Genomic DNA, 44,246 nt, shown 5'->3' with positions numbered 1-44,246 from the left:
GAGCCGGGGCCGCGGCGGGAGCCGGCGGGGGCGGGGGCACCAGGGCGCCGTCGCAGCCCTTGGCGGCCGTGGCGGGGGTCCAGGTGGCATCACGCCAGCACAGTTCGTTCGTGCCGTTCTTCCAGACGAGTTCGCCGGTGCCGTTGACCCAGTTGTCCACGCGCTTGCCGCCATCGGCAGCTTCCACAGCGGCCTGCGCGCCAGCGGAAAGGGCTGCGGCGGCGATCAACAGGGCCACTTTGTTCAGTTTCTTCATGGTTCTCCTCTTGGGGGAAAAAAGCCGCAGCCGCGCTGCGCCATTGCTACGTTTCAGGTGACCATCACCAAAAGCGTCACGGCTCATTGTGCCACACGTCCTTACACAAGCAACGGCCGAGCCTTTGGGGCCTGCGTAGGACAAGACCGCATCCCCCGGCCTCTGTTGCTGCAGAGCGACATGACCCCCGCGGACGTAAAATAAAAGGCTTCGCGCCCGCACGGCAACCCCCTCCATGACCCAATTCGCCAAAGAAACCCTGCCCGTCAGCCTCGAAGAGGAGATGCGGCGCAGTTACCTCGACTACGCCATGAGCGTGATCGTGGGGCGGGCGCTGCCGGATGCGCGCGACGGCCTGAAGCCGGTGCACAGGCGCGTGCTGTACGCGATGCACGAGTTGAACAACGACTGGAACCGGCCGTACAAGAAGTCGGCCCGTATCGTCGGCGACGTCATCGGCAAGTACCACCCGCACGGCGACCAGTCGGTGTACGACACCATCGTCCGCCTGGCGCAGGACTTTTCCATGCGCCACATGCTGGTGGATGGCCAGGGCAACTTCGGCTCGGTGGACGGCGACAACGCCGCCGCCATGCGCTACACCGAGATCCGGCTGTCGAAGATCGCGCACGAGATGCTGGCCGACATCGACAAGGAAACGGTCGACTTCGGGCCCAACTACGACGGCAGCGAGAAAGAGCCGCTGGTGCTGCCCACCCGGGTACCCAACCTGCTGGTGAACGGCTCGGGCGGCATCGCGGTGGGCATGGCCACCAACATCCCGCCGCACAACCTCAACGAGGTGGTGGACGGGTGCCTGCACCTGCTGAAGAACCCGGACGCCACCATCGATGAGCTGATGGAGATCATCCCGGCGCCCGACTTCCCCACCGCCGGCATCATCTACGGCATGCAGGGCGTGCGCGAGGGCTACCGCACCGGCCGCGGCCGGGTGGTTATGCGGGCCAAGTGCCACTTCGAGGACATCGACCGCGGCCAGCGCCAGGCGATCATCGTGGATGAGCTGCCCTACCAGGTCAACAAGAAGACCTTGCAGGAGCGCATGGCCGAGCTGGTGCACGAGAAGAAGATCGAGGGCATCAGCCACATCCAGGACGAGTCCGACAAGTCGGGCATGCGCCTGGTGATCGAGCTCAAGCGCGGCGAAGTGCCCGAGGTGGTGCTGAACAACCTGTACAAGCTGACCCAGCTGCAGGACACCTTCGGCATGAACATGGTGGCGCTGGTGGACGGCCAGCCCCGGCTGTGCAACCTGAAGGACCTGATCCAGGTCTTCCTGCAGCACCGGCGCGAAGTCGTCACCCGCCGTACCGTCTTCAACCTGCGCAAGGCCCGCGAGCGCGGCCACGTGCTGGAAGGCCTGGCGGTGGCGCTGGCCAACATCGACGAGTTCATCCGCATCATCCGCGAATCGCCCACGCCGCCGGTGGCCAAGGCCGAGCTGATGGCGCGCAGCTGGGACAGCCAGCTGGTGCGCGAGATGCTGACCCGCACGCGCGAGGACGGCGGCACCATCAACGCCGACGACTACCGCCCCGAGGGCCTGGAAGCCGGCTACGGCATGGGCCGCGACGGCTTGTACCGCCTCTCCGACACGCAGGCGCAGGAAATCCTGCAGATGCGCCTGCAGCGCCTCACGGGCCTGGAGCAGGACAAGATCGTGGCCGAGTACAAGGAAGTGATGGCCGAGATCGACGACCTGCTCGACATCCTGGCCAAGCCGTCCCGCGTCTCCACCATCATCGGCGACGAACTCACCGCGCTGAAGACCGAATTCGGCCAGACCAAGCTGGGCGCGCGCCGCAGCGTGGTCGAGCACAACGCCCAGGACCTGGGCACCGAGGACCTGATCGCCCCCACCGACATGGTGGTGACGCTCTCGCACTCGGGCTACATCAAGAGCCAGCCGCTGGGCGAGTACCGGGCGCAAAAGCGCGGCGGGCGCGGCAAGCAGGCCACCGCCACCAAGGAAGACGACTGGATCGACCAGCTCTTCATCGCCAACACGCACGACTGGATCCTGTGCTTCTCCAACCGCGGCCGCATGTACTGGCTCAAGGTCTGGGAAGTGCCCTCGGGCTCGCGCGGCTCGCGCGGCCGGCCCATCGTCAACATGTTCCCGCTGGCCGAGGGCGAGAAGATCAACGTGGTGCTGGCGCTGACGGGTGAATTCCGCAGCTTCCCGGCCGACCACTACGTCTTCATGGCGACCTCCATGGGCACCGTGAAGAAGACGGCCCTGGACGAGTTCAGCAACCCGCGCAAGGCCGGCATCATCGCCGTCGACCTGGACGACGGCGACTTCCTCGTCGGCGCGGCACTCACCGACGGCAAGCACGACGTGATGCTGTTCTCCGACAACGGCAAGGCCGTGCGCTTCGACGAGAACGACGTGCGTCCCATGGGCCGCGCCGCCCGCGGCGTGAAGGGCATGCAGCTGGAGGACGGCCAGGGCGTGATCGCCATGCTGGTGGCCGAGGACGAGACGCAGAGCGTGCTCACCGCCACCGAGAACGGCTTCGGCAAGCGCACCTCCATCACCGAGTACACGCGGCACGGCCGCGGCACCAAGGGCATGATCGCGATCCAGCAGAGCGAGCGCAACGGCAAGGTGGTGGCCGCCACGCTGGTGCACGCCAACGACGAGATCATGCTGATCACCGACAAGGGCGTGCTGGTGCGCACCCGCGTCAGCGAGATCCGCGAGCTCGGCCGCGCCACCCAGGGCGTGACGCTGATGGCGCTGGACGACGGCTCCAAGCTGAGCGGCCTGCAGCGCATCGTCGAGAACGACGCCCAGCCCGAGGCCGGCGACGAGGTCGAGGGCGAGGCCGCCGGGGGTGACGAGGGCGCCGGCGGCGCAGGGACGGCCAGCGAATGAGGGACCTGGCCCAGCTGCGCGACGCCATCGACGCGGTCGACCGCGAACTGCTGGCCGTGCTGAACCGCCGCGCCGCGCTCGCCAACGAGGTCGGCGAACTCAAGCGCAAGGAAGGCTCCACCGTCTACCGGCCCGAGCGCGAGGCGCAGGTGATCCACAACCTGCAGCAGCGCAACCCGGGCCCGCTCAAGGCCGCGCAGGTGGCGACGGTCTGGCGCGAGATCATGTCGGCCTGCCGCTCGCTGGAGGCGCCGCAGCGCGTCGCCTACCTGGGGCCCAAGGGCACCTTCAGCGAGCAGGCGGCGGTGGAGTTCTTCGGCTCCAGCATCGAGCACGTGCCCTGCGTCAACTTCGACGAGGTGTTCCAGGCCGCGACCTCGGGCACCGCCGATTTCGGCGTGGTGCCGGTCGAGAACAACAGCGAGGGCGTGGTCACGCGTTCGCTGGACCTGCTTCTGCATTCACCGCTGCACATCGTCGGCGAGATCAGCCTGCTGGTTCGCCACCACCTGCTGCGTCTGTCGCCTTCGCTGGACGGTGTCGAGGTGGTGCTGGCGCATCCGCAGGCGCTGGCCCAGTGCCAGGGCTGGCTGTCCAAGCACCTGCCCGGGGCCGAGCGCCGTGCCGTGAGCAGCAATGCCGAGGGCGCCCGCCTGGCGGCCACCAACCCGGCCTGGGCCGGCATCGCCAGCGAGCGCGCGGGCAGCGAATTCGGCCTGCACGTGGCGGCCCACGCCATCCAGGACGAAGCCTTCAACCGCACCCGCTTCGCGGTGGTCTGCCTGCCGCAGGTGCTGGCCGCGCCGCAGGCCTCGGGCCAGGACTGCGTGAGCCTGGTGGTGTCGGTGCCCAACCGGCCCGGCGCGGTGCACGACATCCTGGCTCCGCTCAAGCGCCACGGCGTGTCCATGACGCGCTTCGAGTCGCGCCCGGCGCGCTCGGGCCAGTGGGAATACTTCTTCTACATCGACCTGCAGGGCCACCCCTCGCAGCCCCAGGTGGCGGCGGCGCTGGCCGAACTGCAGTCGCTGTGCGCGTTCTACAAGGTGCTGGGCACCTACCCGGTGGCGGACTGAGCATGTTCGAGCAGCTCGGACTCATCGGTTGCGGCCTCATGGGCGGCTCCTTCGCGCTCGCGCTCAAGCGCGCGGGCCTGGTCAAGCGCGTGGTGGGCTACAGCAAGTCGCCCACCACCACCGCGCGCGCCCTGTCCATGGGCGTGATCGACGTCGAGGCGCCCTCGGCCCTGCTGGCCGTCTCGGGGGCCGACGTGGTGCTGGTGGCCGTGCCCGTGGCCGCCACCGAAGCCACCTTCAAGGCGATCCGCCACCTGGTGACGCCGCAGACCCTGGTGATGGACGTGGGCTCGACCAAGCGCGACGTGGTCGACGCCGCCCGCCGCCTGCTGCGCGACAACGTCGGCTGCTTCGTGCCCTGCCACCCGGTGGCCGGCAAGGAGCTGTCGGGGGTGGAGAACGCCGATCCCGACCTGTACGACGGGCGCCAGCTCATCATCACGCCGATCGAGCGCACCGACCCGCGCCACCTGGCCCGCGCCGAGGCGCTGTGGCAGGCGCTGGGCTGTCACGTGGAGCAGATGAGCCCGGAGGCGCACGATGCGGCCTTCGCGGCCGTGAGCCACCTGCCGCACATGGTCGCCTTCGCGCTGGTCAACGCCATCGCCGCGCAGCCGCGCGGTCAGGATTTCCTCGGGCTGGCCGGGCCGGGCTTCCGCGATTTCACCCGCATCGCCGCCAGCGAGCCCAAGATGTGGCGCGACATCCTGCTGGCCAACCGCGAGGAGCTGCTCACGCAGTCGCGCCTGTTCCGCGAGGCCCTGCAGGCGCTGGAGCGCATGGTCGAGGGCGGCAACGCCGAGGCGCTCGAGGCCGCGATCGGCCAGGCCAGCCACCTGCGCGCCCACTGGCGCATGGGTACCCACCGCAAGTCTTCCTGAGCCGCCCGCCGGCGGGCCCGCCATGTTTTCCACCGAGTTCCTCGACCTGCCGCCGCTGCAAACCGCGGCCGGCACCGTCCACCTGCCCGGCTCCAAGAGCATCTCCAACCGCGTGCTGCTGCTGGCCGCGCTCAGCGCCGGCCGCACCACGGTGCACGACCTGCTGGACTCGGACGACACGCGGGTCATGCTGGACGCGCTGCGGCAGCTGGGGTGCGGCGTGAAGCGCTCGGGCAGCACCGCGCACATCACCGGCCTGGACGGCCGCATCGCCGCGCCCGGCCCGCTGAAGCTCTTCCTGGGCAACGCGGGCACCGCCATGCGCCCGCTCACGGCCGCGCTGGCGGTGCTGGGCGGCGACTTCGAGCTGGACGGCGTGCCGCGCATGCGCGAGAGGCCCATCGGCGACCTGGTGGACGCGCTGCGCCAGCTCGGCTGCAGCATCGAGGACCTGGGCCAGCCCGGCTACCCGCCCCTGCGCATCGGCCGGCCGCAGCTCCGCCTGGACGCGCCCATCCGCGTGCGCGGCGACGTCTCCAGCCAGTTCCTCACCGCCCTGCTGCTGGCCCTGCCCCTGGTGGCGCGGCAGGACATCGTGATCGAGGTCGTGGGCGAACTGATCTCCAAACCCTACGTGGAGATCACCCTGTCGCTGCTGGCGCGCTTCGGCGTCGCCGTGCGCCGCGAAGGCTGGCAGCGCTTCACCCTCCCGGCCGGCAGCCGGCTGCAGTCGCCGGGCGAGATCCACGTCGAGGCCGACGCGTCCTCGGCCAGCTACTTCATCGCCCTGGGCGCGATCGCGGCCACCGCGGCGCCGCTGCGCATCGAGGGCGTGGGCGAATCGTCCATCCAGGGCGATATCCGCTTCATCGACGCGGCGCGCCAGATGGGCGCCGAGGTCACCAGCTTCGCCAATGCCCTGGAAGTGCGGCGCGGCGCCTGGCCGCTGAAGGCGATCGACCTGGACTGCAACCACATCCCGGACGCCGCCATGACGCTGGCCGTGATGGCCCTCTACGCCGACGGCACCACCACGCTGCGCAACATCGCCAGCTGGCGCGTCAAGGAAACCGACCGCATCGCGGCCATGGCCATCGAGCTGCGCAAGCTGGGGGCCCAGGTGGAGGAAGGCGCGGACTTCCTGCGCGTCGCGCCGCCCGCGCGCTGGCGGCCGGCCGCCATCCACACCTACGACGACCACCGGGTGGCGATGTGCTTCTCGCTGGCGGCCTTCAACCCGGCCGGGGTGCACGTGCGCATCCTGGACCCGCGCTGCGTGGGCAAGACCTTCCCGGACTACTTCGAGGCCCTGTTCGACACCGCGCGCACCGACACCCCGCACATCCCGGTCATCTGCGTGGACGGCCCGACGGCCTCCGGCAAGGGCACGCTGGCCTCGCAGCTGGCACAGACGCTGGGCTACCACTACCTGGATTCAGGCGCGCTCTACCGCATCACCGGGCTGGCCGCGCGCCGGGCCGGGCTGGCGCTGGACACCGCCCATGAGCAGTCCATCGCCCGGCTGGCGGCCACGCTGCCGGTGCGCTTCGAGGGCGAGCGGGTCATCCTGGGCGGGGAGGACGTCAGCGAGGCCATCCGCAGCGAGGCGGCCGGCATGGACGCCTCCCAGGTCTCCGCCCTGCCCTCGGTGCGGTCCGCCCTGGTCGAGCTGCAGCAGTCCTTCCGGCGGCTGCCGGGCCTGGTCGCCGACGGCCGGGACATGGGCACCGTGATCTTCCCGGACGCGCCGCTCAAGGTGTTCCTCACCGCCAGCGCCGCCCGGCGCGCCGAACGCCGCCATAAGCAATTGATTTCCAAGGGTATTCCGGCTAAAATCGACGTTCTTCGCGCCGACCTGGAAGCGCGCGACGCACGCGACACACAGCGCGCCGTCGCCCCGCTCAAGCCGGCGCAGGACGCCCTCCTGCTGGACAACTCCGACCAAGGGATCGCCGAATCGGTGGCCCAGGTCCTTGGCTGGTGGGAAGACAAGCAGTCCTTCAGGCACGCCTGAAGGCTGCGAACAGCCCGCCGGGTCCGCCCGGCAGGTTGGCAACAGGCCCCACCAGCCTCCTGCCGCGCGACAGCGCACCGGGCCGGTGGGATCGCAACTTGAACCGCGGCCCCAAGCCGCAAACAACGCCGTCGCAGTCTTAGAAACGCCGGGCAATGGTGCCTCGCGGAAACCTGCGGTCGTGCAAGGAACCTGAATGTCTGAATCCTTTGCCCAACTGTTCGAAGAATCCCTGCAGCGCTCGGAAATGCGCGCTGGCGAGGTCATCACCGCCGAGGTGGTGCGCATCGAGCACAGTTTCGTGGTCGTCAACGCCGGCCTGAAATCCGAAGCCTATGTGCCGCTCGAGGAATTCAAGAACGACAAGGGCGAGACCGAAGTCCAAGTGGGCGACTTCGTGTCGGTGGCCATCGACGCCATCGAAAACGGCTACGGCGACACCATCCTGTCGCGCGACAAGGCCAAGCGCCTGGCCTCCTGGATGGCCCTGGAAAAGGCCCTGGAGTCCGGCGAATTCGTCACCGGCACCACCACCGGCAAGGTCAAGGGCGGCCTGACGGTCCTGGTCAACGGCATCCGCGCCTTCCTGCCGGGCTCGCTGATCGACACCCGTCCCATCAAGGACCTGACCCCCTACGAGAATAAGACCCTCGAGTTCAAGGTCATCAAGCTGGACCGCAAGCGCAACAACGTGGTGCTGAGCCGCCGCGCCGTGGTGGAAGCCTCCATGGGCGAAGAGCGCGCCAAGCTGATGGAAACCCTGAAGGAAGGCTCCATCGTCCGTGGCGTGGTCAAGAACATCACCGAGTACGGTGCGTTCGTGGACCTGGGCGGCATCGACGGCCTGCTGCACATCACCGACATGGCCTGGCGCCGTGTCCGCCACCCGAGCGAAGTGGTGCAGGCCGGCCAGGAAATCACCGCCAAGATCCTCAAGTTCGACACCGAGAAGAACCGCGTGTCCCTGGGCCTGAAGCAGATGGGCGACGATCCGTGGCTGGGCGTGTCCCGCCGCTACCCCACCGGCACCCGCATGTTCGGCAAGGTCACCAACATCGCCGACTACGGCGCGTTCGTGGAACTCGAGCCCGGCATCGAAGGCCTGGTGCACGTCTCCGAAATGGACTGGACCAACAAGAACGTGGCTCCCTCCAAGGTCGTCTCCCTGGGTGACGAAGTGGAAGTCATGGTCCTGGAAATCGACGAGGACAAGCGCCGCATCTCCCTGGGCATGAAGCAGTGCAAGGCCAACCCCTGGCAGGAATTCGCGCAGAACACCAAGCGCGGCGACCGCGTCAAGGGCCCGATCAAGTCGATCACCGACTTCGGCGTGTTCGTCGGCCTGGCCGCCGGCATCGACGGCCTGGTGCACCTGTCCGACCTGTCCTGGAACGAGCCGGGCGAGCAGGCCGTGCGCAACTACAAGAAGGGCCAGGAAGTCGACGCCGTCGTGCTGGCCGTGGACGTGGACCGCGAGCGCATCAGCCTGGGCATCAAGCAGCTGGACGCCGATCCCTTCACCACCTTCGTCTCGGTGCACGACAAGGGCTCCGCGGTGAGCGGCAAGGTCAAGACCGTCGACGCCAAGGGCGCCGAGATCGACCTGGGCCACGAAGTCATGGGCTACCTGCGCGCCAGCGAAATCTCCCGCGACCGCGTGGAAGATGCCCGCAACGTGCTCAAGGAAGGCGACGAGGTCAACGTGGTGGTGGTCAACATCGACCGCAAGACCCGCAACATCCAGCTGTCCATCAAGGCCAAGGACATGGCCGACCAGCAGGAAGCCATGCAGTCCCTGAGCCAGCAGTCCTCGCGCGAGAACGCGGGCACGACCAACCTGGGCGCGCTGCTCAAGGCCAAGCTCGAGAAGTGATGGCCGGCTGACCCCGGCGCCCGGCGGCATCCCGCCGGCGGAGGGCCCCTGGGGCCCTTCGCCCGCGCGGATGGCGCCAGGTGGCAGGGTCCCGCGAGCACGACGCATCCATGACACGCAGCGACCTGGTGGAAGAACTGGCGGCCCGCTTCGGGCAGCTCACGCATCGCGACGCCGAGTACGCGGTGAAGACCATCCTGGACGCCATGGGCGAGGCCCTGGTGCGTGGCCACCGGATCGAGATCCGCGGCTTCGGCAGCTTCTCGATCAACCGGCGGCCACCGCGCCTGGGGCGCAACCCGCGTTCGGGTGAAAGCGTCCAGATCCCCGAGAAGCGCGTGCCCCACTTCAAGCCGGGCAAGGCCCTGCGCGAAGCGGTGGACGAGCGCACCGCCGAATTGCAGGCGGATGAAAGACGGGCCGCGGGCGCCTAGAATCGCGCTCGAGGAGCTCGATGAAATATCTGACATGGCTGCTCAAGGCAGCCATTTTTTTTACCCTTTTCGCCTTCGCCCTGAACAACCAGCAGGACGCCGCGGTGCACTTCTTCTTCGGCACCGAGTGGCGCGCCCCGCTGGTGCTGGTGCTGCTGGCCGCCTTCGCCCTGGGCGTGGCGGTGGGCGCGCTGGGCATGGTGCCGCGCTGGTGGAAGCACCGGCGTGCCGCGCGCCGGGCGCACAAGGCCGCCACGGGCTCCCCCACCCCCGACCTCGAGGCGCCGCCGCATGGACTTTGACCTGACCTGGCTCCTCTGGGGCCTGCCGATCGCCTTCGGGCTGGGCTGGCTGGCCTCCCGGCTGGACCTGCGGCAGTTGCGCATCGACAACAAGCAGGCCCCCAAGGCCTACTTCAAGGGCCTGAATTTCCTGCTGAACGAACAGCAGGACCAGGCCATCGACGCCTTCATCGAGGCCGTCAAGAGCGACCCCGACACCTCGGAGCTGCACTTCGCCCTGGGCAACCTGTTCCGCCGCCGCGGCGAGTACGACCGCGCGGTGCGCGTGCACGAGCACCTGCTCTCGCGCGGCGACCTGACCAAGGCCGAGCGCCACCGGGCCCAGCATGCGCTGGCCCTGGACTTCCTCAAGGCCGGCCTGCTGGACCGGGCCGAGGACGCGCTGCGCAAGCTGGACAAGACGCCCTACGAAGGCCAGGCCCTGCTGGCCCGGCTGGCCATCTACGAGCGCACCCGCGACTGGAAGCGCGCCTCCGAGATCGCTGCCCGCCTGAACGAGCTGGGCCAGGGCGATTTCGGCAGCCGCCAGGCGCACTACCTGTGCGAGCAGGCCGCCACGCTGCCCGCCGACCAGGCCGAGCCGCTGCTGCGCCAGGCCAAGAAGGCCGCGCCGGACGCCCCGCGGCCCCGCATCGACCTGGCGGCCCTGCAGTGGGCGGCGGGCGATTTCGAAGGCACCTGGCGCACCCTGGCGCGGGCGGCGCAGAAGGTGCCCGCCGCCCTGCCGCTGATCGCACGCTCCCTGGCCGATGCGGCCAAGGCCACCGGGCGCGTGGCCGAGGGCCAGGAGATCCTGGGCACCGGCTACGAGTTGTTCCGCTCGCTGGACGTGCTGGAGGCCCTGGCCTCGCTGGAGAGCGACCCGGAGGTCACGCGCGACTGGTATGTGCGCCACCTGGAGAACGAGACCTCGCTGGTCGCCGCCACCCGCTGGCTGGCGGGCGAGCGCCTGGAGCACCAGGAATTCCACGGCCAGATCCAGGGCGCGCTGGAGCACGCCTGCAAGCCGCTCACGCGCTACCGCTGCGCGGCCTGCGGCTTCGAGGCCAAGCAGCATTTCTGGCAGTGCCCGGGGTGCCAGGCATGGGACAGTTATCCGGCGCGGCGGGTCGAAGAACTCTGAGCTTCGCTCAGTAGTTCATCGACCCTTTGCGCCGCCCCCCGAAGCGGCCTGCGGCCGCCTCCCCCTCAAGGGGGCGCCACCGGCGGCCCGGCACAGCCGGTTCCGCGGCGGCCTGGAAGGGGCTTCGCCTGCGGCTCGCCGCGTTGGAAGCGTCTTCCCGGTGGATTACAGTCTGGTTCCATGAAGATATCGAAGGAAGAGCTCGGCCGCGCGCGCGTGCTCGTGGTGGGCGATGCCATGCTGGACCGGTACTGGCATGGCTCGGTGGAGCGGATCTCGCCGGAGGCACCGGTGCCGGTGGTGAAGGTGACGCGCGAGGAAGAGCGGATCGGCGCGGCGGCCAACGTGGCCTACAACGTGGTGACGCTGGGCGCGAAGGCCAGCTTCCTGGGCGTGGTGGGGGACGACGAAGCCGGCCGGCGGCTGGACGCGCTGCTGCACGAGACCGGGATCGCCGCCCACCTCAAGCGCGACCCGGGGCTCAAGACCACCGTGAAGCTGCGCGTGATCGGCCGCCAGCAGCAGCTGCTGCGCATGGATTTCGAGAACGAGCCCGACCACGAAGCCCTGGCGCAGCAGAACCAGGCCTTCGACGGCCTGCTGGGCGCGCACGACGCCGTGCTGTTCTCCGACTACGGCAAGGGCGGCCTGGCCCACATCCCGCGCATGATCGCCGCCGCGCGGGCCCAGGGCCGGCCGGTGCTGGTGGACCCCAAGGGCTCGGACTACACCCGCTATGCAGGCGCCAGCGTGATCACCCCCAACCGCGCCGAGCTGCAACAGGTCACCGGCGCCTGGAAGGACGCCGGCGAACTGCGCGCCAAGGCCCAGGCCCTGCGTGAATCGCTGCGCCTGGATGCCCTGCTGGTCACCCTGGGCGAGGACGGCATGAGCCTGTTCGACGCCGACGGCGAACTGCACGTGGACGCGCAGGCGCGCGAGGTGTTCGACGTCACCGGCGCGGGCGACACCGTGATCGCCACGCTGGCCACCCTGGTCGCGGCGGGCATGCCCCTGCGCGAGGCGGTCCCGCTGGCCAACAAGGCCGGCGGCATCGTGGTCGGCAAGTTCGGCACCGCCACCGTGTCCTACGAGGAGCTGTTCGCATGACGCGCGTGGTGGTCACCGGCGCCGCCGGCTTCATCGGCAGCAACATCGTGCGCGGCCTGAACGCGCGCGGCATCGACGACATCATCTGCGTGGACGACCTCACGCAGGGCGACAAGTTCAGGAACCTCGCCGACCTGAAGATCGCCGACTACGTCGACATGGACCTGTTCTACGACGCCTTCGCCGACGGCGCGTTCGGCAGCGTCGAGGCCGTGTTCCACGAGGGCGCGTGCAGCGACACCATGGAAAGCGACGGCAAGTACATGATGGACAACAACTACACCTTGTCCTGCGGCCTGTTCCGCGCCTGCCAGGAGCGCGGCGCCCGGCTGCTGTACGCCTCCTCGGCCGCCACCTACGGCGGCTCGTCCAGCTTCACCGAATCGCCCGAGTTCGAGGCGCCGCTGAACGTGTACGGCTACTCCAAGCTGCTGTTCGACCAGCGCATGCGCCGCGAGTGCGGCGCGGACTTCAGCCGCATGCAGCACCAGGTGGCGGGCTTCCGCTACTTCAACGTGTACGGCCCGCGCGAGCAGCACAAGGGCCGCATGGCCAGCGTGGCCTTCCACCAGTTCCACCAGTTCCGCGAGCTCGGCAAGGTGAAGCTCTTCGGCGAGTACGGCGGCTACGCGGCCGGCCAGCAGATGCGCGACTTCGTCTTCGTGGATGACGTGGTGGCGGTCAACCTCTGGTTCTTCGACCACCCCGACCGCTCCGGCATCTTCAACCTCGGCAGCGGCCGCGCCCAGCCCTTCAATGACGTGGCGGTGGCGGTGGTCAACGCGCTGGCCCAGCCGGCCACGCCCCTGGACGCCGCCGCCGCGGCCGCGCAGGGCCTGATCGAGTACGTGCCCTTCCCCGACGCGCTGCGCGGCAAGTACCAGTGCTTCACGCAGGCCGACCTCAGCGCGCTGCGCCGGGCCGGCTGCGACCATGCCTTCGCCGACGTCGCGACCGGTGTCGCGCGTTACATGAAGACCCTGGCGGGCTGAGCCGCGGTGCCGGGTCAACCGGCTCCGGCCCGAAGCCGTTAGGAAAAGGCCCCGCCCTGGGGCGCCCGTCCACCCAAGGAGAGACTCCATGCTGAAGAAACTGCTGGCCTTCATGGTCATGCTCTACGCCGCCGTGGCTTTCGCGGCCGTCGACGTGAACAAGGCCACCTCGGCCGAACTCGACAGTGTCAAGGGCATCGGCCCGGCCATCTCGACCCGCATCGTGGAAGAGCGCAAGAACGCGCCCTTCAAGGACTGGGACGACTTCATCAACCGCGTGAAGGGCGTGGGCGACAAGAGCGCCGCCAAGCTGTCCGAGAACGGCCTGACCGTGAACGGCGCGAGCTTCAAGGGCGCCGCCCCGGCCGCGGCCAGCACGAAGAAGGAAGCCCCGGCCGCCATGGCCAAGGAAGAGAAGAAGGCCGCGCCCGCCGCCACGGCCGCCGCGCCGGCGGCGTCCAAGGACGCCAAGGCCACGGCCAAGGAAGAGAAGGCCGCCGCCAAGGAAGAGAAGAAGGCGAAGAAGCAGGCCGACAAGGAAGCCAAGGCCGAAGCGAAGGCCAAGGCCAAGGCCGACAGCGCCAAGCCCGCGGCCAGCGCCGCCAGCGCCAGCAAGAAGTAAAAGCCGCTCCCCTGCGGGAGATACGAAAACGGCCGCGTCAAGCGGCCGTTTTTCATGGGCCCGGCCTGCGCGCGGGCAGGCCGGATGGGCAGGCCGCGCTCAGGCCCGGCCGTAGCCCCCGCCGCCGGGCGTGTGGATCTCGAAGATGTCGCCCGGGGCCATCTCGGCGCTGCCGATGTGGTCCAGCGCTTCCACCCGGCCGTCCACGCGCAGCACCTGGTTCAGCCCCACCTGCCCCGGCTCGCCGCCGGCCATGCCGAAGGCCCCGTGGTGGCGGCCGTTGGACAGGATGCTGGCCGTCATGGGCTCCAGGAAGCGCACGCGGCGCACCCCGCCGTCGCCCCCCTTCCAGCGGCCGAAGCCGCCCGAGCCTCGCCGGATCTCGTAGCTCTCCAGCCGGACCGGGAAGCGGAACTCCAGCACCTCGGGGTCGGTCAGCCGGGAGTTGGTCATGTGGGCCTGCACCACGGAGGTCCCGTCGAATCCCTCGCCGGCACCGGTGCCGCCCGCGATGGTCTCGTAGTACTGGTGCCGCGCGTTGCCGAAGGTGAAGTTGTTCATGGTGCACTGGCTGGACGCCATCACGCCCAGCGCGCCGAAGAGCGCGTTGGTGATGCACATGGAGGTCTCCACGTTGCCCGCCACCACCGAGGCCGGCGGGTTGGGGTTGAGCATGCAGCCTTCGGGAATGATCACCTTCAGCGGCTTGAGGCAGCCGGCGTTCAGCGGGATCTCGTCGTCCACCAGCGTGCGGAAGACGTAGAGCACCGCGGCCATGCAGACCGCGCGCGGCGCATTGAAGTTGTTGGTCTGCTGGGGCGAGGTGCCGGTGAAGTCGATCTCGGCGCTGCGCGCGCCGGCGTCGACCCGGATCGCCACCTGGATCTTCGCGCCGTTGTCCAGCGGCAGGGAGAAGAAGCCGTCGCGCAGCCGCGTGATCACGCGCCGCACCGACTCCTCCGCGTTGTCCTGCACGTGGCGCATGTAGGCCTGCACCACGTCCAGGCCGAACTGCGCCGCCATCTTGCGCAGCTCCTGAACGCCCTTCTCGTTGGCGGCGATCTGGGCCTTCAGGTCGGCCAGGTTCTGCTGCGGGTTGCGGCTGGGGTACTCGCCGCTGGCCAGCAGGGCCAGCATCTCCTGCTCGCGCAGCACGCCGCGCTCGACCAGCTTGACGTTGTCGATCTGCACGCCCTCCTCCTCGATGCGGGTCGAGAAGGGCGGCATGGAGCCCGGCGTGGTGCCGCCGATGTCGGCGTGGTGGCCGCGCGAGCCGACATAGAAGAGGGGCGCATCGCCGCCGCCTTCCAGCCACACCGGGGTGATCACGGTGACGTCCGGCAGGTGCGTGCCGCCGTGGTAGGGATCGTTCAGCACGTACACGTCACCCGGCGCCATGCGGCCCGCGTTCTCGCGGATCACGGTCTTGATGCTCTCGCCCATGGAGCCCAGGTGCACCGGCATGTGCGGCGCGTTGGCGATCAGGTGGCCTTCGGCGTCGAAGAGCGCGCAGGAGAAGTCCAGCCGCTCCTTGATGTTGACCGAGTAGGCGGTGTTCTGCAGCTGCAGGCCCATCTGCTCGGCGATGTTCATGAAGAGGTTGTTGAAGACCTCCAGCAGCACCGGGTCCACCGTGGTGCCGGCCGCGTAGCGAGCCTCGCGCGGCACGCGCCGCGCGAGCTCCAGGTGGTCCAGCGCGGTGAGCGCGGCCTCCCAGCCGGGCTCGACCACCGTGGTGGCGTTGCGCTCGGCGATGATGGCCGGCCCCGGGATGCGGTCGCCGGGCCGCAGGTCCTCGCGCACCACCAGGGCGGCCTCGTGCCAGCGGCCGCCCGAGTACATGCGCACGGTGTCCCGGCGCGGCAGCTCGCGCGGCGGATGCAGGGCCTGCGCGGGCTCGGCCGGCGCATCGCCCGCGACCACGGCCTCCACCGAGACGGCCTCCACCACCAGGGCCTTGCCCGCCATGAGGAAGGCGAAGCGCTGCCGGTAGGCCGACTCGAAGCCGGCGACGATCTCCGCCAGGCTGCCGAAGGGCACGACCAGGGCCGAATCGCTGCCCTGGTAGCGCACGTGCACGCGGCGGTGCACCGTGGCCGCGCCACGGGCGACCTGCTGGCGCTCGAGTTCCTCGCGCGCCGCTTTGGCCAGCGCATCCAGCCGCTCCTCCACGGCCGCCAGCGAGGCTTCGGCCAGCGGCAGTTCCACAGCCTGCTCGCGGATGACGTTCTGGTCGGCCAGCCCCATGCCGTAGGCCGACAGAACGCCGGCCAGCGGATGCACCAGCACGCGCTCCATGCCCAGCGCGTCGGCCACCAGGCAGGCGTGCTGGCCGCCGGCGCCGCCGAAGCACTGCAGGGTGTAGCGGGTGACGTCGTAGCCACGCGCCACCGAGATCTTCTTGATCGCGTTCGCCATCTGCTGCACCGCGATGGCGACGAAGCCCTCGGCCACGTCCTCGGGGCTGCGGCCCGTGCGTTCGGCCAGCTCGGCGAACTTCAGGGCGCTGGCCTCGTGGCTGAGCGGCTCGTCGCCCTGCGGGCCGAACACCGGCGGGAACCAGCGCGGCTGGATCTTGCCCAGCATCACGTTGGCGTCCGTCACCGCGAGCGGGCCGCCGCGCCGGTAGCAGGCCGGCCCGGGGTTCGCACCCGCGCTGTGCGGGCCGACGCGGAAGCGGGCACCGTCGAAGGCCAGGATGGAGCCGCCGCCCGCGGCCACGGTGTGGATGCTCATCATGGGGGCGCGCATGCGCACGCCCGCCACCTGGGTCTCGAACTCGCGCTCGAACTCGCCGGCGAAATGGGAGACGTCGGTCGAGGTGCCGCCCATGTCGAAGCCGATCACGCGGGCGTGGCCGGCCAGCTGCGCGGTGCGCGCCATGCCCACGATGCCGCCCGCCGGGCCGGAGAGGATCGCGTCCTTGCCCTGGAAGGCGTGCGCGTCGGCCAGGCCGCCCGAGGACTGCATGAAGAACAGGCGCACGCCCGGCATCTCCGCCGCCACCTGCTCCACGTAGCGGCGCAGGATGGGCGAGAGGTAGGCATCCACCACCGTGGTGTCGCCGCGGCTGACGAACTTCATCATGGGGCTGGTCTGGTGCGAGGTGCTGACCTGCGTGAAGCCGACCTCCCGAGCGATGCGCGCCGCGGCCGCCTCGTGCGCGGTGAAGCGGTAGCCGTGCATGAAGACGATGGCCGCGCTGCGCAGGCCCTGGGCATGGGCGTGCACCAGTTCGCGCCGCAGCGCGTCCTCGTCCAGCGCCTGCAGCACCTCGCCCTGGGCCGACAGGCGCTCCTGCGCCTCGACCACGCGGCTGTAGAGCAGCTCGGGCAGCAGCACATGGCGGTCGAACAGGCGCGGGCGGTTCTGGTAGGCGATGCGCAGCGCGTCGCGGAAGCCCCGCGTGGTGACCAGCAGCGTGGGCTCGCCCTTGCGCTCCAGCAGCGCGTTGGTGGCCACGGTGGTGCCCATCTTGACGCACTCCACCCGCTGGGGCGTCACCGGCTCGCCCTCGGCCAGGCCCAGCAGGTGGCGGATGCCGGCCACCGCCGCATCCCGGTAGCGCCCCGGGTTCTCGGACAGCAGCTTGTGGGTCACCAGGCTGCCGTCGGGCCGCCGGCCCACGACGTCGGTGAAGGTGCCGCCACGGTCGATCCAGAACTGCCAGGTGTCTCGTTGGGTCATCGCTGCTCTCGCCAGAATGCCTGCGATGTTGCCATGCGCGCGGGCAGGGGGAAATCCCAAGGAAGCTGGCACGGCAATTGCCCGTATGCTGTCCGCTTCCACTTCGATCCCCACGTCCGTCTTCCTGGAGAGCCCATGAATCGCAGACATGCCTTGCTCGCCGCCGCACTTGCCCTGGGCAGCGCCGGTGCATTCGCCCAAGCCAAATGGGACCTGCCCGCCGCCTACCCGGCGAGCAACTTCCACACCGAGAACCTCATGCACTTCGCCGGCGAGGTGGACAAGGCCACGGGCGGCAAGCTGAAGATCACGGTGCACCCCAACGCCTCGCTGTACAAGGCGCCCGAGATCAAGCGCGCGGTGCAACAGGGCCAGGCCCAGATCGGCGAGATCCTGCTCGTGAACTTCCAGAACGAGTGGCAGCTGTACGGCGCTGACGGCATCCCCTTCCTGGCCGACAGCTACGAAGCGTCCATGAAGCTGTACAAGGCGCAGAAGCCGTTCCTGGACAAGAAGCTGGGCGAGCAGGGCATGATGCTGCTCTACGCCGTGGCCTGGCCGCCCCAGGGCATCTACACCAACCGCACGCTCAACAGCGCGGCCGACATGAAGGGCCTGAAGTGGCGCGCCTACAGCCCCGCCACCGCGCGCATCGCCGAGCTGGTGGGCGCGCAGCCCGTCACGGTGCAGGCGGCCGAGCTGTCGCAGGCGCTGGCCACCGGCGTGGTCGACTCCTACATGTCCTCCGGCTCCACCGGCTACGACACCAAGACCTACGAGCATCTGAAGAAGTGGTACGACACCCAGGCCTGGCTGCCCAAGAACGCCGTGATCGTGAACAAGGCCGCCTTCAATGCCCTGGACAAGCCCACGCAGGATGCCCTGCTGAAGGCTGCCGCCGAGGCCGAGACGCGCGGCTGGGCCGCCTCCAAGGCCGAGAACGCCCGCACCATCGGCCTGCTCAAGCAGAACGGCATGGAGATCGTCGCGCCGCCCGCGCAGCTCAAGGCCGACCTGAAGAAGGTGGGCGACACGATGCTCAAGGAATGGCTGGAGAAGGCCGGCCCCGAGGGCAAGCAGCTGATCGACGCCTACATGAAGCCCTGAGCGGCACCACGACACGCACCTGACACCGAGAGGGGACGCCGGCGCCCTGCGCCGGCGGCACGGAATGAGAAGAGCGCTCGACTTCCTGTATGACGCCTGCGCCTGGCTGGCCGCGATCGCGATGATCGGCGTGCTGGCCATGGTGCTGGCTTCCATCGTCACCCGCCAGCTGGGCATCAACTTCCAGGGCACGGACGCCTACGCGGGCTACAGCATGGCCTGCGCCGGTTTCCTGGCGCTGGCGCACACGCTCAAGCACAACGAGCACATCCGCGTGACGCTGGTGCTGGGGCGCCTGCAGGGGCGAGCGCGCCATGCGCTGGAGATGTGGGCGCTCTCGGCGGCGACGCTGCTGGCGCTGCTCTTCGCCTTCTACGCGGTGCGCCTGGCCTGGCAGTCGCACGTCATCAACGACATCTCCACCGGCAACGACGCCACGCCCCTGTGGCTGCCGCAGCTGGGCATGGCCCTGGGCGCGGTGGTGCTGCTCATCGCCTTCATGGACGAATGGTGGCTGGAGTTCACCGGCCGGCGCGTGGTCAAGGAAAGCGAAGAGGCCCTGCACAATGAGTGACGTCGCCATCACCAGCCTGCTCATGGTCGTGCTGTTCGCCCTGCTGGGCAGCGGCGTGTGGATCGGCCTCACCCTGGCCGGCGTGGCCTGGATCGGCATGCAGATGTTCTCCTCGCGGCCGGCCGGCGATGCGATGGCGATCACGGTCTGGGGCGCGGCCTCCAGCTGGACGCTCACCGCCCTGCCCCTGTTCGTGTGGATGGGCGAGATCCTGTTCCGCACCAAGCTGTCCGAGAGCATGTTCCGCGGGCTCGCCCCCTGGGTGAACCGCCTGCCCGGCCGGCTGCTGCACACCAACGTGATCGGCTGCACCATCTTCGCGGCGGTGTCCGGCTCCTCGGCCGCCACCTGCGCCACCATCGGCAAGATGACGCTGCCCGAATTGGCCCGGCGCGGCTACCCGGAGGACATCACCATCGGCTCGCTCGCCGGCGCCGGCACGCTGGGCCTGCTGATCCCGCCGTCCATCATCATGATCGTCTACGGCGTGACGGCCGACGTGTCCATCGCCCGCCTCTTCGTCGCCGGCATCCTTCCCGGCATCGTGCTGGCGTCGCTGTTCTCGGGCTACCTGGCGGTGTGGGCGACGATGAACCGCGACCGCGTGCCGCCGCCCGATGCCGCGATGACGCTGCGCGAGAAGCTGTTCGAGTCGCGCCACCTGATCCCGGTGGTGCTGCTGATCGGCGCGGTGCTGGGCTCGATCTACTCCGGCTTCGCCACCGCGACCGAGGCCGCCGCCGTGGGCGTGGCCGGCTCGCTGATCCTGTCGGGCGTGCAGCGCTCGCTGAACTGGGCGACCTTCCGCGATTCGCTGCTGGGCGCCACGCGCCTGTACTGCATGATCGCGCTGATCCTGGCCGGGGCGCAGTTCCTGACGCTGGCCATGGGCTACATCGGGCTGCCGCGCCACCTGGCCGAGTTCGTCACCGAGCTGGGCCTGTCGCCCTTCATGCTGATCCTGGCGCTGGCCGTGTTCTACATCATCCTGGGCTGCTTCCTGGACGGCATCTCCATGGTGGTGCTGACCATGGGCGTCATCCTGCCCACGGTGCAGGCCGCCCACATCGACCTGGTGTGGTTCGGCATCTTCATCGTCATCGTGGTGGAGATGGCGCAGATCACGCCGCCGGTGGGCTTCAACCTCTTCGTGCTGCAGGGCATGACGGGCAAGGAGATCACCTGGATCGCGCGCGTCACCCTGCCCTTCTTCTTCCTCATGTGCGGCATGGTGCTGCTGCTGTGGTTCTTCCCGCAGCTCGCCACCTGGATGCCCTCGCGGATGTAGGCCTCAGTTGTCGGTGCCGGCGTTCGGGAAGAACAGCTGCTCGCCGCCGACCTTGTAGCTGGCGATGGCCTGCTGCCCGGCGGGCGAGGTCACCCAGTCGACGAACTTCTGCGCCTCGGCGGCCTTCACCTGCGGAAATTTCTGCGGGTTCACCACCATCACGCCGTACTGGTTGAAGAGCCGCTTGTCGCCTTCCACCAGGATCGCCAGGTCGCCGCGGTTGCGGAACGAGAGCCAGGTGCCGCGGTCGGTCAGCACGTAGGCGTTGCCGGCGCTGGCGATGTTCAGCGCCGGGCCCATGCCGCAGCCGCACTCGCGGTAGCCGCTGCCCTTGTGGTCGGCCAGGTTCGCCGCCTTCCAGTAGCGCAGTTCGGCGGCGTTGGTGCCGCTGCGGTCGCCGCGCGAGATGAAGGGCGCGTTGGCCGCGGCCAGCTTGCCCAGCGCGGCGGTGATGTCCTGGCCCTTCACGCCGGCCGGGTCGCTGCGCGGGCCCACCAGTACGAAGTCGTTGTACATCACCGGATAGCGCCGCGGCGTGCCGCCCTCGGCGACGAACTTCAGCTCCGCTGCGCGGTCGTGCACGAACAGCACGTCGGCGTCGCCGCGGCGGGCGATGTCGATCGCCTGGCCGGTGCCCACGGCCACCACCTTGACGCCGATGCCGGTCGCCTGGGTGAAGGCCGGCAGCAGCTGGCCGAACAGGCCCGACTGCTCGGTGGATGTGGTCGACGCCACGGTAATGTCCGTGGCGTGCGCGGCGGCGCCCGCGGCCAGCAGCAGCGCGGCGAGGATACGGCGGAATTTCATGCGAGTTCTCCTTTGACAAACAGTGCGGCTTCGTGGGAGTTGCGTTCCAGAAGCGCGCGGTCGAAAAACTGGTGCACCGGCAGGTCGGCGAGGATGCGGCCGTGCTCGAGGTAGACCACGCGGCTGGCCAGGCGCTTGACCTGGCCCAGGTTGTGGCTGGCGAAGACCAGGGTCATGCCCTGGCGGCCGAAGTCGGCCATCAGCGCCTCGACGTCGCGCTTGCCGTGCGGGTCGAGGTTGGAAGTGGGTTCGTCCAGGAACAGCAGCTCGGGCGCCAGGGCCCAGGCCCGCGCCAGGGCCAGGCGCTGCTGCTGCCCGCTGGACAGGGCCCGGGCGGGCCGCTGCGCCTGCTCGGCCAGGCCCACGTGGGCCAGGGCCTGCGCAGCCCGCTCGCGCGAGGCGCGCCAGGGCTGGCCGGCCAGCCACAACCCCAGCACCACGTTGTTCAGGGCTGGGCCGCGCATCAGCCAGGGCCGCTGGAACACCATGGCCTGGCGGGCGCCGGCCTCATGGCGGGCCAGGCCCTCGCTGGGGCGCTCCAGGCCGTGCATGACACGCAGCAGGCTGCTCTTGCCGCTGCCGTTGGCGCCGATCAGCGCGACCCGCTCGCCCCGCGCCACACGCAGGCTGATGTCCTGGAGGGCCACGGCCGGCCCGAAGCGCAGGGCCACGCCCTGCAGGTCCAGCAGGGCGCTCACGCCAGCACCGTGCCCGGCAGCGCGGCCCCGCCCCGCCCGGCCCGCCAGCGCCGCAGCGCGGCGATGCCCAGGTTGAGGGCCAGCACCACGGCCATCAGCACCAGGCCCAGGCCCAGCGCCAGGGGCAGGTCGCCCTTGCTGGTCTCCAGGGCGATGGCGGTGGTCATCACGCGGGTGAAGCCGTCCATGTTGCCGCCCACCACCATCACCGCGCCCACCTCGGACACCGCCCGGCCGAAGCAGGCGATGACCACGGTCAGCAGCGAGAAGCGTTCGTCCCAGGCGATGAGGGCGGCACGCATCCAGGGCCCCGCGCCCAGCGAGCGCAGCTGCTCGCCGCTGGCCTGGTCCACGTCCTCCACCGCCTGGCGCGTGAGCGCGGCGGCCACGGGCACCACGAGCAGCACCTGCGCCAGCACCATGGCGCGCAGCGAGAACAGCCAGCCCAGGAAGCCCAGCGGGCCGGTGCGCGAGAGCAGCAGGTAGACCACCAGGCCGACCACCACCGAGGGCAGCGCGAGCAGGGTGTTCAGCCCGGCCAGGACCATGCCGCGGCCGGCGAAGCGCGCCACCCCCAGCCAGGCCCCCAGCGCCAGGCCGGCCACGCAGCCGATGGCGCAGGCCAGCCCGCTCACCAGCAGGGAGCGGCCGACGATGGACCAGAGCGCGGCGTCCGCCCCGGCCACCAGGGCCAGGGCCTGCGCCAGGCTGTCGGAAAACGCATTCATGGGGGCGAGATGCTAGCCGGGGCGGCCCGCCCGCGCCGGGGAAAGGTCATCCCTATGCAAAAGCATGCATAAGGTGTCGCCACGGGCGGCACAATCGGCGCATGCGCCGCGTCGAGTTCGCCTACCGCCTGAACGAGGGTCCCGCCGGCCCGCCCGGCCTGGGGCATCCGCTGGTGGACCTGCTGCAGGCCGTGCAGGAGGGCGGGTCCATCGTCGCCGCCGCCGGCCGGCTGGGCGTCTCCTACCGCCACGCCTGGGGCCAGCTCAAGCGCTGGGAGGTCGAGCTCGGCCAGCCGCTGGTGGGCTGGTCGCAGGGCGAGGCGGCACGGCTCTCGCCCTTCGCCACCAAGCTGCTGTGGGCCGAGCGCCAGGCCCAGGCCCGCATCGCGCCGCAGCTCGAGGCGGTGCGCGGCGAGCTGGAGCGGGCCTTCGCCCTCGCCTTCGACCCGCAGGTGCAGGTGCTGACCCTGTTCGCCAGCCACGACGAGGCCGTGTCCGCGCTGCGCGGCCACGCGGGCGGCGCGGGCCTGCAGCTGGACATGCGCTTCGTCGGCAGCGTGGACGCGATCAGCGCGCTCAACGAGGGCCGCTGCGTGGTGGCGGGCTTCCACACGCCCGCGCAGCCCGCGCCCGGCTCGCTGGCGCAGCGCACCTACCAGCCGCTGCTGGAGCCGGGCCGCCACAAGCTGATCGGCTTCGCCCGCCGCTGGCAGGGCCTGGCGGTGGCGCCCGGCAACCCGCTGGGCCTGGGCTCTGTGGTGGACATCGCGCGGCAACGGGCCCGCTTCGTGCCGCGCGCGCTGGGCACGGGCACGCGGCTGCTGTTCGAGGAGATGCTGCAGGCCGCCGGCATCCTGCCGGACTCGATCCGCGGCCTGCAGGCGCCCGAACCCTCGCACGCCGCGGTGGCGCAGGCGGTGGCCTCGGGCGCGGCCGACGTGGGCCTGTGCATCGAGCCGGCGGCGCGCGCCCTGGGCCTGGGCTTCGTGCCGCTGCTGGAGGAGCACTACCACCTCGCCTGCCTGAAGGACGCGCTGGACGAGCCGCCGGTCGCCTCGCTGCGGCGCGTGCTGCGCAGCCGCGGCTGGCGCGATCGCATCGCCGGCCTGCCCGGCTACACGCCCTCGCGCAGCGGCCAGGTGCTGAGCCTGCGGCGCGAGCTGCCCTGGTGGCGCTTCGAGGCACCGCCGCCGCGCCGTGCGCTCAGGCCGCGCAGGTCCGGAAGCCGGTGAAGAGCAGGTCGTCGCCGGGCGCGGCGAAAGCGCGCCGGCGCGGGTGGTGCAGTCGCGGCGGGCTGGCGAAGGCGGCCCCGCGCAGCACCCGGGCCTGGCCCTGCCAGGGCTGGGCGTCGAGGTCGCCACCGGCGAGCCAGACCGCGGGCGTGGCGCCGGGCCAGGGCCGCAGCGTGGTGGCGGTCCATTCCAGGCCCTCGCCCGTGCGCAGGCCCTGGCGCGCGCCCAGGTGGGCCGCGACCTCCCACTCCGGCTCCGAGGGCAGGCGCCGGCCGGCCCAGCGGGCCCAGGCCTCGGCCTCCCAGGCGCTGGCATGCATCACGGCCTGCCCCGGCCCCATGCGCGCCATGCGGCCGAACACCGAGCGCAGCACGGCGCCGCTGGCCGCGCCAATCTGCTCCACGTGGCGCGGCGCGCGGCGGCCCTCGCCGGCGGCGGCCTGCGCCAGCCAGGCCCAGCCGGCCTCGCTCCACAGCTCACGCCTGTCGTAGCCGCCGTCGTCCACGAATTCGGCGAACTGCGACCACGACACGGGCTGGGCGTCGATCTCGAACTCCGGCACCTCGACCTCGAGCGAGCCGTCCTCGATGTCGCGGCCGACATCGCCCGGCGGCAGGCCCAGCCGCCAGCGCGTGGCCGGCACCAGGATGGCGTCGCGCGGCCGGAAGGCCGGCGGCAGCGACAGCGCGAGCGGCACCCCGTGCGCCTGGGCCAGGGCGGCCAGCTGTTCCGCGCGCAGGTCCTCGTGCAGCAGGGCCGCGCGGAAGAACCAGAGCGAGGCCGCATCGTCGGGCGTGCGCTCCAGCAGTTCCAGCGTGGCCTCCAGGGTCTCGAGCAGGTAGGGCCGCACGGCCCCGGGCGCCGGCAGCTCGAGCGTGGCGGCCGCGCCCGCCAGGCCCGCGTGGTACAGCGCGTCCGCAGGCGGGTCGATGGAGGCCAGCCGTGCGCCGCCGGCCGGACAGGCCGGGCCCAGGCCGCGCTGCGGGTTGCGCATGATCCAGTACTCGGCCAGCCAGGCGATGTGGCCCGCGATCCAGGCCGCGTCGCGCTGTGCCGCGGCCGGCCAGGCGGGCTGGCCCTCGGCGGGCGCGGTGTCGAAGGCCGCCAGCAGGGACAGCGTGCGGTTGCGCGCATCCATCAGGGCGAGCGACAGGGCGTCGCGGCCGGCGGCGTAGGCGTTCTGCTCAGGCATGCACGCATTATTGATGGCTGTGAGGTCTGCACCCGCAGGCTGTGCGTCACTGCGGAAACGCCGCAAGCGGTCGAGTGGCCTGACCAATCTACGGGTTTGGCCCGATGCTGCCCGCCACCCCCTGGCCGACACTTTCCCGGCACTCAAGCATCGGGAGCCCATGGCCAGCGTCACCATCCAGTCAGTCCGCAAGAACTTCGGCACCACCCCCATCCTGCATGGCGTGGACATCGAGATTCCGGACGGATCCTTCACCGTGCTGGTCGGCCCCTCCGGCTGCGGCAAGTCCACGCTGTTGCGCATGATCGCCGGCCTCGAGATGGTCACCGGCGGCGAGATCCGCATCAACGGCCAGGTCGTGAACGACCTGCCGCCCAAGCAGCGCGACATCGCCATGGTGTTCCAGAACTACGCGCTGTACCCGCACATGACGGTGCGCGACAACATGGCGTTCTCGCTCAACCTGGCGAAGGCCGACAAGTCCGTGATCGACGAGAAGGTCCAGCGCGCCGCGCAGATCCTCGCGCTCGACGCCCTGCTCGACCGCTTCCCGCGCCAGCTCTCCGGCGGCCAGCGCCAGCGCGTCGCCATGGGCCGGGCCATCGTGCGCGACCCGCAGGTCTTCCTCTTCGACGAGCCGCTGTCCAACCTGGACGCCAAGCTGCGCGTGGCCATGCGCAGCGAGATCAAGGAACTGCACCAGCGCCTGCGCACCACCTCCATCTACGTCACGCACGACCAGATCGAGGCCATGACCATGGGCGACCAGATCGTCGTCATGCGCGACGGCCGCATCGAGCAGACCGGCAACCCGCTGCAGCTCTACGACCAGCCGGCCAACCTGTTCGTGGCCGGCTTCATCGGCAGCCCTTCCATGAACTTCCTGCCCGGTATCCTGCGCCGCGAAGGCGGCGCCGCCTCGGTCGAGCTGCGCGACGGCACGCGGCTGCCTGCGCCGCCGCACGAGGGCGGCAGCGAGGGCCAGGCCGTGGTCTACGGCACCCGGCCCGAGCACCTGATCCTCGCCGACAGCGGCGGCATCCCGGCCGACGTGGTGGTGCTGGAGCCCACCGGCATGGACACCTTCATCGCCTGCCGCCACCACGGCATGGACATCTCCGCGGTGTTCCGCGAGCGCCACGATTTCGCCCCCGGCACCCGGGTGCACCTGGTTCCCGACCTCTCGCGCGCCCATCTGTTCGATGAGGCCACGGGTCGCCGGCTCTGATCCTTTCCCACGCAGACACAAGGAGACAAGCCATGACGAAATTCAACCGCCGCCGCTTCCTGGAAGGCACCGCCAGCGTCGCCGCCGCCGGCACCCTGGGCACCGGCGCCGCCGTGTTCGCGCCGGCCGTGCATGCGCAGGCCTCGCCCTTCAAGCCCGAGAAGGGCGCCAAGCTGCGCGTGCTGCGCTGGAGCCGCTTCGTGCAGGGCGACATCGACCAGTTCATGAAGAACGTGCAGGCCTACACCGCCAAGACCGGCGTCGAGGTCCGCGTGGACAACGAGAACTGGGAAGACGTGCGCCCCAAGGCCGCCGTGGCCGCCAACACCGGCGCCGGCCCGGACATCATCCTGTCCACCAACGACGACGCCAACCTCTACCCGGACAAGCTGCTGGACGTGACCGACCTGGCCGAGTACCTCGGCAAGAAGTACGGCGGCTGGTACAAGTCGGTGGAGGCCTACGTGCGCCCCGACGGCAAGAAGTGGATCGCGCTGGGCCTGGGCACCGCCGGCTCCATGATGGTCTACCGCCAGAGCATGCTCAAGGCGGCCGGCTTCGACGCCTTCCCCAAGGACACCGACGGCTTCCTCAAGATGTGCCAGGCCCTGCACGCCAAGGGCACCCCGGTGGGCTACGCGCTGGGCCACGCCACGGGTGACGGCCTGTGGTGCAACTGGCTGATGTGGGCCTTCGGCGGCAAGCTGGTCGACCAGAACAACAAGGTCGTCATCTCCAGCCCCGAGACCCTGAAGGCCCTGGAGTACGGCAAGCAGCTGTACGCCACCTTCATCCCCGGCACCCTGTCCTGGCTGGACCCGAGCAACAACAAGGCCTTCCTGGACGGCCAGATCAGCGCCACCAACAACGGCATCTCGATCTACGTCGCCGCGAAGAATTCGCCCGATCCCAAGCTCAAGGAGATCGCGCAGGACATCAACCACGCGACCTTCCCGGTGGGCCCGGCGGGCGTGCCGACCGAGTCGCACCTGTTCTTCAACCAGATGGTCATGAAGTACACCAAGTACCCGCAGGCCGCGAAGGATTTCCTGCGCTTCATGATGGAGGCCGAGCAGTTCGACCCGTGGATCCAGGCCTGCGGCGGCTATGTCTCGCAGCCCCTGGCCTACTACGAGAAGAACCCGATCTGGACCTCCGACCCGAAGAACACGCCCTACCGCGATTCGACCAAGAACATGCGGCCCACCGGCTACGCCGGCAAGCTGGGCTACGCCTCGGCGGGCGCGGGCGCCGACTTCATCGTCGTCGACATGGTGGCCGAGGCCATCAGCGGCTCTAAGACGCCGCAGGAAGCCATGGACCGGGCGCAGAAGCGTGCAGAGCGTTACTACAAGGTCTGACGCCGCAGGGGCACCCGGCAAGGTGTCCCTGCTGGAGCGCTTCCAGAACAGCCGCAACGCGCTCGGGCTGGCATTCATGCTGCCCGCCGCGTTGCTGCTGCTGCTGTTCCTCACCTACCCGCTGGGGCTGGGGGTCTGGCTGGGCTTCACCGACGCCAAGGTCGGCCGCCCCGGCGAGTGGGTGGGCCTGGAGAACTACCAGTTCCTCTGGGGTGACGACGTCACTCGCCTGGCGCTGTTCAACACCCTGTTCTACACGGTGGTGGCCAGCGCCCTGAAGTTCGCGCTCGGCCTGTGGCTGGCGCTGCTGCTCAACCGCAACCTGCGCTTCAAGACCTTCTTCCGCGCGGTCATCCTGCTGCCCTACATCGTGCCCACGGCCCTGTCGGCGATCGCCTTCTGGTGGATCTACGACGCGCAGTTCTCCATCATCAGCTGGGCGCTGATGAAGATGGGCATCATCCACGAATACATCGACTTCCTGGGCTCGCCCTGGAACGCCCGGCTCTCCACCATCGCGGCCAACGTGTGGCGCGGCGTGCCCTTCGTGGCCATCACCCTGCTGGCCGGCCTGCAGACCATCTCGCCCTCCTACTACGAGGCCTCGGCCATCGACGGCGCGACCCGGCTGCAGCAGTTCCGCTACGTGACGCTGCCGCTGCTCACGCCCATCATCGCGGTGGTGATGACCTTCTCCGTGCTGTTCACCTTCACCGACTTCCAGCTGATCTACGTGCTCACGCGCGGCGGCCCGCTGAACGCCACCCACCTGATGGCCACGCTCTCCTTCCAGCGCGCCATCCCCGGCGGCGCCCTGGGCGAAGGCGCGGCGATCTCCATCGCGATGGTGCCCTTCCTGCTGGCGGCCATCATGTTCAGCTACTTCGGGCTGCAGCGGCGCGCCTGGCAGCAGGGCGCCAAGGACTGACCGGCAGGGAACGCATGAGCGACAACTCCGACACGACCCTCAACCCCACCGGGATGGACTTCCTCGAGTCGCCCATGCGGCGGACGGTGACGGTCTACCTCCCGCTGGTGATCTTCGTCATCGTCCTGCTGTTCCCGTTCTACTGGATGGTGATCACCTCGGTGAAGCCCAACCAGGAACTACTCTCGCGCGAGGGCAACCCCTTCTGGGTGGTGGGCCCCACGCTGGACCACTTCCGCCACCTGCTGTTCGAGACCTCCTACCCGCAGTGGATGTGGAACACAGTGCTGGTGTCGGTGGTGTCCACCTTCGCCTCGCTGGCCTGCTCGGTGGCCGCGGCCTACGCCATCGAGCGCCTGCGCTTCTCGGGCGCCAAGCACGTGGGCCTGGCGATCTTCCTGGCCTACCTGGTGCCGCCCTCCATCCTGTTCATCCCGCTGGCCTCGGTGGTGTTCCAGCTCGGGTTGTTCGACACGCGGCTGGCGCTGATCCTCACCTACCCGACCTTCCTCATCCCGTTCTGCACCTGGCTGCTGATGGGCTACTTCCGCTCCATCCCGCACGAGCTGGAAGAGTGCGCGCTCATCGACGGCGCCACGCGCTGGCAGATCCTCACCCGCATCGTGCTGCCGCTGGCGGTGCCGGGCCTGATCTCCGCCGGCATCTTCGCCTTCACGCTGTCCTGGAACGAGTTCATCTACGCCCTCACCTTCATCTCCTCCAGCGAGATCAAGACCATCCCGATCGGCGTGGTGACCGAGCTGGTCGAAGGCGACGTCTACCACTGGGGACCGCTGATGGCCGGTGCCCTGCTGGGCTCGCTGCCGGTGGCCTTCGTCTACTCCTTCTTCGTGGAGTACTACGTGTCGGGGATGACCGGCTCGGTCAAGGAATAAGCGCCGCGACTGCGCGCGCTGCCTGCGAACGCCCGGGCCTGTCCGCAGGTGCCGGGCGTTTCGCTTTCTGCCGGCCTCAGAGCTTCTGCGCCTGCATGAAGCGGTCGAAGGTGGCCTCGGTGAAGCGGAACCACAGGTTCTGGTCGGCCCGGAAGCGCGCCATGTCGGCGTAGATGCGGCGGAACTGCTCGTTCTTCGCCGAGGTCTCGGCGTAGATGTCGTTGGCGTGCTTGAAGGCGTCGGCCAGGACGTCGGCCGGGAAGGGCCGCAGCTTGGCCCCCGAGGCCACCAGCTGCTTGAGCGCGCCCGGGTTGAGCGCGTCGTACTTGGCCTGCACCTGCACGTGCGTCTGCGCCGCCGCGGCCTCGACGATGGCCTTGTGCTCGCCCGACAGCGAATTCCAGGCGCGCTGGTTGACGAAGAAGTCGAACTGGGTGGAACCTTCCCAGAAACCAGGGTAGTAGTAGTAGGGCGCGACCTTGACGAAGCCGAGCTTCTGGTCGTCGTACGGGCCCACCCATTCCGCCGCGTCGATGTGGCCCTTCTCCAGGGCGGCATAGATCTGCGCGGCGGGCAGGTTGACCGGCTCGGCCCCCATGCGCTCCATCAGCAGGCTGGCGAAGCCGGCGATGCGAAAGCGCAGGCCGTGCAGGTCGCTGGCGCTGCGCACTTCCTTGCGGAACCAGCCGCCCATCTGCGCGCCGGTGTTGCCGCCGGGGAAGTTGACGATGTGGTAGCCGGCGTAGAACTCGCGCATCAGCTTCAGGCCGTTGCCTTCCAGCATCCAGGCCGTGAGCTGGCGGCTGTTCAGGCCGAAGGGCACGGCGCAGCCGAGGGCGAAGACCGGGTTCTTCTCGGAGAAGTAATAGGTGGCGGTGTGCGCCATCTCGGCCGCGCCGCTGCCCACGCCCTCGACCACGCCGAAGGCCGTGAGCAGGGTGTCGGGCTCATGGGCCTGCACCTCGAAGCGCCCGCCCGAGAGCGCCTTGACGCGGGCGGCGAAGAACTCGGCAGCGCCGAACAGGGTGTCCAGCGAGCGCGGGAAGCTGGAGGCCAGGCGCCAGCGCACGGTGGGCTGCGCATGGACGGCGGGCGCCACGCCCGCGGCCAGCACCCCGGCCAGGCCGGCCCGGCCCAGGAGCGAGCGCCGCTTCATCCGGTGGCCGGCCTTCAGCTGCCCACGATCTTCAGCGGCGGACGCGCGCGCTCTGCGATCTCGCCGAAGCGGTCGCGCACCGCGGCCTCGATGCCGGCGGCATCCAGCCCCTGCAGGGCCAGCAGCCGCGCCGGGTCGCCGTGCGGGATGAACTCGTCACGCAGGCCCAGTTGCAGCACCGGCTTGGCCAGGCCGGCGGCGTGCAGGGCCTCGCACACGGCGCTGCCCGCGCCGCCCGCGATGGCGCCCTCCTCCAGCGTGACCAGGGCCTCGTGCGAGCCGGCCACCTGCAGCAGCAGGGCCTCGTCCAGCGGCTTGGCCCAGCGCATGTTGACCACCGTCGCGCCCAGGCGCTCGGCCGCGACGAGCGCCGGTGCGAGCAGGGTGCCGAAGGCCATGATGGCGATGCCGCTGCCTTCGCGCCGCACCTCGCCCTTGCCGTAGGGCAGCGGCTCCAGGCCGGGCTGCACCACGGCGCCGGGGCCGGCGCCGCGCGGGTAGCGCACGGCCACCGGGTGATCGCGGTGGAAGGCGGTGGTGAGCAGGCGGCGGCACTCGTCCTCGTCCGCCGGGCAGGCGATGCCCATGTTGGGGACGCAGCGCAGGTAGGGGATGTCGTAGGCGCCGGCGTGGGTGGGGCCGTCCGCACCCACGATGCCCGCGCGGTCCAGGGCGAACACCACCGGCAGGTTCTGCAGGGCGACGTCGTGGATCAGCTGGTCGTACGCGCGCTGCAGGAAGGTGGAATAGATCGCGACCACCGGCTTCATGCCTTCGCAGGCCAGGCCGGCGGCGAAGGTGACCGCGTGCTGCTCGGCGATGCCGACGTCGAAGTAGCGCTGCGGGAAGCGCTTCTCGAATTCGACCAGGCCCGAGCCTTCGCGCATGGCCGGCGTGATGCCCACCAGGCGCTCGTCCTGCGCCGCCATGTCGCACAGCCACTGGCCGAAGACCTGGGTGAAGGTGGTCTTGGGCGGCGCGGCCGGCGCCGTGAGGCCCACGGCCGGGTCGAACTTGCCGGGCCCGTGGTAGGCCACCGGGTCGGCCTCCGCCAGCTTGTAGCCCTGGCCCTTGCGCGTCACCACGTGCAGGAACTGCGGCCCCCTCAGGTGGCGGATGTTCTCCAGCGTGGGGATCAGCGAATCGAGGTCGTGGCCGTCGATGGGGCCGATGTAGTTGAAGCCGAACTTCTCGAACAGCGTGGCCGGCACCACCATGCCCTTGGCATGCTCCTCGATGCGCTTGGCGAGTTCGAACAGGGGCGGTGCCACCTTGAGCACGTTCTTGCCCACGTTCTTGGCCGCCGAGTAGAAGTGGCCGCTCATCAGCTGCGCCAGGTAGCGGTTCAGCGCGCCCACCGGCGGGCTGATGGACATGTCGTTGTCGTTGAGGATGACCAGCAGGTCGCAGTCGGCCACGCCGCCGTTGTTCAGGGCCTCGAAGGCCATGCCGGCCGTCATCGCGCCGTCGCCGATGATGGCCACCGCGCGCCGGTTCTCGCCCTTGCGCTGTGCGGCCACCGCCATGCCCAGCGCGGCCGAGATGCTGGTCGAGGAGTGCGCGGTGCCGAAGGCGTCGAACTCGCTCTCTGTGCGCAGCGGAAAGCCCGACAGCCCGCCCAGCTGGCGCAGCGTGCCCATGCGGTCGCGCCGGCCGGTGAGGATCTTGTGCGGGTAGGTCTGGTGGCCCACGTCCCACACCAGCCGGTCGTAGGGCGTGTTGAAGACGTAGTGCAGCGCGATGCTCAGTTCCACCGTGCCCAGGTTGGAACTGAGGTGGCCGCCAGTGCGCGCCACGCTGGCGAGCAGGAAGGCCCGCAGTTCATCGGCCAGGGGCTTGAGCTGCGTGCGCGGCAGCTTGCGCAGGTCGGCGGGGTCGTTGATGGAGTCGAGCAGGGACATGGCTATAGGCACCGGGTTCAGCTGTCGCGGTTGACCACCATGCGCGCGAGCGCTTGCAGCGCCCGCGTGTCCGGCAGGCCGCTGGCGGCGAGCGCCTCGCAGGCCTGGTCCAGCAGCCGCTGCGCGTGTTCGCGCGAGCGCTCCAGGCCCAGGATGGAGACGAAGGTGGGCTTGCCCTGGTCGGCGTCCTTGCCGGCGGTCTTGCCCAGGGTGGCGGAATCGGCGGTGACGTCCAGGATGTCGTCGACGACCTGGAAGGCGACGCCCACGGCATCGCCGTAGGCCGCCAGCGCGCGCTCGGCGCGCGCATCGCAGCGGCCGCAGGCCGCGCCCATCATCACCGAGCCCTGCAGCAGCGCGCCGGTCTTGCGGCGGTGCATCTCGCGCAGGCGGGCTTCGTCCAGTTTCAGGCCCACGCTGGCCAGGTCGATCGCCTGGCCGCCGGCCATGCCGGCATGGCCGGCGGCGCGGGCCAGCAGGTGGCACAGGCGGGCCTGCACCGACGGCGGAACCTCGCCCTCGCCGGGGGCGAGCAGCTCGAAGGCCAGGGCCTGCAGCGCGTCGCCGGCCAGCAGGGCCGTGGCTTCGCCGAACTTCACGTGGACGGTGGGCTTGCCCCGGCGCAGCACGTCGTTGTCCATGCAGGGCATGTCGTCGTGCACCAGCGAATAGGCATGGATCAGCTCGACGGCGCAGGCGGCGCGCAGCGCGGCCTCGGGCTGGCCCTGCACCGCCTCGGCGGCGGCGATCACCAGCAGCGGGCGCAGTCGCTTGCCGCCGTCCAGCACCGCATAGCGCATCGCATCGCCCAGGCCGGCCGGCGCATCGGCCACCACCCAGCGCGACAGCGCGTCCTCCACCCGGTCCAGGCGTTCGCGGCTCCAGCGGGCGAGCTCGAAATCCGCGCTCACTCCTGCATCCACGGCTTCTGCGTGCCCTCGTCGAGCAGCTTGATCTGGTGTTCCACGGCCGTCAGCCTGTCGCGGCAGAACTGCAGCAGCGCGGCGCCGCGCTGGTAGCCCGAAAGCAGCTGCTCCAACGGCAGCTGGCCGGATTCGATGCCCGCGACGAGCTGTTCGAGCTCCTCGAGCGCGGCCTCGTAGCTGGGCGGGGCCTGGGGGGTGTCCTGGGGCTGGGTCATGGTCAAGCTGCGATTCTAGGGCGTGGCGCCCGGCCCCGCCGGCCTCGCGGGCAGGCCCGGACGGCCCCGGGTACAATCGCGGGCCCCATTGCGGGCATCCGCCCCGAGAGCGGTTCGCTCCTTCCCGCGCCTATCTCCCGAGAACAGCGCTTCCCTGCCCCTTCATAGGGGGAGTCTCTAGGTCAGGTCACCCATGTCTGATTTAAGTCTTCAGCTCAAGCAGGCCGCAAGCCAACTGCCCGTTTCAAGCTATTTCGACGAAGCGCTCTTCCAGCGCGAGATGGAACTCATCTTCCAGCCCGGGCCCCGTTATGTGGGGCACGCGCTGTCGGTGCCCGAAAAGGGCGACTACCACGCCCTGCCGCAAGAGCACGAGGGCCGCGCGCTGCTGCGCACCGCGCGCGGGGTGGAACTGGTCTCCAACGTCTGCCGCCACCGCCAGGCCGTGATCCTCAAGGGCCGCGGCTCGATCCAGGGCGCGGGCGGCAACATCGTGTGCCCGCTGCACCGCTGGACCTACAGCGGCGGCAACGGCAGCCCGGCCGGCACCCTGCTGGGCGCCCCGCACTTCGCCGAGGACCCCTGCCTGAACCTCGCCCAGTGGAAGCTGCGCGAATGGAACGGCCTGCTGTTCGAGGACAACGGCCGCGACATCGAGGCCGACCTGGCCGGCATGGGCCCGCGCGCCGCCCTGGATTTCAGCGGCATGGTGCTGGACCACGTGGAGTTGCACGAGTGCGACTACAACTGGAAGACCTTCATCGAGGTCTACCTGGAGGACTACCACGTCGGTCCCTTCCACCCGGGCCTGGGCAACTTCGTGACCTGCGAGGACCTGCGCTGGGAGTTCAAGGAGAACTTCTCGGTGCAGACCGTGGGCGTGGCGAACCGCCTGGGCCGCGCCGGAAGCCCCGCGTACGAGCGCTGGCAGAAGGCGCTGATGGGCTTTCGCAACGGCCAGCCGCCCAGCCACGGCGCGATCTGGCTCACCTACTACCCGCACATCATGGTCGAGTGGTACCCGCACGTGCTCACCGTCTCCACGCTGCACCCCATCGGGCCGCAGAAGACGCTGAACATGGTGGAGTTCTACTACCCCGAGGAGATCGCCGCCTTCGAACGCGAGTTCGTCGAGGCGCAGAAGGCCGCGTACATGGAGACCTGCGTGGAGGACGACGAGATCGCGTTGCGCATGGACGCCGGCCGCCGGGCGCTGCTGGCGCGCGGCGCCAACGAGGTGGGCCCGTACCAGAGCCCGATGGAAGACGGCATGCAGCACTTCCACGAGTGGTACCGCGCCCGCATCGGCACGGTCTGATGCGCGGCCTCGCCGGCGGCCTGCACGGCGGCCCGGGGCGGCCGCTGCACCGGGCCTCGCAGCACCCAGCCACCCTCTCCCCGCCGGCCCGGCGGCCGGCTGCCACTCCCTGGCCGCACCGGGTGCAGGAGCCCTGATGCAGGCCCTGTGGATGCTCGCCGCCGCCTTCTTCTTCGCCACCATGGCGGTGTGCGTGAAGTTCGCCTCGGCCTGGTTCAGCAGCGCCGAGCTGGTGTTCTACCGCGGCCTGCTGGGCATGCTCTTCATGTGGGCGCTGGCGCGCCGCCAGGGCGTCACCCTGGGCACGGCCTACCCGGGCAGCCACGCCTGGCGCAGCCTGGTCGGCGTGGTCTCGCTGGGCGCCTGGTTCTACGCCCTGGCCCACCTGCCGCTGGCGACCGGCATGACGCTCAACTACATGAGCAGCGTGTGGGTGGCGGTGTTCCTCATCGGCGGCGCGCTGCTGGCCTGGACGCCCCGGCGCGGCGCGGCCGCCCCCCTGCACCAGGGCCCGCTGGTGCTCACCGTGCTGGCCGGCTTCAGCGGGGTGGTGCTGATGCTGCGTCCCACCATCGCGCAGGACCAGGCCTTCGCCGGCCTGGTGGGCCTGCTGTCCGGTTTGATCGCCGCCTTCGCCTACATGCAGGTGATGGCGCTGGGGCGCCTGGGCGAACCCGAGACGCGCACGGTCTTCTACTTCGCCGTCGGCTCCACGGTGGCCGGCCTGCTGGCCATGCCCATCACGGGCGGCATCTCGGCCTGGTCCTGGCCGCATGCGCTGTGGCTGCTGCCGGTGGGGCTGTTCGCCTCGCTGGGCCAGCTGTGCATGACCCGGGCCTACAGCCGGGGCGCGACGCTGGTGGTGGCCAGCTTCCAGTACTCGGGCATCGTCTTCGGCGCGATCTACGGCGTGCTGCTCTTCGGCGACTCGCTGCCGCTGACGGGCTGGCTGGGGATGGGGCTCATCATCGCCAGCGGCATCACCGCGACGGCGCTGCGGGCCCGGGCCGCGCCCCACGCGCCGGCCGAGGAACACTGATAAATTGCAGGCCATGCAGACCCTGCTCATTACCGCCGCTGAACTGCAGCAGCTGCGCGCGAGCGGCGCGCGGCACATGGTGTTCGACTGCAGCTTCGACCTCATGAACCCCGCCGTCGGCGAGGAGGCCTGGCGCCAGGCGCACATCCCGGGCGCGCGCTACGCCCACCTGGACCGCGACCTCTCGGACATGCCCGTGGTCGAGCCCGACGGCAGCCAGCACCCGCACCGGGATGCCGCCTCGGGCGGGCGCCACCCGCTGCCCAGCCGCGAGAAATTCGCCATGTGGCTGTGCAAGATGGGCTTCGCCAACGACATGCAGGCGGTGGTGTACGACCGCAGCAACGGCACCTACTGCGGCCGCCTGTGGTGGATGCTCAAGTGGGCGGGCCACGAGGCTGTCGCCGTGCTCGACGGCGGGCTGCGCGCCTGGCAGGAAGCCGGCGGCGAGCTGGCGGCGGGCGAGGAGCCCCTGCCCTTCCAGTCCAACTTCGCACTGCAGGCGCCGCTCGCGCGGCTGGCGCGCGTGCAGGACGTGGAGGCCGGCCTCGCGCAGCCCCAGGGTCAGACCCTGGTGGACGCCCGCGCGGCGCCGCGCTTTCGCGGCGAGGTCGAGCCGCTGGATCCGGTGGCCGGCCACATTCCGGGCGCGCTCAACCGGCCCGGGTCGGAGAACATCGGGCCGGACGGCCGCTTCAAGCCGGCCGCGCAGTTGCGTGCGGAATTCGAAGCCCTGCTGGCCGGCCGCGATGCAGCCTCGGTGGTGCACCAGTGCGGCAGCGGGGTGAGCGCCGTGCCCAACCTGATCGCCATGGAACTGGCCGGCCTGGGGCGCGCCGCGCTGTTCGCCGGCAGCTGGAGCGAGTGGTGCAGCGACCCCTCGCGCCCGGTGGCCCGGGGCGGCTGAGGCGCGCCCAGCGCGCCTAGCGGTTGCCGACGGCGCTGCCGTTCGTCGTGTTGCTGCTGCCGCCGGCCACGCCCGGCACGGTGTCATGGCTGGCACTGGCGGGGCTCATGCCCGACTGCGCCCCCAGTCCCCCGTTCAGGCCGGTGCCCGGCGCCTGCGCGGCGCCGCTTCCCTTGCCCGTGGCGCCAGCCGGCATGTCCCCACCCGAGCTGCCCGGCGCGGGCATGCCGCCCTTGGCCCCGGTGGAGCCGCCGGGCGGCCCGTCCGGTGCCTGGGGCGCGGCCTGCACCGTGGGGTTGCCGGTGCCCGGGCTGCCCGGTGACACGGCCTCCCCGCCCGCATGACGCCCGCAGCCCGCCAGGGCGAGTGCGAACGGAACGGCGAGCGCGAGCGCGTGCCTGCGCATCAGCGCGTGGTGGTGCTGCTGCTCGGCGTGGAGCTGGTGCCGGAGCTGGTGCCGCCGGTGCCGGTGGAGCCCATGGCGCCGGTGCTGCCGCCGGTGCTGCTGGAGCCGGTGGTGTCGGACGAGCCGCTGCTGGCGGTGCCGGTGCCCGAGCTGCTGCCGGTGCCGGCGCCCATGCCGCTGCTGGAGGGGGTGGTGCTGGCCGAGGAACTGGTGCCGGCACCGGTGCCGCCGGAGGCAGTGGTATCGCGCTTGTTGCAGGCACTCAGGGACAGGGCGGCCACCACGGCCATCACGGCCACGGCGGTATGGCTGATCGAGGTCTTCATGCGGGTACTCCTTCAGGATTTGTCGCGTCGTCAATGGAAAGGGCAGCCACGACTGCCCTGTGGTGACTCTAGGCAGGCGCGGCGCCCGGGATGTCGGCTCGGGCAGCGTCCGCATGTAGGACAAGCGCAGAGGCTGGGCTGGCTCGGCGGTACCCGGCGCAGGGTCAACGGCCGCGGCGCTTGCGCTTCTCGTAGGCCTGCATCAGCGGCGTGACCGAGATGCCGTGCAGCACGATGGAGCTGACCACCACCGAGAGCGTGACCGAGGCCAGGAGCACCGCATCGGCGTGCGGCAGGCCATGGTTCGCGGCGTACGCGAGGTAGTACAGCGAGCCCACGCCGCGGATGCCGAACCAGCCCATCAGCCAGCGTTGCGCGCGCGAGGCGCGGCTGCCGCGCAGGCCCAGCGCCACCGCCACCGGCCGCACGCCCAGCAGCAGCAGCGGCACGAACCACCAGGCCCAGCCCTGCCATTGCACCGACCACAGCAGCGCGCCTATGAGCACCACCACGGCGAGCTCGCCGATGCGCTCCAGCTGTTCGTTGAAGCCCAGCACCGCCTGCGCCATGTAGGCCGGTGCATGGCGCGGATCGACCGCCACCTTCTGCGCCACCGATTCATCCGGGTCGGCTTCGGCGCTCTCGGCCAGGCGCAGGCTGCCCGGGTCCGGGCTCTGGGTGCGTTGCAGGTAGCGGATCGCGACGCCGGCCGCGAACACCGCGAGGAAGCCGTTCGCATGCAGCAGCAGCGCGACGCCGTAGCTGAGCGCGATCAGCCCCATGCCCAGGAAATCGTCCAGCCCCACGGCCTCGCGGTGGCGCCGTCGCAGGTACAGCACCAGGCGCGCGATCGCCAGCCCCAGGCCGGCCCCCAGGGCGAGCCCAGCCAGCGAGGACCAGAGCCCGTCCAGCAGCAGCCAGCGCCAGCCGTCGTGGGCGTCGGGGTCGGCCCCCAGCAGGCCCAGGCCCAGCAGCACGAAAGGGAATGCGGTGCCGTCGTTCAGGCCGCCCTCGGCGGTGAGCGCGAAGCGCAGGCTGTCGCGGTCGCGCGGGTGCGTGACCTGCACGTCCGAGGCGAGCACCGGGTCGGTCGGCGCGAGCATGCCGCCCAGCAGCACGCTCGCCCCCCAGGACAGGCCGAGCAGCAGGTGTCCGGCCAGCGCGATCAGCGCGACCGTCACCAGCATGGAGAGCAGCGCCAGGCGCAGCGGCAGCACCCAGCGCCGGTCGCGCAGCGCGGTGCTCATCTTGAGCCCGGACGAGAAGAGCGAGACCAGCAGCACCACCTCGCACAGCCGCTCCACCAGCACGGTGTGCTGGGCGACGTCGGCCCGCAGCAGGCCCAGGCCCCAGGGGCTGAGCGCGACCCCCACGCCCAGGTAGACCATGCTGGTGGACAGCGGGATGCGCGTGAGCACCGTCGCGCCCAGCGCCATGAGCAGCATCAGGCCCCCGGTGACCAGGGCCCACAGGGCCTCCTGCATGCGCTGCGCGTCAGAGGCAGGCGAGCGCGCCGGCCACGGCCTTGCGGAAGCTGGGGTGGCGGTGCACGTCGCCGTGGCCCGCGCCTTCCAGGCAGTGCAGCTGCGCGGTGGGCAGTGCGGTGGCCAGGGCGCGGCTGTGGTGGATGCCGATCAGCTCGTCGCAGTCGCCGTGGATCAGCACCAGCGGGCCCTGCAGCTTGCCCACGTGTTCCACCGTGTGGAGCGGGTAGCGCAGCACGCGCCCCGGCACCCAGGGGTACAGCTCCTCGCCCAGGGCGCGCATGCTGCTGTAGGCCGACACCAGCAGCGTCAGGTGGGGCGGCTGGCCGGCGGTGCCCAGTTCGGCCGAGAGCCCGGCGGCGAGCCCGGTGCCCAGCGACTGGCCGGCGATCACGATGCGCTGGCCCGTGTACTGGCCGGCGAAGTGGTTCCACACCGCGCGCACGTCGGCACGCAGCTGCTCCTCGCTCGCGATGTGGCCGCTGCTCTTGCCGTAACCGCGGTAGTCCATGGCCACCAGGTCGAAGTTCGCCTCGCGGAACGCGTCCAGGTCGACCAGGCAATCGCGCAGGTTGCCGCTGTTGCCGTGCAGGAAGAAGACCACGCCGCGCGGCGCCGGCCGCCGAAGCTGCGCCACCGAGAGCGCGGCCCCGGGCACCTGCACCGTGTGCTCGTGCACGTCCTCGTCGGGCACCAGGCGCTCGCCGCCCGGCAAGGGCACGGGCTCGAACAGCAGGTGTTCCTGGCGGAACCAGAGCCAGCCGATGGCGGCGGTCCAGGCCGCCCCGGCCGCTGCGAGGAGACCGAGGGAGAACAGTGCGTAGGCGTGGTGGCTCTCCCTCTTCATGGCGATCACTCCTGGCGGGGGCCGCCGCGCCGGTCGGGGTCGCTGGGGCCGTTGCTGTCGGACAGGCCCGCGCCGGGCGGACCCAGGGGCGCGCTGTCGCTTCCGCTCTGCCAGGTGCCGCCCTGGCCGCCGGTGCGCCCGCGCGGATGTTCCATGCTCGTGCCGTCGTCCAGGTTGACGCTGCCGCCTCCCATGGGCTTGTCGTCGGCGGCGCCGTGGTCGCGCTCGTTGACGCCACTGGGCGCCACCAGGCCGGGCTGCCGGCTGCTGGTCAGGCCCACCTTGGCGGGGCCGTCGCCGGGATAGCCGCGCGCGCGGTCGTCGGCCTCGCCGGGCGTGGGCACGGGCTCGCCCTGCGTGTCGCTGGCGCCGCGGCCGCGTGCATCGGACTGCCCGTCGGTGGCATCGCGGCTCACGTCCGGGCTGGGACGGTCCGGGCTCTTGCGAGGGACGCCATCACGGGATTCTTCCTGGTTCGGCATGCAAACGCTCCTTGGTGAAACTGCAGGATCGCGCTGCCGAGGCGCGAAGTGTGTAGGAGCGTGGCACCGGACGCGGTAGGAACCGGGGCGCGTTGAACGACGGGCGTGCAAGGCCCCGGGCCACGCCTCAGAGCAGCGCGCCCAGCCGCGCCAGCACCGCCTCTTTGACCTTCTCGCGCCAGGGGCGTGCCTGCCACTGGGCCAGGGTGATGCGGCGCGAATGCTTCAGGTCGTCCTCGAACACCGCCTGCTGCTGCTGCGCGAAGCCGGCGTCGTACACATTCAGGTTGGCCTCGTCGTTGAGGCGGAAGCTGCGCTCGTCGAAGTTGGTGGAGCCTATGGAGCTGAGCAGCCCGTCCACCACCATGGCCTTGCAATGGAACATGGTGGGCTGGTACTCGTAGATCTGCACGCCCGCCTCCAGCAGCTCGCCCCAGAGGCCCCGCGAGGCGCGGCGCACGGTCTCGGCGTCCATCACCGGGCCGGGCGTGATGATGCGCACCCGCACGCCGCGCCGCACGGCCGCCACCAGCGCGCGCCGCGTCACGTCGTCGGGCACGAAGTAGGAATTCGAGATGTCGATGCTCTGCTCGGCCGCGCTGATCGCCAGCAGCACCATGAGCAGCATGCTCTCGCTGCCGCCCTGCGGCGAGCTGGCGAACATCTGGGCCCGCTCGCTGCCCACCGGCGCCAGGGGCGGGAAGTAGGCCGCGCCGTGCAGCACCTCGCCGGTGGTCTTGGCCCAGTTGTCCAGGATCACCGCTTCCATCTGGGCCACCACCGGCCCCTCGACCCGCACGTGCGTGTCGCGCCAGTGCCGGGGGTCCTGGGCGTGGCCCGTCCATTCGGGTGCGATGCCCACGCCGCCGGTGAAGCCGACGCGGCCGTCCACGACCATCAGCTTGCGGTGGGTGCGGTTGTTCAGGCGGCCCAGGTTGTACCAGCGCAGCGGGTGGAAGTAGCGCACCTGCACGCCCGCCGAGCGCATCAGCTGCAGCAGCACGTCGTCGATCTTCTGGCTGCCCACCCAGTCGAGCAGCACGTGCACCGGCACGCCGGCCCGCGCCCGCTCAGCCAGGGCCTGCGCGAACTCGCGGCCGATGTCGCCGGACCAGTAGATGTAGGTCTCGAACAGGATGCTCTGGCGTGCGCCACGGATCGCCTCCAGCATGGCGGGGAAGATCTGGTCGCCATTGAGCAGCACGGTGGCCTGGTTGCCCTCGGCGATGGCGGGCCCCAGCATCAGGCCCATGGAGCGCAGGAACTGCGGGTCGCGCACGCCGTACAGGTGCGAGATGTCGGTCTGCACCTTGCGCTCGGGCACCGACAGGTTGGCGAAGCCCAGGCCCAGGAACAGGGCCACGACCACCGCCAGGATCCACCACTTCCTGTGCTTCATCGGCGGCCATGCTAGCCCTGGCGCGGCCGTGGCGGGGGCCTGGCGGGCAACTGTAGACCCCGGCCTACAGCCGGGCGCTGCGCGGCGCGCTCAGCCGTCCAGGTAGAGCTCGCGCAGGCGGGCGCGCTGCGCCGCCTCCAGGCCCAGGGCCTCGCGCAGGTAGCGGTCCATGCCGCCGAAGTCCTGCTGCACGGCCTCGAAGGAGGCTTCGATGAACTCGGGCTGCACGCGGGTCAGCACGCGCGCCACCTGCGGCGGCAGCCGGGTGTTCTCGAGGAAGGCCGGCTTGAGCCGCTCGTTGGTGAGCAGGTAGTCGGCCATGACCTCGTCCATGGGCACGTCCAGGGCCAGCAGCACCAGCGCGGCGGCGAAGCCGGTGCGGTCCTTGCCGGCGGTGCAGTGGAAGACGGTGGGCTCGCTGGAGGCCAGCAGGTGGCCGAAGAACTCGCGGAAGCGGTGGCTGCTGCGCCGCACGAAGCCGCGGTAGGTGTCCTGCATGTGGGCGACCACCTCGGCCTCGGTGAGTTCGTGGCCGGCGTCCAGCAGGTCCTTGAGCACCTGCACGATGGTGGGCTCGATGGCCAGGGAATGCACCTGGACGCCGGGCAGCACGCAGGCCGCGGCGGTGCGTTCCTCGGCGCCGCGGAAATCGAGCACGCGGCGTATGCCCAGGCCCTGGATCTGGCGGGCATCGTCGGCGTCCAGGGCGCCCAGGTGGTCGGAGCGGAAGAGCGTGCCGGGCCGCACGTGGGGGAGTCGCCGGAAATTCGTGGCGCTTGGAATCAGCATCCCCTGATTCTGCCCGTGCCCTCGAAAGAATGCCCGGCGGGGCCGGGCATTGCGGGGGTCCAGGGGGCGCGGCCTCAGCGGCTGCGGCTGCCCGAGGAGGAGGACGAGGAGGAGCGCTTCTCGCCGCTGCTGGCGCTACCGCGCTTGCTGGCGTTGCTGTTGCCGCGGGCGCGCTCGCTTTGCGCCTGGCTGTTCTGGTTGCTGGCGCGTGCGCCCATGCTGCCGGCTTCGGAGCGGCTCATGCCGCCCGACTTCGATTTGCTTTTCGCTGCCATCGTTTGCTCCTTGTGGAAGGGTCTGGGGAAACTGCGGCGGCGCACCGTTGCGCGCGCCACGAACCCACTCTAGGAGCGGCGCGTGCAGGCGCTGTAGTCGGGCCCTGTGGCCCTGTGTAGTCCGCTGGCGCGCGGCGCTAGCCTGTGAGCGAGCTCGCCAGTTCCTGCGCCACGCCGAGCTCGCGCCGCAGGATAGGCAGGTTCCGGTCGATGAAGGCCCGCAGTTCGCGGTCCACCGCGATGCGACGGCCCTGTTCGAGCATGCTGATGTTGGCCTGGTGGTCCTCGATGCCGATGACGCGCACATAGCCCTGGTCGAACGCGGCGCTGGGCGGCAGCGCGGCGAGCTTGTGCAGCTTGCTCTCGTTGTCGCTGCCCAGCCCCTTGGGCGGCGGCACGCCCTTGGCGCTCATGAGCCGCACCAGCTCATCGGTAAAGCGCGTCTGCCGCCCCACCATGCCCTCGGCATAGGCCCGCACCCGCGCATCGGTGGCGCGCTGCGCCGCCAGCCGCGACACCTCCAGCTGGTAGAGCGTCTTGTTGATCGCCCGGGCGACGAAGGCCTTCTCGGACAGGGTCAGCGGCGAGGTGGGCGCCACCACCGCCGGGGCCGAAGGGGACGCCGGCCCCACGCTCGCGCAGCCCGCCACCATGAGGGCGGCCAGGGGCACGGCGAAGCGGAGCGGGTGGCGAACGCGCATGGTCTCTCCCAAATCTCGAGTCGGTTGTTGTTCCAGCAAATCTACGGCCGAGGCGGGGGCGCTGTGTTCCCAAATGTTTCAGGTGCGGTTGGCAGTCGTTTCTTGCTGAGGCCGGACGCTTGCGCCACCGTGTGGGCTGACAGAGTTCTCAGCGCTCTTCGACCTCGCGCTCGCCCCGCTGGCCGGCCTGTGGCGGGGGCTCATACTGCCGCGGTCCGCTGCGCGGACTCCGCTGGAATTTGCGGCCTGGAGCCGGCACGGCGCAACTCGCTACGCGCTGGCTGCGCCACCGCTTCGCTCAAACAGGCGCCGTGAGCATGAAACGACGCGCGGACCTGCGGACCGCGCTTCCGACCCCAGGCCGCAAATTCCAGCCGCGTCACAAATCGCCCCCGCCACAGGCCGGCCAGCGGGGCGAGAAAACCATCTGGGCGCACCAGCGGTGGAGCGCCGGCACCTCACAGAGAGTCAGGAGACGCGGGCGCTCAACGGCTGCGCGCCACCGTGCCACTGGCAAACCCAGCCCCGGCCGCCGGCTGCCTGCTGCCGCGCCCTATGGGGCGCCCGAGAAGCGCAGGGCCAGGCCCCAAGCTTTCTGACTTGCGGCGTCTGTCTGAGCGAAGCGCTCGCCGCAGGCGAGCGCGTAGCGAGTTACGCCGCGGGGCCTGGACCGAGCATCGCAGGGGAAGTCGGACACGAAGTGCCGACCGCCCCATTGGGCGCGGCAGCGGGCTGCCGGCGGCCGGGGCTGGGTTTGCCTGACG

40 protein-coding genes and 1 pseudogene are annotated in these 44,246 nt (G+C 70.6%); 22 read left to right on the top strand and 19 right to left on the bottom strand.

Translation table 11 applies throughout. The features are described 5' to 3' along the window. A pseudogene (locus tag IM725_RS09790) lies at nucleotides 1–256 on the bottom strand (outer membrane protein OmpA); the annotation flags it as partial. A 235-nt stretch (nucleotides 257–491) separates the two neighbouring features. On the opposite strand from IM725_RS09790, the gene gyrA reads away from it, so the two are divergent. From gyrA to IM725_RS09735, 11 genes are all read left to right on the top strand, one after another. Then, nucleotides 492–3,158 (top strand): DNA gyrase subunit A, encoded by a 2,667-nt coding sequence (gene gyrA / locus IM725_RS09785; RefSeq protein WP_193780400.1) that lies wholly within the window; start codon nucleotides 492–494, stop codon nucleotides 3,156–3,158. Continuing rightward, the gene (gene pheA, locus IM725_RS09780) at nucleotides 3,155–4,234 is read left to right on the top strand and encodes a prephenate dehydratase (RefSeq protein ID WP_193780399.1); all 1,080 of its coding nucleotides are present in this window, start codon (nucleotides 3,155–3,157) and stop codon (nucleotides 4,232–4,234) included. Before gyrA ends, pheA begins: the two co-directional genes overlap by 4 nt. Nucleotides 4,235–4,236: 2 nt before the next feature. Next, on the top strand, nucleotides 4,237–5,115 hold the full coding sequence (locus tag IM725_RS09775) for a prephenate dehydrogenase (RefSeq protein ID WP_193780398.1): 879 nt from the start codon (nucleotides 4,237–4,239) through the stop codon (nucleotides 5,113–5,115). A 22-nt stretch (nucleotides 5,116–5,137) separates the two neighbouring features. Beyond that, entirely contained in the window at nucleotides 5,138–7,129 is a 1,992-nt protein-coding gene (locus IM725_RS09770) for a bifunctional 3-phosphoshikimate 1-carboxyvinyltransferase/cytidylate kinase (RefSeq protein WP_193780397.1), read from the top strand. 196 nt (nucleotides 7,130–7,325) lie between these two features. Further along, nucleotides 7,326–9,002: a 30S ribosomal protein S1 gene (rpsA, locus tag IM725_RS09765; protein ID WP_193780396.1), complete on the top strand. Its 1,677-nt coding sequence runs from the start codon at nucleotides 7,326–7,328 to the stop codon at nucleotides 9,000–9,002. A gap of 110 nt (nucleotides 9,003–9,112) precedes the next feature. Then, nucleotides 9,113–9,436, top strand: coding sequence for an integration host factor subunit beta (locus IM725_RS09760; protein ID WP_193780395.1), 324 nt, complete (start codon nucleotides 9,113–9,115; stop codon nucleotides 9,434–9,436). 20 nt (nucleotides 9,437–9,456) lie between these two features. Next, complete coding sequence (locus IM725_RS09755) at nucleotides 9,457–9,738, top strand: LapA family protein (protein ID WP_193780394.1); 282 nt, start codon at nucleotides 9,457–9,459, stop codon at nucleotides 9,736–9,738. Next, nucleotides 9,728–10,861 carry a lipopolysaccharide assembly protein LapB gene (gene lapB / locus IM725_RS09750; protein ID WP_193780393.1) on the top strand — a complete coding sequence of 378 codons (1,134 nt, stop codon included), beginning with the start codon at nucleotides 9,728–9,730 and terminating at the stop codon, nucleotides 10,859–10,861. The genes IM725_RS09755 and lapB overlap by 11 nt, the downstream gene beginning before the upstream one ends. A gap of 180 nt (nucleotides 10,862–11,041) precedes the next feature. Then, nucleotides 11,042–11,971, top strand: coding sequence for a D-glycero-beta-D-manno-heptose-7-phosphate kinase (rfaE1, locus tag IM725_RS09745; RefSeq protein WP_193780392.1), 930 nt, complete (start codon nucleotides 11,042–11,044; stop codon nucleotides 11,969–11,971). Beyond that, nucleotides 11,968–12,963, top strand: coding sequence for an ADP-glyceromanno-heptose 6-epimerase (gene rfaD, locus IM725_RS09740; RefSeq protein WP_193780391.1), 996 nt, complete (start codon nucleotides 11,968–11,970; stop codon nucleotides 12,961–12,963). Before rfaE1 ends, rfaD begins: the two co-directional genes overlap by 4 nt. Nucleotides 12,964–13,051: 88 nt before the next feature. Beyond that, a complete protein-coding gene (locus tag IM725_RS09735; RefSeq protein ID WP_193780390.1) occupies nucleotides 13,052–13,585 on the top strand; it encodes a ComEA family DNA-binding protein in 534 nt (177 codons plus the stop codon). A 99-nt stretch (nucleotides 13,586–13,684) separates the two neighbouring features. On the opposite strand, the gene IM725_RS09730 is transcribed toward IM725_RS09735, so the two are convergent. Beyond that, entirely contained in the window at nucleotides 13,685–17,272 is a 3,588-nt protein-coding gene (locus tag IM725_RS09730) for a hydantoinase B/oxoprolinase family protein (protein WP_193780389.1), read from the bottom strand. A gap of 135 nt (nucleotides 17,273–17,407) precedes the next feature. Here IM725_RS09730 and IM725_RS09725 point away from each other — a divergent pair, with 135 nt between their 5' ends. The 3 genes from IM725_RS09725 (at nucleotide 17,408) to IM725_RS09715 (ending at nucleotide 20,241) form a co-directional block, all read left to right on the top strand. Continuing rightward, on the top strand, nucleotides 17,408–18,379 hold the full coding sequence (locus tag IM725_RS09725; protein ID WP_193780388.1) for a TRAP transporter substrate-binding protein: 972 nt from the start codon (nucleotides 17,408–17,410) through the stop codon (nucleotides 18,377–18,379). Nucleotides 18,380–18,443: 64 nt separating this feature from the next. Then, nucleotides 18,444–18,953 (top strand): TRAP transporter small permease, encoded by a 510-nt coding sequence (locus IM725_RS09720; RefSeq protein WP_193780387.1) that lies wholly within the window; start codon nucleotides 18,444–18,446, stop codon nucleotides 18,951–18,953. After that, nucleotides 18,946–20,241 (top strand): TRAP transporter large permease, encoded by a 1,296-nt coding sequence (locus tag IM725_RS09715; protein ID WP_193780386.1) that lies wholly within the window; start codon nucleotides 18,946–18,948, stop codon nucleotides 20,239–20,241. Before IM725_RS09720 ends, IM725_RS09715 begins: the two co-directional genes overlap by 8 nt. Before the next feature lie 3 nt (nucleotides 20,242–20,244). On the opposite strand, the gene IM725_RS09710 is transcribed toward IM725_RS09715, so the two are convergent. The 3 genes from IM725_RS09710 to IM725_RS09700 are packed head-to-tail and all read right to left on the bottom strand — an operon-like array spanning nucleotide 20,245 to nucleotide 22,474. Beyond that, nucleotides 20,245–21,048, bottom strand: coding sequence for a substrate-binding domain-containing protein (locus tag IM725_RS09710; RefSeq protein WP_193780385.1), 804 nt, complete (start codon nucleotides 21,046–21,048; stop codon nucleotides 20,245–20,247). Then, nucleotides 21,045–21,746 (bottom strand): ATP-binding cassette domain-containing protein, encoded by a 702-nt coding sequence (locus IM725_RS09705; RefSeq protein WP_193780384.1) that lies wholly within the window; start codon nucleotides 21,744–21,746, stop codon nucleotides 21,045–21,047. Before IM725_RS09705 ends, IM725_RS09710 begins: the two co-directional genes overlap by 4 nt. After that, nucleotides 21,743–22,474, bottom strand: a complete 732-nt coding sequence (locus IM725_RS09700; RefSeq protein ID WP_193780383.1) for an ABC transporter permease — start codon at nucleotides 22,472–22,474, stop codon at nucleotides 21,743–21,745. The genes IM725_RS09705 and IM725_RS09700 overlap by 4 nt, the downstream gene beginning before the upstream one ends. 101 nt (nucleotides 22,475–22,575) lie before the next feature. On the opposite strand from IM725_RS09700, the gene IM725_RS09695 reads away from it, so the two are divergent. Further along, nucleotides 22,576–23,706, top strand: coding sequence for a substrate-binding domain-containing protein (locus tag IM725_RS09695; RefSeq protein WP_193780382.1), 1,131 nt, complete (start codon nucleotides 22,576–22,578; stop codon nucleotides 23,704–23,706). Here the strand turns inward: IM725_RS09695 and IM725_RS09690 are convergent. After that, on the bottom strand, nucleotides 23,678–24,898 hold the full coding sequence (locus tag IM725_RS09690; protein ID WP_193780381.1) for an SUMF1/EgtB/PvdO family nonheme iron enzyme: 1,221 nt from the start codon (nucleotides 24,896–24,898) through the stop codon (nucleotides 23,678–23,680). The two genes, IM725_RS09695 and IM725_RS09690, sit on opposite strands and share 29 nt — an antisense overlap. A 160-nt stretch (nucleotides 24,899–25,058) precedes the next feature. On the opposite strand from IM725_RS09690, the gene IM725_RS09685 reads away from it, so the two are divergent. The 4 genes from IM725_RS09685 to IM725_RS09670 are packed head-to-tail and all read left to right on the top strand — an operon-like array spanning nucleotide 25,059 to nucleotide 29,311. Next, nucleotides 25,059–26,126: an ABC transporter ATP-binding protein gene (locus IM725_RS09685; RefSeq protein WP_193780380.1), complete on the top strand. Its 1,068-nt coding sequence runs from the start codon at nucleotides 25,059–25,061 to the stop codon at nucleotides 26,124–26,126. 32 nt (nucleotides 26,127–26,158) lie between these two features. Next, nucleotides 26,159–27,487, top strand: a complete 1,329-nt coding sequence (locus IM725_RS09680; RefSeq protein WP_193780379.1) for an ABC transporter substrate-binding protein — start codon at nucleotides 26,159–26,161, stop codon at nucleotides 27,485–27,487. 28 nt (nucleotides 27,488–27,515) lie between these two features. Next, entirely contained in the window at nucleotides 27,516–28,415 is a 900-nt protein-coding gene (locus IM725_RS09675) for a carbohydrate ABC transporter permease (RefSeq protein WP_193780401.1), read from the top strand. Nucleotides 28,416–28,429: 14 nt separating this feature from the next. Then, entirely contained in the window at nucleotides 28,430–29,311 is an 882-nt protein-coding gene (locus IM725_RS09670; protein ID WP_193780378.1) for a carbohydrate ABC transporter permease, read from the top strand. A 76-nt stretch (nucleotides 29,312–29,387) separates the two neighbouring features. On the opposite strand, the gene IM725_RS09665 is transcribed toward IM725_RS09670, so the two are convergent. The 4 genes from IM725_RS09665 to xseB are packed head-to-tail and all read right to left on the bottom strand — an operon-like array spanning nucleotide 29,388 to nucleotide 33,509. Beyond that, entirely contained in the window at nucleotides 29,388–30,467 is a 1,080-nt protein-coding gene (locus IM725_RS09665) for a TRAP transporter substrate-binding protein (protein ID WP_193780377.1), read from the bottom strand. A gap of 14 nt (nucleotides 30,468–30,481) precedes the next feature. Continuing rightward, the gene (gene dxs, locus IM725_RS09660; RefSeq protein WP_193780376.1) at nucleotides 30,482–32,368 is read right to left on the bottom strand and encodes a 1-deoxy-D-xylulose-5-phosphate synthase; all 1,887 of its coding nucleotides are present in this window, start codon (nucleotides 32,366–32,368) and stop codon (nucleotides 30,482–30,484) included. Nucleotides 32,369–32,385: 17 nt separating this feature from the next. Continuing rightward, nucleotides 32,386–33,279, bottom strand: coding sequence for a polyprenyl synthetase family protein (locus IM725_RS09655; RefSeq protein WP_287067825.1), 894 nt, complete (start codon nucleotides 33,277–33,279; stop codon nucleotides 32,386–32,388). Next, nucleotides 33,276–33,509 (bottom strand): exodeoxyribonuclease VII small subunit, encoded by a 234-nt coding sequence (gene xseB, locus IM725_RS09650; RefSeq protein WP_193780374.1) that lies wholly within the window; start codon nucleotides 33,507–33,509, stop codon nucleotides 33,276–33,278. The genes IM725_RS09655 and xseB overlap by 4 nt, the downstream gene beginning before the upstream one ends. 193 nt (nucleotides 33,510–33,702) lie before the next feature. Here xseB and IM725_RS09645 point away from each other — a divergent pair, with 193 nt between their 5' ends. From IM725_RS09645 to IM725_RS09635, 3 genes are all read left to right on the top strand, one after another. Next, the gene (locus tag IM725_RS09645) at nucleotides 33,703–34,827 is read left to right on the top strand and encodes an aromatic ring-hydroxylating oxygenase subunit alpha (protein WP_193780373.1); all 1,125 of its coding nucleotides are present in this window, start codon (nucleotides 33,703–33,705) and stop codon (nucleotides 34,825–34,827) included. Nucleotides 34,828–34,963: 136 nt separating this feature from the next. Beyond that, nucleotides 34,964–35,866, top strand: coding sequence for a DMT family transporter (locus IM725_RS09640; RefSeq protein ID WP_193780372.1), 903 nt, complete (start codon nucleotides 34,964–34,966; stop codon nucleotides 35,864–35,866). Nucleotides 35,867–35,879: 13 nt separating this feature from the next. Then, nucleotides 35,880–36,773 (top strand): sulfurtransferase, encoded by an 894-nt coding sequence (locus tag IM725_RS09635; RefSeq protein WP_193780371.1) that lies wholly within the window; start codon nucleotides 35,880–35,882, stop codon nucleotides 36,771–36,773. Nucleotides 36,774–36,789: 16 nt separating this feature from the next. Here IM725_RS09635 and IM725_RS09630 read toward each other — a convergent pair whose 3' ends face one another. The 9 genes from IM725_RS09630 to IM725_RS09590 form a co-directional block, all read right to left on the bottom strand. Continuing rightward, nucleotides 36,790–37,179, bottom strand: a complete 390-nt coding sequence (locus IM725_RS09630; protein WP_193780370.1) for a hypothetical protein — start codon at nucleotides 37,177–37,179, stop codon at nucleotides 36,790–36,792. Continuing rightward, a complete protein-coding gene (locus tag IM725_RS09625) occupies nucleotides 37,179–37,505 on the bottom strand; it encodes a hypothetical protein (protein ID WP_193780369.1) in 327 nt (108 codons plus the stop codon). The genes IM725_RS09630 and IM725_RS09625 overlap by 1 nt, the downstream gene beginning before the upstream one ends. 164 nt (nucleotides 37,506–37,669) lie before the next feature. Then, complete coding sequence (locus IM725_RS09620; protein ID WP_193780368.1) at nucleotides 37,670–38,989, bottom strand: cation:proton antiporter; 1,320 nt, start codon at nucleotides 38,987–38,989, stop codon at nucleotides 37,670–37,672. A gap of 10 nt (nucleotides 38,990–38,999) precedes the next feature. After that, nucleotides 39,000–39,836 carry an alpha/beta hydrolase gene (locus IM725_RS09615; RefSeq protein ID WP_193780367.1) on the bottom strand — a complete coding sequence of 279 codons (837 nt, stop codon included), beginning with the start codon at nucleotides 39,834–39,836 and terminating at the stop codon, nucleotides 39,000–39,002. Nucleotides 39,837–39,841: 5 nt separating this feature from the next. Further along, nucleotides 39,842–40,318 (bottom strand): hypothetical protein, encoded by a 477-nt coding sequence (locus IM725_RS09610; protein ID WP_193780366.1) that lies wholly within the window; start codon nucleotides 40,316–40,318, stop codon nucleotides 39,842–39,844. 127 nt (nucleotides 40,319–40,445) lie between these two features. Then, on the bottom strand, nucleotides 40,446–41,717 hold the full coding sequence (locus IM725_RS09605) for a phospholipase D-like domain-containing protein (protein WP_193780365.1): 1,272 nt from the start codon (nucleotides 41,715–41,717) through the stop codon (nucleotides 40,446–40,448). A 90-nt stretch (nucleotides 41,718–41,807) separates the two neighbouring features. Further along, nucleotides 41,808–42,506 (bottom strand): tyrosine-protein phosphatase, encoded by a 699-nt coding sequence (locus IM725_RS09600; protein ID WP_193780364.1) that lies wholly within the window; start codon nucleotides 42,504–42,506, stop codon nucleotides 41,808–41,810. Between the two features lie 74 nt (nucleotides 42,507–42,580). Continuing rightward, the gene (locus IM725_RS09595; RefSeq protein ID WP_193780363.1) at nucleotides 42,581–42,781 is read right to left on the bottom strand and encodes a hypothetical protein; all 201 of its coding nucleotides are present in this window, start codon (nucleotides 42,779–42,781) and stop codon (nucleotides 42,581–42,583) included. Between the two features lie 137 nt (nucleotides 42,782–42,918). Beyond that, nucleotides 42,919–43,482, bottom strand: a complete 564-nt coding sequence (locus IM725_RS09590; protein ID WP_193780362.1) for a DUF4142 domain-containing protein — start codon at nucleotides 43,480–43,482, stop codon at nucleotides 42,919–42,921. Nucleotides 43,483–44,246 lie beyond the last annotated feature (764 nt).

The sequence above is a fragment of the Ramlibacter aquaticus genome, from assembly GCF_015159745.1.
Taxonomy (GTDB): Bacteria; Pseudomonadota; Gammaproteobacteria; order Burkholderiales; family Burkholderiaceae_C; genus Ramlibacter; species Ramlibacter aquaticus.
The sequence above is the reverse complement of the archived record's forward strand: the minus strand, read 5'-3'. Positions and strand labels throughout refer to the sequence as shown.

Excerpts from the sequence above, each read along its gene's own strand:
- gyrA (WP_193780400.1), top strand. The coding sequence starts at position 492 with ATGACCCAATTCGCCAAAGAAACCCTGCCCGTCAGCCTCGAAGAGGAG.
- pheA (WP_193780399.1), top strand. The coding sequence starts at position 3,155 with ATGAGGGACCTGGCCCAGCTGCGCGACGCCATCGACGCGGTCGACCGC.
- IM725_RS09775 (WP_193780398.1), top strand. The coding sequence starts at position 4,237 with ATGTTCGAGCAGCTCGGACTCATCGGTTGCGGCCTCATGGGCGGCTCC.
- IM725_RS09770 (WP_193780397.1), top strand. The coding sequence starts at position 5,138 with ATGTTTTCCACCGAGTTCCTCGACCTGCCGCCGCTGCAAACCGCGGCC.
- rpsA (WP_193780396.1), top strand. The coding sequence starts at position 7,326 with ATGTCTGAATCCTTTGCCCAACTGTTCGAAGAATCCCTGCAGCGCTCG.
- IM725_RS09760 (WP_193780395.1), top strand. The coding sequence starts at position 9,113 with ATGACACGCAGCGACCTGGTGGAAGAACTGGCGGCCCGCTTCGGGCAG.
- IM725_RS09755 (WP_193780394.1), top strand. The coding sequence starts at position 9,457 with ATGAAATATCTGACATGGCTGCTCAAGGCAGCCATTTTTTTTACCCTT.
- lapB (WP_193780393.1), top strand. The coding sequence starts at position 9,728 with ATGGACTTTGACCTGACCTGGCTCCTCTGGGGCCTGCCGATCGCCTTC.
- rfaE1 (WP_193780392.1), top strand. The coding sequence starts at position 11,042 with ATGAAGATATCGAAGGAAGAGCTCGGCCGCGCGCGCGTGCTCGTGGTG.
- rfaD (WP_193780391.1), top strand. The coding sequence starts at position 11,968 with ATGACGCGCGTGGTGGTCACCGGCGCCGCCGGCTTCATCGGCAGCAAC.
- IM725_RS09735 (WP_193780390.1), top strand. The coding sequence starts at position 13,052 with ATGCTGAAGAAACTGCTGGCCTTCATGGTCATGCTCTACGCCGCCGTG.
- IM725_RS09730 (WP_193780389.1), bottom strand. The coding sequence starts at position 17,272 with ATGACCCAACGAGACACCTGGCAGTTCTGGATCGACCGTGGCGGCACC.
- IM725_RS09725 (WP_193780388.1), top strand. The coding sequence starts at position 17,408 with ATGAATCGCAGACATGCCTTGCTCGCCGCCGCACTTGCCCTGGGCAGC.
- IM725_RS09720 (WP_193780387.1), top strand. The coding sequence starts at position 18,444 with ATGAGAAGAGCGCTCGACTTCCTGTATGACGCCTGCGCCTGGCTGGCC.
- IM725_RS09715 (WP_193780386.1), top strand. The coding sequence starts at position 18,946 with ATGAGTGACGTCGCCATCACCAGCCTGCTCATGGTCGTGCTGTTCGCC.
- IM725_RS09710 (WP_193780385.1), bottom strand. The coding sequence starts at position 21,048 with ATGAAATTCCGCCGTATCCTCGCCGCGCTGCTGCTGGCCGCGGGCGCC.
- IM725_RS09700 (WP_193780383.1), bottom strand. The coding sequence starts at position 22,474 with ATGAATGCGTTTTCCGACAGCCTGGCGCAGGCCCTGGCCCTGGTGGCC.
- IM725_RS09695 (WP_193780382.1), top strand. The coding sequence starts at position 22,576 with ATGCGCCGCGTCGAGTTCGCCTACCGCCTGAACGAGGGTCCCGCCGGC.
- IM725_RS09690 (WP_193780381.1), bottom strand. The coding sequence starts at position 24,898 with ATGCCTGAGCAGAACGCCTACGCCGCCGGCCGCGACGCCCTGTCGCTC.
- IM725_RS09685 (WP_193780380.1), top strand. The coding sequence starts at position 25,059 with ATGGCCAGCGTCACCATCCAGTCAGTCCGCAAGAACTTCGGCACCACC.
- IM725_RS09680 (WP_193780379.1), top strand. The coding sequence starts at position 26,159 with ATGACGAAATTCAACCGCCGCCGCTTCCTGGAAGGCACCGCCAGCGTC.
- IM725_RS09670 (WP_193780378.1), top strand. The coding sequence starts at position 28,430 with ATGAGCGACAACTCCGACACGACCCTCAACCCCACCGGGATGGACTTC.
- IM725_RS09665 (WP_193780377.1), bottom strand. The coding sequence starts at position 30,467 with ATGAAGCGGCGCTCGCTCCTGGGCCGGGCCGGCCTGGCCGGGGTGCTG.
- dxs (WP_193780376.1), bottom strand. The coding sequence starts at position 32,368 with ATGTCCCTGCTCGACTCCATCAACGACCCCGCCGACCTGCGCAAGCTG.
- xseB (WP_193780374.1), bottom strand. The coding sequence starts at position 33,509 with ATGACCCAGCCCCAGGACACCCCCCAGGCCCCGCCCAGCTACGAGGCC.
- IM725_RS09645 (WP_193780373.1), top strand. The coding sequence starts at position 33,703 with ATGTCTGATTTAAGTCTTCAGCTCAAGCAGGCCGCAAGCCAACTGCCC.
- IM725_RS09640 (WP_193780372.1), top strand. The coding sequence starts at position 34,964 with ATGCAGGCCCTGTGGATGCTCGCCGCCGCCTTCTTCTTCGCCACCATG.
- IM725_RS09635 (WP_193780371.1), top strand. The coding sequence starts at position 35,880 with ATGCAGACCCTGCTCATTACCGCCGCTGAACTGCAGCAGCTGCGCGCG.
- IM725_RS09630 (WP_193780370.1), bottom strand. The coding sequence starts at position 37,179 with ATGCGCAGGCACGCGCTCGCGCTCGCCGTTCCGTTCGCACTCGCCCTG.
- IM725_RS09625 (WP_193780369.1), bottom strand. The coding sequence starts at position 37,505 with ATGAAGACCTCGATCAGCCATACCGCCGTGGCCGTGATGGCCGTGGTG.
- IM725_RS09620 (WP_193780368.1), bottom strand. The coding sequence starts at position 38,989 with ATGCAGGAGGCCCTGTGGGCCCTGGTCACCGGGGGCCTGATGCTGCTC.
- IM725_RS09615 (WP_193780367.1), bottom strand. The coding sequence starts at position 39,836 with ATGAAGAGGGAGAGCCACCACGCCTACGCACTGTTCTCCCTCGGTCTC.
- IM725_RS09610 (WP_193780366.1), bottom strand. The coding sequence starts at position 40,318 with ATGCCGAACCAGGAAGAATCCCGTGATGGCGTCCCTCGCAAGAGCCCG.
- IM725_RS09605 (WP_193780365.1), bottom strand. The coding sequence starts at position 41,717 with ATGAAGCACAGGAAGTGGTGGATCCTGGCGGTGGTCGTGGCCCTGTTC.
- IM725_RS09600 (WP_193780364.1), bottom strand. The coding sequence starts at position 42,506 with ATGCTGATTCCAAGCGCCACGAATTTCCGGCGACTCCCCCACGTGCGG.
- IM725_RS09595 (WP_193780363.1), bottom strand. The coding sequence starts at position 42,781 with ATGGCAGCGAAAAGCAAATCGAAGTCGGGCGGCATGAGCCGCTCCGAA.
- IM725_RS09590 (WP_193780362.1), bottom strand. The coding sequence starts at position 43,482 with ATGCGCGTTCGCCACCCGCTCCGCTTCGCCGTGCCCCTGGCCGCCCTC.